This window comes from Lactobacillus sp. A27 (genome assembly GCF_016742815.1).
GTDB classification, from domain to species: domain Bacteria; phylum Bacillota; class Bacilli; order Lactobacillales; family Lactobacillaceae; genus Lactobacillus; species Lactobacillus gallinarum.
Genome location: NZ_JAEHNT010000003.1, coordinates 1 through 52,780, shown reverse-complemented (window position 1 = coordinate 52,780; position 52,780 = coordinate 1). Strand labels below are relative to the sequence as shown.

General features: G+C 36.7%; 45 protein-coding genes and 1 pseudogene. 4 read left to right on the top strand and 42 right to left on the bottom strand.

The window, feature by feature from the left end; all coding sequences use genetic code 11:
* From JEM49_RS00590 to JEM49_RS00520, 15 genes are all read right to left on the bottom strand, one after another.
* Nucleotides 1-308, bottom strand: a 308-nt coding sequence (locus JEM49_RS00590) for a translation initiation factor IF-2 N-terminal domain-containing protein (RefSeq protein ID WP_201873139.1), incomplete at its 3' end; no start/stop codon positions are given.
* A 4-nt stretch (nt 309-312) separates the two neighbouring features.
* On the bottom strand, nt 313-624 hold the full coding sequence (locus tag JEM49_RS00585) for a L7Ae/L30e/S12e/Gadd45 family ribosomal protein (protein WP_025005939.1): 312 nt from the start codon (nt 622-624) through the stop codon (nt 313-315).
* Nucleotides 625-626: 2 nt separating this feature from the next.
* Nucleotides 627-923 carry an RNase P modulator RnpM gene (rnpM, locus tag JEM49_RS00580; protein ID WP_025005938.1) on the bottom strand — a complete coding sequence of 99 codons (297 nt, stop codon included), beginning with the start codon at nt 921-923 and terminating at the stop codon, nt 627-629.
* A gap of 8 nt (nt 924-931) precedes the next feature.
* Entirely contained in the window at nt 932-2,101 is a 1,170-nt protein-coding gene (nusA, locus tag JEM49_RS00575; RefSeq protein ID WP_098036266.1) for a transcription termination factor NusA, read from the bottom strand.
* A gap of 19 nt (nt 2,102-2,120) precedes the next feature.
* A complete protein-coding gene (gene rimP / locus JEM49_RS00570; RefSeq protein WP_098036248.1) occupies nt 2,121-2,597 on the bottom strand; it encodes a ribosome maturation factor RimP in 477 nt (158 codons plus the stop codon).
* Nucleotides 2,598-2,706: 109 nt separating this feature from the next.
* Entirely contained in the window at nt 2,707-7,017 is a 4,311-nt protein-coding gene (locus tag JEM49_RS00565; protein ID WP_201873136.1) for a PolC-type DNA polymerase III, read from the bottom strand.
* A 5-nt stretch (nt 7,018-7,022) separates the two neighbouring features.
* Complete coding sequence (locus tag JEM49_RS00560; RefSeq protein WP_098043782.1) at nt 7,023-8,720, bottom strand: proline--tRNA ligase; 1,698 nt, start codon at nt 8,718-8,720, stop codon at nt 7,023-7,025.
* Nucleotides 8,721-8,760: 40 nt separating this feature from the next.
* Nucleotides 8,761-10,017, bottom strand: a complete 1,257-nt coding sequence (gene rseP / locus JEM49_RS00555; protein WP_201873134.1) for an RIP metalloprotease RseP — start codon at nt 10,015-10,017, stop codon at nt 8,761-8,763.
* 10 nt (nt 10,018-10,027) lie between these two features.
* Entirely contained in the window at nt 10,028-10,843 is an 816-nt protein-coding gene (locus JEM49_RS00550) for a phosphatidate cytidylyltransferase (protein ID WP_056945435.1), read from the bottom strand.
* Between the two features lie 2 nt (nt 10,844-10,845).
* Nucleotides 10,846-11,580 (bottom strand): isoprenyl transferase, encoded by a 735-nt coding sequence (locus JEM49_RS00545; protein WP_025005932.1) that lies wholly within the window; start codon nt 11,578-11,580, stop codon nt 10,846-10,848.
* 2 nt (nt 11,581-11,582) lie between these two features.
* On the bottom strand, nt 11,583-12,140 hold the full coding sequence (gene frr / locus JEM49_RS00540; protein ID WP_025005931.1) for a ribosome recycling factor: 558 nt from the start codon (nt 12,138-12,140) through the stop codon (nt 11,583-11,585).
* Entirely contained in the window at nt 12,140-12,865 is a 726-nt protein-coding gene (gene pyrH, locus JEM49_RS00535) for a UMP kinase (protein WP_025005930.1), read from the bottom strand. The genes frr and pyrH overlap by 1 nt, the downstream gene beginning before the upstream one ends.
* A gap of 139 nt (nt 12,866-13,004) precedes the next feature.
* On the bottom strand, nt 13,005-14,030 hold the full coding sequence (gene tsf / locus JEM49_RS00530) for a translation elongation factor Ts (protein WP_056945436.1): 1,026 nt from the start codon (nt 14,028-14,030) through the stop codon (nt 13,005-13,007).
* Nucleotides 14,031-14,063: 33 nt separating this feature from the next.
* Nucleotides 14,064-14,837: a 30S ribosomal protein S2 gene (gene rpsB / locus JEM49_RS00525; RefSeq protein WP_056945437.1), complete on the bottom strand. Its 774-nt coding sequence runs from the start codon at nt 14,835-14,837 to the stop codon at nt 14,064-14,066.
* 162 nt (nt 14,838-14,999) lie between these two features.
* Complete coding sequence (locus JEM49_RS00520; RefSeq protein WP_025005928.1) at nt 15,000-16,031, bottom strand: GIY-YIG nuclease family protein; 1,032 nt, start codon at nt 16,029-16,031, stop codon at nt 15,000-15,002.
* A gap of 64 nt (nt 16,032-16,095) precedes the next feature.
* Here JEM49_RS00520 and JEM49_RS00515 point away from each other — a divergent pair, with 64 nt between their 5' ends.
* On the top strand, nt 16,096-16,710 hold the full coding sequence (locus JEM49_RS00515) for a lysophospholipid acyltransferase family protein (RefSeq protein WP_201873131.1): 615 nt from the start codon (nt 16,096-16,098) through the stop codon (nt 16,708-16,710).
* 102 nt (nt 16,711-16,812) lie between these two features.
* Nucleotides 16,813-17,988, top strand: a complete 1,176-nt coding sequence (locus JEM49_RS00510) for an SAM-dependent methyltransferase (RefSeq protein ID WP_201873129.1) — start codon at nt 16,813-16,815, stop codon at nt 17,986-17,988.
* A gap of 132 nt (nt 17,989-18,120) precedes the next feature.
* Here the strand turns inward: JEM49_RS00510 and JEM49_RS00505 are convergent, their stop codons facing one another.
* The 6 genes from JEM49_RS00505 to JEM49_RS00480 all read right to left on the bottom strand — a co-directional run bounded on the left by JEM49_RS00505 (nt 18,121) and on the right by JEM49_RS00480 (nt 28,457).
* Nucleotides 18,121-21,846: a mucin-binding protein gene (locus JEM49_RS00505; RefSeq protein WP_201873127.1), complete on the bottom strand. Its 3,726-nt coding sequence runs from the start codon at nt 21,844-21,846 to the stop codon at nt 18,121-18,123.
* Between the two features lie 389 nt (nt 21,847-22,235).
* On the bottom strand, nt 22,236-24,179 hold the full coding sequence (locus tag JEM49_RS00500; RefSeq protein WP_201873125.1) for a M13 family metallopeptidase: 1,944 nt from the start codon (nt 24,177-24,179) through the stop codon (nt 22,236-22,238).
* 91 nt (nt 24,180-24,270) lie between these two features.
* Nucleotides 24,271-26,067, bottom strand: coding sequence for an ABC transporter ATP-binding protein (locus JEM49_RS00495; RefSeq protein ID WP_201873122.1), 1,797 nt, complete (start codon nt 26,065-26,067; stop codon nt 24,271-24,273).
* Nucleotides 26,060-27,826: an ABC transporter ATP-binding protein gene (locus JEM49_RS00490; RefSeq protein WP_201873120.1), complete on the bottom strand. Its 1,767-nt coding sequence runs from the start codon at nt 27,824-27,826 to the stop codon at nt 26,060-26,062. Before JEM49_RS00490 ends, JEM49_RS00495 begins: the two co-directional genes overlap by 8 nt.
* An 83-nt stretch (nt 27,827-27,909) precedes the next feature.
* Complete coding sequence (locus JEM49_RS00485; RefSeq protein WP_013438154.1) at nt 27,910-28,128, bottom strand: YneF family protein; 219 nt, start codon at nt 28,126-28,128, stop codon at nt 27,910-27,912.
* A gap of 65 nt (nt 28,129-28,193) precedes the next feature.
* On the bottom strand, nt 28,194-28,457 hold the full coding sequence (locus tag JEM49_RS00480) for a DUF896 domain-containing protein (RefSeq protein ID WP_201873111.1): 264 nt from the start codon (nt 28,455-28,457) through the stop codon (nt 28,194-28,196).
* Nucleotides 28,458-28,608: 151 nt separating this feature from the next.
* On the opposite strand from JEM49_RS00480, the gene lexA reads away from it, so the two are divergent.
* Nucleotides 28,609-29,235 carry a transcriptional repressor LexA gene (gene lexA / locus JEM49_RS00475; RefSeq protein ID WP_025006359.1) on the top strand — a complete coding sequence of 209 codons (627 nt, stop codon included), beginning with the start codon at nt 28,609-28,611 and terminating at the stop codon, nt 29,233-29,235.
* A gap of 28 nt (nt 29,236-29,263) precedes the next feature.
* On the opposite strand, the gene JEM49_RS00470 is transcribed toward lexA, so the two are convergent.
* From JEM49_RS00470 to ylxM, 8 genes are all read right to left on the bottom strand, one after another.
* Nucleotides 29,264-30,049, bottom strand: a complete 786-nt coding sequence (locus JEM49_RS00470; protein ID WP_201873107.1) for an SGNH/GDSL hydrolase family protein — start codon at nt 30,047-30,049, stop codon at nt 29,264-29,266.
* Complete coding sequence (locus JEM49_RS00465; RefSeq protein ID WP_098044411.1) at nt 30,042-30,701, bottom strand: uracil-DNA glycosylase; 660 nt, start codon at nt 30,699-30,701, stop codon at nt 30,042-30,044. The genes JEM49_RS00470 and JEM49_RS00465 overlap by 8 nt, the downstream gene beginning before the upstream one ends.
* A 401-nt stretch (nt 30,702-31,102) precedes the next feature.
* Nucleotides 31,103-31,450 carry a 50S ribosomal protein L19 gene (rplS, locus tag JEM49_RS00460; RefSeq protein ID WP_003629071.1) on the bottom strand — a complete coding sequence of 116 codons (348 nt, stop codon included), beginning with the start codon at nt 31,448-31,450 and terminating at the stop codon, nt 31,103-31,105.
* Between the two features lie 112 nt (nt 31,451-31,562).
* Nucleotides 31,563-32,282, bottom strand: a complete 720-nt coding sequence (gene trmD, locus JEM49_RS00455; RefSeq protein WP_201873105.1) for a tRNA (guanosine(37)-N1)-methyltransferase TrmD — start codon at nt 32,280-32,282, stop codon at nt 31,563-31,565.
* The gene (rimM, locus tag JEM49_RS00450) at nt 32,272-32,787 is read right to left on the bottom strand and encodes a ribosome maturation factor RimM (protein ID WP_201873103.1); all 516 of its coding nucleotides are present in this window, start codon (nt 32,785-32,787) and stop codon (nt 32,272-32,274) included. The genes trmD and rimM overlap by 11 nt, the downstream gene beginning before the upstream one ends.
* 69 nt (nt 32,788-32,856) lie before the next feature.
* On the bottom strand, nt 32,857-33,129 hold the full coding sequence (gene rpsP, locus JEM49_RS00445) for a 30S ribosomal protein S16 (RefSeq protein ID WP_025006364.1): 273 nt from the start codon (nt 33,127-33,129) through the stop codon (nt 32,857-32,859).
* 89 nt (nt 33,130-33,218) lie between these two features.
* Entirely contained in the window at nt 33,219-34,649 is a 1,431-nt protein-coding gene (ffh, locus tag JEM49_RS00440; protein ID WP_201873100.1) for a signal recognition particle protein, read from the bottom strand.
* A 4-nt stretch (nt 34,650-34,653) separates the two neighbouring features.
* Nucleotides 34,654-34,995: a YlxM family DNA-binding protein gene (gene ylxM / locus JEM49_RS00435; RefSeq protein WP_087176752.1), complete on the bottom strand. Its 342-nt coding sequence runs from the start codon at nt 34,993-34,995 to the stop codon at nt 34,654-34,656.
* 194 nt (nt 34,996-35,189) lie between these two features.
* On the opposite strand from ylxM, the gene JEM49_RS00430 reads away from it, so the two are divergent.
* Complete coding sequence (locus JEM49_RS00430; protein WP_025006367.1) at nt 35,190-36,617, top strand: APC family permease; 1,428 nt, start codon at nt 35,190-35,192, stop codon at nt 36,615-36,617.
* A gap of 54 nt (nt 36,618-36,671) precedes the next feature.
* On the opposite strand, the gene JEM49_RS00425 is transcribed toward JEM49_RS00430, so the two are convergent.
* The 13 genes and pseudogenes from JEM49_RS00425 to JEM49_RS00365 form a co-directional block, all read right to left on the bottom strand.
* Nucleotides 36,672-36,962 carry a MarR family transcriptional regulator gene (locus tag JEM49_RS00425; protein ID WP_207187890.1) on the bottom strand — a complete coding sequence of 97 codons (291 nt, stop codon included), beginning with the start codon at nt 36,960-36,962 and terminating at the stop codon, nt 36,672-36,674.
* Between the two features lie 193 nt (nt 36,963-37,155).
* Nucleotides 37,156-38,577: a C69 family dipeptidase gene (locus JEM49_RS00420; RefSeq protein ID WP_201873098.1), complete on the bottom strand. Its 1,422-nt coding sequence runs from the start codon at nt 38,575-38,577 to the stop codon at nt 37,156-37,158.
* Nucleotides 38,578-38,618: 41 nt separating this feature from the next.
* Nucleotides 38,619-39,929: a signal recognition particle-docking protein FtsY gene (gene ftsY, locus JEM49_RS00415; RefSeq protein WP_025005828.1), complete on the bottom strand. Its 1,311-nt coding sequence runs from the start codon at nt 39,927-39,929 to the stop codon at nt 38,619-38,621.
* Nucleotides 39,930-43,499, bottom strand: a complete 3,570-nt coding sequence (gene smc, locus JEM49_RS00410) for a chromosome segregation protein SMC (RefSeq protein WP_201873089.1) — start codon at nt 43,497-43,499, stop codon at nt 39,930-39,932.
* Between the two features lie 14 nt (nt 43,500-43,513).
* The gene (gene rnc / locus JEM49_RS00405; protein WP_025005830.1) at nt 43,514-44,200 is read right to left on the bottom strand and encodes a ribonuclease III; all 687 of its coding nucleotides are present in this window, start codon (nt 44,198-44,200) and stop codon (nt 43,514-43,516) included.
* Nucleotides 44,201-44,309: 109 nt separating this feature from the next.
* Nucleotides 44,310-46,079, bottom strand: coding sequence for an oligopeptide ABC transporter substrate-binding protein (locus JEM49_RS00400; RefSeq protein WP_201873079.1), 1,770 nt, complete (start codon nt 46,077-46,079; stop codon nt 44,310-44,312).
* Nucleotides 46,080-46,286: 207 nt separating this feature from the next.
* Nucleotides 46,287-48,056, bottom strand: a complete 1,770-nt coding sequence (locus JEM49_RS00395; protein ID WP_201873077.1) for an oligopeptide ABC transporter substrate-binding protein — start codon at nt 48,054-48,056, stop codon at nt 46,287-46,289.
* Between the two features lie 218 nt (nt 48,057-48,274).
* Complete coding sequence (locus JEM49_RS00390; RefSeq protein ID WP_201873075.1) at nt 48,275-49,207, bottom strand: ABC transporter permease; 933 nt, start codon at nt 49,205-49,207, stop codon at nt 48,275-48,277.
* Nucleotides 49,208-49,221: 14 nt separating this feature from the next.
* Nucleotides 49,222-50,181, bottom strand: coding sequence for an oligopeptide ABC transporter permease (opp4B, locus tag JEM49_RS00385; RefSeq protein ID WP_201873072.1), 960 nt, complete (start codon nt 50,179-50,181; stop codon nt 49,222-49,224).
* A gap of 2 nt (nt 50,182-50,183) precedes the next feature.
* On the bottom strand, nt 50,184-51,170 hold the full coding sequence (locus tag JEM49_RS00380; protein WP_201873069.1) for an ATP-binding cassette domain-containing protein: 987 nt from the start codon (nt 51,168-51,170) through the stop codon (nt 50,184-50,186).
* A gap of 3 nt (nt 51,171-51,173) precedes the next feature.
* A complete protein-coding gene (locus JEM49_RS00375) occupies nt 51,174-52,208 on the bottom strand; it encodes an ABC transporter ATP-binding protein (protein WP_087235454.1) in 1,035 nt (344 codons plus the stop codon).
* Between the two features lie 121 nt (nt 52,209-52,329).
* Nucleotides 52,330-52,572, bottom strand: coding sequence for an acyl carrier protein (gene acpP / locus JEM49_RS00370; protein WP_025005836.1), 243 nt, complete (start codon nt 52,570-52,572; stop codon nt 52,330-52,332).
* A 30-nt stretch (nt 52,573-52,602) separates the two neighbouring features.
* Nucleotides 52,603-52,780, bottom strand: a pseudogene (locus JEM49_RS00365) (phosphate acyltransferase PlsX); the annotation flags it as partial.

Below are 52,780 nucleotides of genomic sequence, written 5' to 3'. Positions count from 1 at the left end.
TTTTTGCGATTGCGATCATTATTATTTTGACGACGCTTATTGTTACGTCTTCTAGGCTTCTTTGAACCTGCATTATCTTCTTGTTTCTTTTCGTTCTTACGAATAGAAGAAACAGAGATCTTTATTTTATTGTTTTTCTCAGCGGGAGCGGAGTTTTGGAAACTACCTTTTAATTTTGCAACTTGTGCATCATCTATTGATGACATATGGTTCTTTATATCGAAGCCCAATTCCTTTGCTTTTTGGACTACAACTTTATTATCGACGCCCACTTCTTTTGCGACTTCATAAATTCTTTTCTTTGCCATCCAATCACACTCCTTCATTTATTTTTTTAATCAATGCCTTGGTAAAACCGACATCGGTTAATCCTAAAACTTTACGTTTTTTGCTGATAGCTTTGGAAATCTCATCAGCTGAAAATAAGTTTATTATAGGAACATTAACTTTTCTGGCAGCACGATCAACTTTTTCAGCGGTGTTGTCTTGAACGTCACACGCCATGATGACCGCGGTAATTTTTCCTTTGTTAAGCTTGGCAATCACAGTTTCTGTCCCAGTAATTAATTTACCAGCTCGCTGTGCTAAACCTAACAAATTAATCGCTTTTTGTCTATTTTGCAAACTTATTTATCACCAAACAATTCTTTTCTTGCTTTTTGATGATCAACATATGAATAAAGCTCGTCATAAAAACTATCTGGAACCTTAGCCCCTAAGCTACGATCTAAAATATGCTTTTCTTTAGCGGCTTTAATCTTGGTTGGATCAAGTGAAACATATGCGCCGCGTCCTGCTTTTTTGCCAGTAGGATCAACAGCAATATTCTTTTCTTTATCGATTACGACACGTACCAACTCTTTTTTAGGTTGCATAGTGTCGGTTAATAAATCCTTCCGCATTGGGATTTTTCTTTTTTTCAAAAAATCACCTATTCTTCAGTATTATCTTCGCTTGAACTTTCTTCTACCTGTGTAGCTGCTTTATCTGTATCAACTGAACTATCCTCATCAGATTCAGTATCAGCAGATTTGGCTGCAGTGTCTGACTCTTCATCAACAAATTCTACTTCAGATTCTGGACGAATATCAATCTTATAGCCTGTTAAGCGAGCAGCAAGACGTACATTTTGTCCCTTCTTACCAATAGCAAGTGACAATTGGTAATCTGGAACAATTACTAATGCACTCTTTTCTTCTTCATTATCACCAAATTGAACAGCAATTACTTCTGCTGGATTCAATGCATTAGCAATAAAGTCAGAAGGATCTTCTTCGTACTTAACGACATCAATATTTTCGCCACCAAGTTCATTAACAACATTTTGAACACGGGCACCCTTTTGACCTACACAAGTACCAACTGGATCAATGTTAGGGTCATTTGACTTAACAGCCATCTTAGTACGGTCGCCAGCTTCACGGGCAATTGATACAATTTCAACAGTTCCATCATAAATTTCAGGAACTTCTTGTTCAAATAATCGCTTGACAACATCAGGTGCAGTTCTTGAAACAACGATTTGTGCACCCTTAGAATCTGAGCCAACATGAGTTACAAGTACACGAATTTGATCTTGTGGGTTGTAAACTTCATTTGGCATTTGGTCACGTTGAGGCATCACAGCTTCAACATTGCCAATATTAACATATACAAAACGATTATCACGTCGTTCAACAGTACCTGTAACTAATTCATCTTCATATTGAGAATATTCGTCAATAATATGACTTCTTTCTGCTTCACGAAGACGTTGCATAATAACTTGCTTAGCAGTTTGAGCAGCAATTCGACCAAAGTTCTTTGGTGTAACTTCAAATCGAATTTCATCCCCAACTTCATAAGCACGATTAATTGCCAAGGCGTCTTTCAAACTAACTTCAAGACGGTCATCTTGTACTTCATCAACGACTGTCTTAACAGCCATTACCTTGAAGTTACCTCTTCTTTCATCGAAGTCAACTTCAACGTTTTGTGCTTGATTATAATTTTTCTTGTATGCAGCTACCAAAGCGGCCTTGATTGCATCAACAATAACATCTTGTTTAATGCCCTTGGTCTTTTCCAAGGTAGCAAACGCTTCTAGCATTTCTTTAGACATAAGTTTTTGATCAACCTTTCTAAAATTCAATTGCAAAACGAATCTTTGCAATTAACTTACGAGGGATAGTTAATTTCTTTCGTCTTGTTTTATCTTTTACTTCTAATACAATCTCATCATTATTATAGGATTTAAGCGTACCTTCATACACTTTTTTGTCCTCAATTTTTTGATAAAGACCAATATGAACATAATCATTCAGTGCTCTCTCCCAATCAGCTTCAGTCTTAATAGGGCGTTCAGCACCTGGAGATGATAACTCTAAAACATATGGATCAGGAAGCGGATCAGGATCAATTGTATCAAGTTTTTCAGAAACCAATTCACTTAAAGCCGCAATTTCATCGATATCGATACCATTGGGCTGACGATCAACATAGATTCGTAAATAGTTTTGACCTTTTTCCTTAACGTATTCCATATCAACTAACATGTCGCCATGCTCGTCAATAATTGTTTCGACAACTGGACGAACAAGATCTATAACTTTAGACAAAAAATTTCCTCCGTAATAAAAAGAGTGAGCATTACTGCTCACTCGAATTTACCTATTCGAACTTCTCTATTAGTATACCATGTTTTACATAACAATGTAATAATAACTCCTAGAAAAGTGATAATTGATTTTCATCGGGCATACCTTCCAGTACGCCATTGTCTTCGAAATAATTCATGATTGTTTGTGAAACTTTGCCGCGTTTTGCTAAATCTTCTTTAGATAAGAATTTCTTTTCAGCACGCGCAGCGACAATTTGCTTAGCCGCATTGTCACCTAAACCAGGAACCGCATTAAATGGTGCCAAAATAGTATGCTTATCTAAAATCTTGAAATCCGTAGCTTCTGATTGATCAATATCAACCATTTTAATTTTAATGCCGCGTTCAAGACATTCGTTAGCAATTTCCAAAACTGTCAATAAACTTTTATCTTTGGCTGAAGCATCGTTTCCTTTATCTTGAATTTCTTTCATTGCAGCTTTAACAGTGTTTTTACCATGACTCATTGCAACTAAATCAAATAAATCAGCACGCACTGAGAAATAAGCAGTGTAATAAATTTCTGGATAATATACTTTAAACCAGGCGATACGTAAAGCCATTAAAATATAAGCAGTGGCGTGAGCTTTAGGGAACATGTACTTAATCTTTAAACAAGAAGGAATATACCAATCAGGAATATTTTTATTCTTCTTCAAAATTGCCATATTTTCATCACTAATACCACGTCCGTGACGAACAGACTCCATAGTTGAAAAGGCAACTTCTGGTTTAACTCCCCAGTGAATCAAGTCCATCATAATGTTATCACGACAACCAATAACATCCTTTAATTTGCAAGTACCGTTATTGACTAAATCTTCTGCATTTCCTAACCATACATCGGTACCATGTGACAAACCAGAAATCTGCAATAATTCCGCAAAAGTTGTTGGTTTAGTTTCTTCAAGCATCCCTCTAACAAAACGTGTACCAAATTCTGGAACACCTAAAGTACCTGTTTCTGATTGGATTTGTTCTGGTGTTACTCCTAGAATTTTAGGACTTGAGAAAAGAGACATAACACCAGGATCATCCGGTGGAATAGTCAATGGATCAATTCCTGAAAGATCCTGCAAGTGACGAATCATGGTTGGATCATCGTGACCCAGAATATCAAACTTCAAAATATTATCGTGAATTGAGTGGAAGTCGTAGTGTGTAATTAACCATGCTGCATTAACATCATCAGCTGGATAAGATACAGGAGTAAAATCATAAATATCCATGTCATCAGGAACTACAACAATACCAGCAGGGTGCTGACCTGTAGTTCTTTTTACTCCACGAATACCACTAGCCAGGCGATCCAATTCCGCATTTCTAGCTTTCAAATCACGCTCTTCATCAAAGTGTTTTGCATAACCATATGCAGTCTTATCTGCAACCGTCGCAATAGTTCCGGCACGATAAGAATTATCTGGACCGAACATTACTCGAATAAAGTTATGCGCAACTGGTTGATAGTCTCCTGAGAAGTTCAAATCGATATCAGGAACTTTATCCCCATGGAAGCCTAGGAAAGTCGCAAACGGAATATCCTGTCCATCTTTAACTAAAGGCGTTCCACATTTTGGACAATCCTTATCAGGTAAGTCAAATCCAGAACCATATTCACCATTTTCAAAGAATTGCGAATATTTACACTTAGGACAACGATAATGTGGTGCAAGTGGATTAACTTCCGTAATTCCTGACATAGTAGCTACCAGACTGGAACCTACAGAACCACGAGAACCTACCAAGTAACCATCTTTATTTGACTTGGCCACCAGACGTTGAGAAATCAAGTAAATAACCGCATATCCATTAGAAATAATAGAATTTAATTCTAGATCAATTCTGTCTTTTACGATTTTAGGCAACGGCTTGCCATAAAGTTCATACGCCTTATCATAAGTTAACTTTTTCATTTCTTCATCAGCGTGTTCAATATGAGGTGGATATAATCCATCCTTAATTGGCTGAATCTCAGAAATTTCATCAGCAATCTTATTTGTATTATCAATAACGATTTCTTTGGCTACATCTTCACCTAAGAAACTAAATGCATCAAGCATTTCCTGAGTTGAATAAAAATGCAAATCAGGCTGCGGTTTATTTCTATTTGGATTAGATCGTTGCGCTGAAATTAAAATAGTTCGGTAAATAGCATCATGTGGTTCAACATAGTGTGCATCTCCTGTTGCAACAACAGGCTTATTCAATTCTTTACCTAACTTATAAATATTCCCAATAATTTCTTCAAGTTGTGCTTCATCTTTAATTAATCCATCCTCGATTAATTGAGAATAATTTGCAGGAGGTTGTACTTCCAAAAAGTCATAAAACTTAGCTTTTTCTCTAGCCTCGTCATAACCTTTCTGCATCATTGCTACAAAGACATCACCTTGCCAACAACCTGAGCCATAAAACAGACCTTCATGCAAACGAGCTAAATCTGATTTAGGAGTACGCGGAATTCGATAAAAGTCTTTCGTACTTGCTATTGAAACTAGTTTGTATAAATTCTTTAATCCCTTTTGATCTTTAGCCAAAATCGTCATGTGAGATGGTCGAGCTCGCTTATAAACCTCACCATGTGCAGCATAACCATTTAAGTTATTCAAATTATCTTCATTATATTTTTTCTTAAATGCATCTAGCAGCTTATACATTAAGTAACCAGTTGCTTCCGCATCTTGATTAGCTCTATGGTGATGTTCCAAGGAAACATTATATTTTTTGGCTAATGAATCCAAAGTATGACGGTTCTGTTCAGGGTGAAGCAAACGAGAAACTTCTAGCGTATCGACAACTGGTTGTGTGATTTCACTAAGACCAGATCTTCTTAAAGCGGCATTAACAAAGCCGACATCAAATTGAACATTGTGTCCACATAAAGGACGATCACCATAAAAGTCTTGGAATTGCTTAATAACTACATCTTCATCATCAGCAGCACTAACCATCTCATCCGTAATTGAAGTTAAATTAATGGTTTGTTCACTCAAAGGATGGTGTGGGTTAATGAATTTATCAAAACGTTCAATAACTTCGCCGTTTTTCATCTTAACAGCACCAATTTCAATAATAGTGTCATAAACAGATGAAAGACCAGTAGTTTCAACGTCGAAAATAACAAATTCACGATCTTCATAAGTCATTGGAGCTGGATTGATAACCAATAATGCATGGTCATCTATCATATTCGCTTCAACACCATATAAGATTTTTGTGCCTGTAGCTTTACCTGTACTATAAGCTTCTGGGAAGGACTGAACATCACCATGATCTGTAATAGCGATAGCCTTCTGACCAAATTTTTTAGCAGTTTTAATAAAATCACTTGGTGCATTAGTTGCATCTAATTGACTCATATTAGTGTGCAAATGAAGTTCTACTCTCTTTTGCTCACCCTCATATTTTTCCGTTCGTCCGATATGTTCAACTGTTTCAAAGCTGCTAATGTTGAATACTACATCATGTACCCATTGATCATCGATTGCTGAACCTTGCATTTTAGCCCAAGTACCAGGCTTAATTGCAGCCATTTGCTCAATTTGTTCCTTATTTGAAGCAAATTTCTTAAACGCAATTGAATCACTATAGTCAGTAATTTCACCTGTAAAAATTACTGAACCGTTTTTCAATTCTCTACTTTCAATATTGAAAATATTACCTTCAATTACAACATTTCGAGTACCATCTTCAACATCTTGAATTTGCGTAATCGGAGCATTTTCATCTAGTTTTCGATTGCCATAACTAGTACGCTTGGTTTGGTACTGCTGCTTTGGTTTAGGCTTCGGCTTTTCCGGAGTATTGTTAAAAGCCTCCTGCATACTTTTTTCATGTTCATGCTGAAGCTCTTGCAAACTTTCTAAACTGTTTTGTAAATTAGTTTGATCGACTTCGGTTATAAATTTTAAATTAAAGAAACCAAAGTCACGCATCTCTTCAGCCAAATCATCTAAAGCCTTTTGTTCGATTAATCCATCAATTACATTGTTATCTACTGGAATAACCCAACGACCATTTTCTTTTTTAGGTTTTTGTCCAGCTAAAAATTCTCTAGCGACGGGAGATAAAGTATTTGAATTCTGTACCGCATAATGCCAGTAATCTGGCAAGTATTGATCAGAACCATCACCTGTACCAACAAAAAATCTTACATTTACAAATGCTGAAAAAGTTTCTTCTATTGCTTTTCTTAATGCTACATAAGTGTCATATTTCAAAGGAGTATCAAAAAAAACATGGATATCCCACCTATGTTCTTTAGCGTAAACATCCACGTTTTCAACCTTTCCCTTTTGAAGAAGATCATTATCTTCAAAACTATCAGGGAAATGAACTTGTTTGAGCAATTTTAAGAAAAGATCATTTTTATTTGCCACAAAAATTATCCTAACTCTTGATTTACAAACTTATCTAATTCATCAATTGACATTTCGGTTGCCTTATCATCAGTAGGTCTCTTAACCTCAACGATACCATCAGCAGCCTTCTTACCAACCGTAATTCTAATAGGTGCACCGACTAAATCTGCATCTGCGAACTTAACACCAGCACGTTCCTTACGGTCATCGTATAAAACATCATACTTTTCACTGAACCTCTTTTCAAGTTTTTCAGCTAATTCGGTTTGATCTTCTTTATTCATTTTCATTTGAACAATGTGAATTGCAAATGGTGCAATTTCTTTTGGCCAAGCAACACCGTGTTCAGTCAAGTGTTGTTCTACAGCTGCTGAAAGCATTCTGGTAACACCAATACCATATGAACCCATGATAACAGGCTTAGCCTTACCATTTTGATCCAAGAAATCAGCACCCATAGTCTTAGTGTAATAAGTTCCAAGCTTGAAAATATGACCAACTTCGATTGATGTTGTGAACTTAAGTGGCAAATGATCAACAGGATCTGGTTCGCCTTCGTTTGCTGTTCTAATGTCAGCAAATTCATCAACCTTAAAATCACGACCCAAGTTAGCATTTTCAAATTGGTAATCAGTTTCACCAGCGCCAACGACTACGTTGTAAAGATTCTTAACAGTTTCGTCTGCAATAATCTTGTCAGCCCAATCAGCATTAACAGGACCAACGCCGCCCTTTTCACTACCAGTAATTTCTTTCAAATCAGCAGTGTCTGCTTCATGAACTTCATCAGCGTCAAGAACATGTCCAAGTTTTACTTCATTGATTTGCTTATCGCCACGAATTAAAACCAAAACTTTTTGATCATCCGCAATATAAAGAATACTCTTAACAATTCTAGTTGCTGGAACATTCAAGAACTTAGCTAATTTTTCGATTGTATCACAATCTGGAGTTGCTACTTTAGTAAGTTCCTTGGCATCTTCTGGTTCTTGTTTAAAGGTATCAATACTCTTAGCCATTTCAAGGTTAGCAGCATATGTTCCCTTTTCATTAGTAGCAATAGTATCTTCACCAATAGCAGCTGGTGCTTGGAATTCAGTTGAGTTTTTACCACCCATTGTACCTGAGTCAGCAATTACTGGGTGTACAGTAACACCGGCACGCTTAAAGATTCGCTTATATGCACTCTTTTGATCATCAAATTGCTCATCTAATTGATCACGAGTTGCGGCAAAACTATAACCATCAAGCATGACAAATTCACGACCACGGAGTAAACCGAAACGAGGACGATTTTCATCACGGAATTTAGTTTGAATTTGGTACAAAGCTAATGGCATTTGCTTATAACTCTTAAGGTTCTTAGCAATAATTTCAGTAAAAGTCTCTTCATGGGTAGGTCCAAGCAAACTTTCACGGCCATGGCGATCCTTCAATTTGAACATTTCAGCGCCGTACTTCTTGTAACGACCTGATTCTTGCCATAAAGTAGCTGGTAATAAATGAGGCATGATCATTTCAGGAACATTGATTTTTTCCATTTCATCTTCAATAATTCCTTCAGCCTTACGTAATACACGATAACCTAATGGAAGATAAGCATAAACACCAGCAGTAACCTGACGAATATATCCCCCTCTAATCATCAACTTGTGGCTTTCTGCCACAGCATCTGATGGAGCTTCCTTTAAAGTTGGCATAAAAAATTTTGATTGACGCATTACTTTCTCCTAAAGTAAAAACAAAACTAACTATTATTAATTATTTTATAAAATAGCGATAAATGTCATTGCCTGTAACTGCAATAATTAATACTAATAATAAACCAAAGCCAATTAATTCAACAATTGCCTCATGTTCTTCTGAAATTGGTTTACCACGAACTAATTCAATTAAGTTCAATAAAAGTTTACCACCATCTAAACCTGGAATTGGAATTAAATTAACAATTCCCAAATTAATTGAGATCATTGCTAAAAAGGCTAATACATATGTAAAGCCCATTTGTGAAACTTGCGAAGTTTGAGAGTAAATTCCTACAGGACCAGATAATTTATTAAGACTAAAATGTCTAAATAAGTTACCTACTGCATTAAAAATCAAACCGGTTGTAGAAACAGCTGTATCCCAACCTCTTTTTAATTTTACGCCAGCATTTTCATTACTTTTAGCAACAATACCTATTTGATAAATTTTTTGCTTCTGAATTCGATGAGCCTTTGGTTTAACTATTACAGTTTTAGTAGAGCCATCTTTACTTAATTCAAATTTAAGACTCTTACCTTTGCTTTGATTAACTTTTTCAGTTACCTGTTCAAAGCTATTAATCTTTTGACCATTAACCGCTACAATTCGATCACCTGGTTCAATTTTAGCAATCTGAGCAGGTGAACCATTCGTAGTAGATTGAATAGTAGTTGTGGCTGGACCTGGCACCGTAAATGTCCAGATTAAGAACACAACAAAACCTAATAAAATATTCATAAAAGGACCAGCAAAATTAGTTGCTAACTTTTGCCAGACCTTTGCTTCATTAAATTGAGTATCACGAGGTGCAATGATTAATTCGGTACCATTTTTTTCAATGATAGTTGCATCATGATTAACATGGTAAGTTACCGGTTTATTTTCATCGCCATTCTCATAGCCTTCAATTACTAAATTATCTACTAAATCTGCCTTAGTAACTTGAACGGGAATACCCTCTATTGGCATGTCAGATTCAGAAGCATCTATTCTAACCACTTCATCCTGATCATTTAACTGCAAAATTACAGTCATGCCCGGATCTAATTTGCTTTCATCATCAGATCCTGCTAATCGAACATAACCACCAAGTGGTAGCCACCTGATAGTATAAGTAGTAGGATTTCTTCTAATCTGAAATAACTTAGGTCCCATACCAATTGAGAATTCTCGCACAAGTATACCTGATTTTTTGGCTACAATAAAATGTCCAAATTCATGGACAAAAACTAATAAGCCAAAAACGATTAAAAAGATTAGTATACCTTTCAATAAAATTCTCCTAGTGAACAATACCTAAGATAGCAGCTACTACGGGTAAAACAAATAACATACTATCAAATCGGTCTAAAATACCACCATGTCCTGGTAAAATTTTACCAGAGTCTTTAACACCGTAGAAACGCTTATATGCTGACTCAACTAGGTCACCCATTTGACCTACGATTGAAAGGAAGAATGCCAAAATTACCATAGTTAATTCGGAAACTCCAAAAACAATGTTAAAGTGACTCAAAATTGCTAGGTAAATTGCACTACAAATCAATGCACAAATAACGGCACCAATTGATCCTTCCCAAGTTTTATTAGGGCTAATTACTGGCCATAACTTATGTTTTCCAATCTTACGACCGATCATGTAAGCACCAATATCAGTTGACCAAACAACTACAAACACGTAACCCAATAAAGCTAAACCATTTTGCGGGTAAGCTCTAATGGCTGCCATGTAGTGGAAGCCAATCCCTATATAAAGTGATGCCAAGATGTAAACACCAACATCATCGAAAGTAGTCTTATTTTTAGAAAGTACTGTCCAGGTTAAGAACAGCATAACAATTCCAAAGAATACTCCGAATTTGGTTATATTAGGTGGGAATGCCTTAAAAAATGCATCCGGCACTGTCCATGTCAAAGTTGCAAGCAATGCTAGCAAGAAATCAAATGAGACCAAAATCTGTTTTTTCATTAAAAAGATCTCACTAATGCCGACTGCAGCAAATAATACAGTCAACCAATCCATCCAAAGGCCACCTGCAAGCACAATTGGAATAAATAAAATCAAGGCAATAACTGCCGTAATTACACGTTGTTTCATATTTAACTATCCGATTCGTCTACCTTACCAAAGCGCCGATTACGGTGCTTAAAATCATTTACAAATTTTCTTAAATCATCTTCATCAAAATCTGGCCAATTTTTATCACTAAAAGCCAACTCTGAATAAGCTAATTGCCACAATAAGAAATTAGATATTCTTTGTTCTCCTGATGTCCTAATTAACAGGTCAGGATCTTGATACTTGCCAAAATTTTTGGTCATCAAGTGCTGGGAGATCATTTTCTCGGTAATGTCTTCACTTTTTAGTGCACCAGCTTCAATCATGCCACCTAATTCTTTCATTGCAGTCGTTATTTCTCTTCTAGAGCCATAATTAAAAGCGAAATTAAGAATTAAGCCAGTATTATGAGCAGTTTCTGACATTGCTCGTTGTACTATTTTATAAGTCTTTTCTGGCAATTCGTCTAAGTAACCCATAATGTTTACTTTAACGTTATTTTCCATCAAAGTCGGCATGTATTTGTCGAAAAAGCGCACGGGAAGATTCATTAAATAAGCTACTTCTTCTTTAGGTCTAGCCCAGTTTTCAGTAGAAAAAGCATATAAAGTTAGCACTTTAATTCCTAACTTATTAGCTGCTAGGGTAATTCGCTCAACATTATCCATGCCTTCACGATGTCCTACAAAACGAGGCTTGTGCCTTTTCTTAGCCCAGCGTCCATTACCATCCATGATAATGGCTAAATGATTTAATTCATTATCCGTCTTGCTCATGCTTAACCTTGAGTAATTTCCTTACGCTTTTCATCAGCAAGTTGATCGATCTTTTTAGTAGAATCATCAGTTACCTTTTGAACTTGCTTTTCTAAATTGCGTTGTTCATCTTCAGTAATATTACCGTCTTTTTGTTCTTTCTTCAAAGCGTCCATAGCTTCGCGACGAACATTTCTAACGGCGATTTTAGCATCCTCAGCGTATTTTCCAACTTCTTTGGCGATTTCTTCTCTTCTTTCACCAGTAAGTTGAGGAATAACTAATCTAATAACCTTACCATCATTGGCTGGAGTTAAGCCTAAATTAGAAGCTAAAAGAGCATGTTCAATATCATCCAAACTATTTTGATCATATGGAGTAATAAGCAAAACACGTGGTTCTGGAATAGTAATACTTGACATTTGAGTCAATGGAGTAGGTGCACCATAATATTCAACTTGAACATTGTCAAGAAGAGCAGCATTGGCTACACCGGCACGAATTGAAGCTAATCTCTTTTGATAAACCTTAATAGATTTATCCATGTTATCTTGTGCTTTTTTAATAGTTTCGTTATTCATTATTTGTCACCTCTAATAACAGTACCAATATTTTCACCCATAACAACCTTCTTAATGTTGCCTGGAGTATTAACGTTAAATACAATTAATGGAATTTCAGTATCCATTGAAAGTGAACTTGCAGTTCTATCCATAACCTTCAAGTCTTTTGAAATCAAATCAAGTTGAGTTAATTCAGTAAACTTAGTAGCTGTTGGATCAGTCTTAGGATCAGCTGAGTAAACACCATCTACACCATTCTTGGCCATCAAAATTACATCAGCGCCAATTTCAGCAGCACGAAGAGCAGCAGTAGTATCAGTTGAGAAGTATGGGTTGCCTGTACCACCACCAAAAATAACTACGCGCCCCTTTTCAAGATGACGGAGTGCTCTTCTTCTAATATAAGGTTCAGCAATTTGTCTCATTTCAATTGAAGTTTGCATTCTAGTAGGAACACCAACTTTTTCAAGACCATCTTGTAATGCTAATCCATTCATAATGGTAGCAAGCATACCCATGTAATCGGCTTGTGCACGTTCCATGCCTAACTTAGCACCGGTTTCACCGCGCCACATATTACCGCCACCACATACTATGCCGATTTCAACACCTAAATCATGAACAGATTTAATTTCTTTAGCTAAATGACCAATTACAGTTGGATTAATTCCATTTCCCTTATCACCTGCTAAAGCTTCACCTGATATTTTTAAAATGATACGTTTATATTTAACTTGACTCATAGTGACCTCCTCTAATAGCTTTAATTATTCTACCATATCTAACTCAACAATGTCTTGATAGTAAAAACAATCATAATAAAAAATAAAAAGGAGAAGCACTTAATGTACTCCTCCTTTCTATCATAATGTAATTTTTAAATTACTTCATTTGTTCGCGAACTTCAGCAGCAAAGTCTTCTTGCTTCTTTTCGATACCTTCACCAACTTCGAAACGTTGGAAAGCAACTAACTTAGCGCCTTTATCCTTCAAGAATTCGCCAACAGTCTTGCTATCATCCATGATGTAGTCTTGTGATAAGACTGCAAATTGCTTATCTACTTGAGTGTTATCATCGATAAAGCGTTGCATCTTACCAGGGATAATTCTGTCCCAGATCTTTTCTGGCTTGCCTTCTTCTTTAAGTTCAGCCTTAATGTCTTCCTTAGCCTTAGCTAAAACATCATCAGTTAATTGCTTTTCTGAACCATAAACAAGGTGTGGCAATGGCTTCTTGTGTACCAATGCACGACTTTCATTATCTTGATCAATCTTGTGGTTCATTACAGCTAATTGATCAGTAATAAATTGATCATCTAATTCGTCAGGTGAGATAACCTTTGGCTTCATAGCTGCAATGTGCATTGCCAAGTGCTTAGCAGTAGCTGCATCGGCACCTTCTAAAACGGTAATAACACCGATTTGGCCACCATTGTGTTGGTAAGCACCAAATTCTTGATCATCATTCTTCTTTTCCAAAGCGAAGCGACGTAAAACAATCTTTTCACCAATGGTAGCAGTTGCATTAACGAATGCTTGATCTAAAGTTGAACCATCGTCCATCTTTAATTCCTTAGCTGCTTCCATATCAGCAGGTTGACCTTCAGCAATGGTCTTAGTTGCGTCCTTTACTAAGTTAACAAACTTATCATTTGAAGAAACAAAGTCAGTTTCTGAGTTAACTTCGGTGATAGCTGCTACATTACCATTAACGTAAACACCAGTCAAGCCTTCAGCTGCAACACGGTCAGCCTTCTTAGCAGCCTTAGCCATACCCTTATCACGAAGATATTGGATAGCCTTGTCCATGTCACCTTCAACTTCTACCAATGCCTTCTTAGCGTCCATAACGCCAGCACCAGTACGTTCACGTAATTCTTTAACTAATTTTGCAGTAATTTGTGCCATTAATAGATCCTCCTACGGAACTAACAGTAAAAACTAGTCTTCTGGATTTTCTTCAGCGCTAACGATTTCTTCTGAACCATCAGCATTTTCCTTAAAGTCAACCTCAACAGATTCGTCATCTTGACCTTGCTTACCTTCAACGATAGCGTCAGCCATAGCACCAGCGATTAAGCGGATAGCACGAATAGCGTCATCGTTTGATGGGATAACTACGTCAATTGGATCTGGATCAGTGTTAGTGTCCACCATAGCTACAACTGGGATACCCAAAATGTTTGCTTCGTGAACAGCGATCTTTTCCTTCTTAGGGTCTACTACGAACAATACATCTGGGATTCTTGGCATATCTTCGATACCACCTAAGAATCTTTCAAGCTTGTCCATTTCCTTAGTTAAAAGTGCAACTTCTTTCTTTGGAAGAACATCAAAGGTACCGTCTTGTGACATTTCCTTTAATTGCTTTAATCTCTTAACACGGCTTTGGATAGTAGTCCAGTTAGTCAAAGTACCACCTAACCAACGTTGGTTTACGTAGTATTGACCTGCACGAGTTGCTTCTTCAGCAATTGAGTCTTGAGCTTGCTTCTTAGTACCTACAAATAAGAATACGCCACCGTCTTCGGCAACAGCCTTCATAAAGTTGTAAGCATCATCTAACATCTTGATAGTCTTTTGCAAGTCAATGATGTAGATACCATTTCTTTGAGTAAAAATGTAAGGAGCCATCTTTGGGTTCCATCTTCTAGTTTGGTGACCAAAGTGGACACCAGCTTCAAGCAATTGCTTCATTGTAACAACGTCTGCCATATTTATATTCCTCCTATGGTTTTATATCCTCTCAAGCGTTCATTTCATCATCAAACCACTACCTAGGGCACCACGATGATGATCGCTCTTGATGTGTTTTAAAAATTATATGCTAACACAGCATACTCGCCTATTTTACAAAAAATAATTTTATTTTTCAAGCTAAAAATTAATATTATGCTCTCTTAAAAATTTTTCTTTCCAAGCGCGTGAATGGTGCTTAAACCAATACTCTCTTTTTAAAGCTAATCTTTTATCGTCAAATTGCTCATGGTAAATCATACGAACTGGTCGCCTAGATTTGGTGTATTTAGCGCCTTTGCCAGAATTATGCATTTTCAGGCGATGATCTAAATCATTAGTAAAGCCACCATAGAAACTACCATCATTACAAAGCAAAACGTAAAAATAGTATTTACCTCGGGCGTCATGTTTAGCTTTATCTTCAGGGGTCTCTCGAACTATTCTTTGAATTAATGGCTTAAATTCATCATTTTTGTCATGAACTTCGATTGCATCCCTAAGTTCAGTTCCATCTGTCCCAGTGTGCTTTACGGCTTCAACGATAATTAAATTTGCATCATCTCCGCGGTGAGACACAAATGGTTGCACTAATTTTACACTCAAATCATGCTTCATGCAGTAGTAACAAATCTCGCCTAATCGCTCAGGTCGATGCACCATAAACATCTTCCCCTTCATTTTTAATAAGCCACTGGCAACTTCAATAATTTGCTCTAAATTAATTAACAATTCATGACGAGCAATTGCTTTTTTTCTATCTGGGTTTACCTCATGCCCTTCAGGGGCCTTAAAGTAAGGTGGGTTAACTGTTACTACATCGTAGCTATCCTTACGCAAAAATTTTGCAGCATTCAGTACATTATCCTTATACACTGCTATACGATTTTCCATTTGATTAAGTTCAATAGAACGCTTAGCTTGCGAATATATTTCGTCTTGAATCTCAATTGCATCATAGTGCGCACGATTGAAGTAAGCCATATAAATCGTTGCAGCACAATTTCCCGCACATAAATCTGCTACTTTATCGCGATCACGAATTTGATTCTTAGCCCAATAAGCCAAAAGCAATGTATCCATAGAAAAGCTAAAGGCAGTTTTATCTTGGATAATCCGCAAATCATCACTGTACATATAATCAATTCGTTCATTATCTTTAAGTTCTACCATAAAAATATTTGCCTTTCTTGTCTATCTATTTTTATAATATTACAACAATTGGAGGAACAAAAAGATGTTTTATAAAATAATTCGTCCGATTGCCCGCTTTATCGTATGGGTACTAAATGGACACTTACATATTCATCACAAGAATCGTTTACCTAAAGGTAACTATATCTTAGTTGCACCTCACCGTACCTGGTGGGAACCTATCTTGTTTGCCTTAGGTGCTAGTCCAATGGAATTTATGTTCATGGCTAAAATCGAACTATTCAAGAATCCGGTTTTACGTTTTATTTTAGATCATGCCCATGCCTTTCCTGTCGATCGAAAAAATCCAGGACCATCTGCATTAAAAATCCCAGTAAAAGGATTAAGAAAAGGGGAATTATCATTAATCATTTTTCCATCGGGCACAAGACACTCTGCTGAATTAAAAGGTGGTGCGCTTTTAATTTCTAAAATGTCGCAAAAGCCAATGGTTCCAGTAGTTTATCAAGGTCCATTAACTTTTAAAGGACTGCTTAAGCGCAACCCCCTAGAAGTTAACTTTGGTGATCCAATTACAATTGATCGTAAAACTAAATTAACTCATGAAAATGAAGCAATCATTTATCAACAATTAGAGGACGCTTGGAAAAAATTAGATGATGAACTTGATCCAAATTTCCATTATGTTGCCAAGTAAAAAATGCTTAACTCGTTTTTTGGGTTAAGTATTTTTTATTGCTTAAAATTTTTTAGTGTTAAAATAAGTAATTAGGTTTGATAATTAGTGGAGGAAATTACATTGTTAGAAAAAACATTTTATAAAATGATGCTCAGTAAATCCTTCCCTTTTCCCGTTAGAGTAACTTATTGGGATGGTAAAAGCGAAGTTTATGGTAACGGTACCCCAGAGATTGAAATTGTCTTTAACGAAAAAATCCCTATGGGCGACATTACTAGAAATGCTTCACTCGCACTTGGTGAAGGATACATGGATAAGAAAATTGAAATCCATGGGGATATTCAAAAATTAATTTTTGGTGCTTACGAAAGTGCCGACAGTTTCATGCGTTCCTCAAAGTTCCGCAAATTTTTACCAAAGCAAAAGCACACCGAAAAGCAAAGTGAAGAAGACGTACAAAGCCACTACGATATCGGTAACGACTTCTACAAGTTATGGCTTGATCCTACTATGACTTACTCTTGTGCTTACTTTGAAGATGGTAATGAAAATGATCTTGAACAAGCTCAAATTGCTAAAGTTCACCACATTTTAAACAAATTAAACCCACAAAAAGGCAAGACTTTACTCGACATCGGTTGTGGCTGGGGTACATTGATGCTCACTGCTGCTAAGGAATATGGTCTTAAGGTTACCGGTGTTACATTGAGTGAAGAACAATACAAATTAGTACAAAAGCGTATCTACGATGAAAACTTGCAAGATGTAGCTGAAGTTAGACTTGAAGACTACCGTGAACTTGGTGATCAAACCTGGGATTACGTAACTTCAGTTGGTATGTTTGAACACGTAGGTTCAGAGAACTTACCTAAATACTTCCAAGATGTTTACAAGTACTTAAACAAAGATGGTATTGCTTTGATCCACGGTATTACTCGTCAACAAGGCGGTGCTACTAACGCTTGGATCAACAAATACATCTTCCCAGGTGGTTACATTCCAGGTTTGCAAGAAATTGTCGGCGACATCGTTGACAGTGGCTTGCAAATCACTGATATGGAAGCTCTTCGTCGTCACTACCAAAGAACTCTTGAAATTTGGGACAAGAACTTCAACGCTGTTCGCGATCAAGTTGAAGATAAAATGGGGGAACGTTTCACTCGCATGTGGGACATGTACTTAAATGCTTGTGCTGCTTCATTTAAATCAGGCAATATCGATGTCATCCAATACTTGCTTACCAAGGGCCCTTCTGGTAAGAACTTGCCAATGACTAGAGATTACATGCTTAAGTAATTTAAAAATATTAACAGACCTGCATTAGATGCAGGCCTATTTTTTATTTAAAGTAAAAATTATTTTAATCTAAAGTTCAAAAAACAAGACTCCCTAAATAAAGGAAGTCTTGTTTTTGACTAGTATCGAGATTTAGTTTTTGTGTTTCTTATCATGACTATGAAGACTATCAAAACCAAACATTGCTGTAAAACTTGCTAATAACATTCCGAGTAAACCAATAATGCTATTATCGGCTTCACCAGTTTGTGGGAGTTTAGGCTCTGCAGCCTTATTTTCAACTGGATCTGAAACTACTTTAACATTATTTTCTCTTGTTACTTTGTCTTCAATAGGCTCTGCTATTTCAGTATGGCCTTGCTTTGCAATTTTAGTCTTAATAATCTTTCTTTCCTTCTTATACGCAGCCACCTTCTTTGGATTAGTTTTATCTAATTTATCCTTAGGTTTTACATTTTCAAAATGTTCATCAGACGATGTTTCAGAATCAGGTTGATCATCTGGGGTTGGATTTGGAGTTGGCTCTGGTTCTGGAGTAGGTTCAGGCGATGGAGTATCGCCATGATCACTAGGATTACCAGGGTTACCATCTGGTGCATAAGTTACAGTTATTACCCTGTTCAAATCATCTGGAGTTACTGTTGCACCACCTGCTACAACCTTATCAGCGTGATACCCAGGAATTACTGGAGTATCAACATTGCCAAAGGTATGGCTTTGCACATTCCATGGAGTTACGCTAATGATCTTCCCAGTTACATCGTCGAAGGTAATTTCACGAGTAAATATGAAGGTTTGCTTGTTATCAGCAGGCGTCTTATCACCAGCGCCAACGTAATGGATAGTTTGAGTACCCGTTCTCTTAACTTGATCCAATTCAGTGCCGTTTGGATACTTAGGACCTTCTGAATTCTTAGGATCTACCGGTTCACCTGGATGACCTGGATTATTTGATGTTACAGTTGTGGTGCCGTGCTTCAAGTTAATGATTACTTCTTGGGCGCTAGCTGTAAATTGACGTGGAATTTCTGGCACTTTTCCATCAAGTACATAGCCCTTTCCTGCAAGTTTTGCTAAATCGGTTGCTGGATCATACTTGAATGGATCATCTTCGTCACCACTGTCGTTTTTACCATACCCATCAATGTCTTTATCCTTGGTGTTGTCGTGGTATTTAACACTTATAGTACCTGATTTTACGTATTTAACCGTAATATCCTTACTTGGATCTTCTGAATCTGGATCTACCGGATCGCTTGGTTTTACGTTTTTGTCTAATGGATGATAGCCTTTATCTGAAAGATCTGGAATCTTACCAGAGTCTACCCTACTTGGATCCTTAGGATCAGTTGGAAATACCGGTTGATCTGCGCCTTTAATTTGCTTACCGTCTTTATCAACTGGGATAATCTTACCGTTCTTAGTATAAGTTACAGTAACTGTGATGCTGCCACTGTCCTGGGTCAACCCGGTAATTTCCTCTACATCGTTGCCTTTTCTGTGACTATCTATACCTGTTAAGTGGTAATCATTTTCTACCGGTGAAATTACTGCATCAAATGTATTCTTGCCATCGGCTTTCCAAATAACTTGTGGCTTGTCAGTCTTACTGTCATCGACTACCCATGTACCGTCTTGTTTTTTGGCATTTACTAATTTACCGGTTACCCTATCAACGTAAGCAGTACCAGTAAATGTTACTTGTTGCTGGTGGTTTGTAGGAACATCACCAGTAAATGTAGCACCATCACTATTTACATAGTTAACTGTTAAGTCAACTGTCTTAGTTAATTGATCAGGTTGCGCTTCTTTAACAGTGTTCGTTGGAATATCGGTAGGTGGTGTTTTGGGAGTGACAGGTACAACGCCGTCCTTAATATGATCATAAATAATAACTCGTTCATTCAAAGTTGAAACAACTTGTGTCCCCGCACATGCCCAGTGACTGCCCCACGCAGTATCATCAGCACCATAAGTTATGGTCATCCCTGGTTGATATTGAATTGCAACAGCACCCACAAAAGCATATCTGTTATCTTCAGATTTATTATCCCAGTCTGGATAATTATTTTGATCATGGCTGTTGCTTTCATCTGAATACCACCAACCATCATGGGTATCTGTAGCCTTGTCTTCATCTACGCCAACTTCAGTCTTATCTAGCGACGTTGGTGTATGAGGATTGTTGGCACTATAACTAACTCTGATTCTGACAGCTGTCTTGGTACCAACTCTAACTTCAGGAATTTCGATATCAGGATATTTTTCAGTCCCATTCTCACTTATAGAAGGTAATTTCAAGCCTTTAAAGAAGGCATTTTCATTATCATAAACATATCCGTCATTAGTTTTTTTAACATGTAATGTTACTGTTTGCGTAAGTTCAGAAGAATTTTCTTTCCGAATCCACCCCTTGTTCTTTAAATCATCTGCTTTATCACGTAAATAATTTCTTAAATAATCTCCACTGCTAGCTCCATCAAATAATTCAACGGTTCTAGTAAATTCCTTAGTAGTATTTTCATCAACCGGTCCAGTTACCGTAGACCCGGCAAGTTTTTCTATATCTGCTGAAGTGCCATCAGGATTTTCAGCTTTAACTTTTTCTAGATATTCTTTACCGTCTCCACGATGATTATTATTACCTACACCATCGGAATTTAAACTAGTAACAAAAATCCAAGCCTTATTTTTATCACCATCTTTAAAGGTAATTAGATTATTCTTGTCATCATAATAAATATCTTTAACAGAAACTTGTTTAATATTATTGTAGAAGAAGCCATCAGATGGATCCTTATAAATGATTAATTGTGGCCCATCACATTTATCATATATCCCATCTTTTTTATACGAATCAGAGCCATTAGGATTAAAAAGTTTAGGATCATCTGTTGCCTGAATACCTGAGAAAGTTCTCTCAATTCTCGAAATTTTAATTCGATCGGTTTCATCCCCCATATTCTCTAGATAATAAGAATTGTTCAAATTACTATAGGTGACTGTAATATCTTTATTTTGATACTTATCATTCAAATCAATAATGACTTTATTGTCACTTTTAATTTGCATTATATCTTTTTCTTTATCAGTCATCTTATCGGGACCAGCATGAGTAATAACAATAGCGTCTTTTTTACCATCAATCTCAATCTTTTGGGAAGGACCATCTATTACTGTAGTATTCACCTCTTTAGTTTTAGTCTTATCCTTAGTATCAGTGATAGTAACTTTATTAATCTTAGAATTTCTTTCATCATCAACACTCAAGCCTTGATTTTTAAAAGCTTCAGATTCTTCACCATTTAAAATTTGTTGATTTTGATGCTTATTCTTATAATCCTCGATAGCTGCTTTTTCATTATTAGCTGCAGCAATACCGCCATCAATGCTATGTTTAATGTCTTCTACTTGCTTACCACGTTCATCAGCAGTATCAGCCGTTTTTACAGGTTGCTTACCACGTTCATCAGCATTATCAGCAGCTTTTTCAGGTTGTTTACCACTAGGACGAATAACTACTTTATTACCAGCTTCATCTTGCTCTTTTTGTTTTTGATTGGCATAGTCATCAATAGCTTGGTTTACGTCTGTATCATCTTTAGTAGGGTCCTTAGCAACTTTTACTGGATCTTTTACTTCGGTTGATCCATTTTCTTCACCAGTTTGTCCCGACGCAGGTTCTTTGCTAGTTCCAGTTTGAGGAACATCCCCTGATACGTTAGTATCAGCGTGTACAATAGTGGCCGACCCACCCATAAAATACAAAGAGGTCCCCAATAATACACTTGCTGCACCTATACTCAGTTTACGGATACTAAATCTCTGCTTAACAGCAGTAACAATTCTTTTTCCCATTATTCTCTTTTTCTCTACTTCAAATCTAAATCATTTTATTCAAACAACATTTATTCCCTATAATTCGTTCAAAATGTAAATGTTATGTTTGAACAAACCAATTATGTTTTTTAACTACAATAAGTTATACATAATCGTCACATTAATGATATTTGCTATATATCGATAGTATAGATGTAAGCGCTTAAATTTACAATATGCAAAGTTTTTAATAACGCTATCTTATTTTATTCGTTATTTTTATAAATTCCCGCCATATAAATAAAATCAGTTTCTTAATGCCTGTTTCTAATGTAAATAAAATAATTTTACATACACAAAAAGCAAGACCTCTTTTACTAAGAAATCTTGCTCTTTGTTATATTAAATATATTTATTATGTTATGTTTTTACCAAATCACAATTCTATCTTCTGGATCAAGCCACATACCGTCATCCTTCTTAACGCCAAAAGCATCATAGAATTCATCTTGGCATTGGACCGGAATATTTACTCTAGTTGGTTGTGGTGCATGGACATCAGTTTGAACTTCAGTCTTAATTGCTTCAGGACGTTGCTTTTCCATCCAGCTTCTAGCATAGTTTTCAAACAAATCCTTCAAATTCGCACCATCAGATTTACCTGCTTGAACGGCACAAGCTAAACCGGCTAGGTCAGCGATGTTTTCAGAAACGACTTGCTTACCGTTAAGCTTAGCAGGACCATATTGCAAACCATTGAAAATATCGATCATTTGGCCGACACGCTTGTTGAATTCACCGAAGTCTTGCTTAGTCCACCAGTTGTTCATATTACCGTTCTCGTCAAACTTGGCACCATTATTGTCAAAGGCGTGAGAAACTTCGTGACCAATAGTAGCACCGATACCACCGTAGTTAGCACCTCTTGATTGGTTAATATCGTAGAATGGCTTTTGCAAAATACCAGCTGGGAAAGTTAAATCGTTTCTTTGTGGGTCGTAACAAGCGTTGTTCAAGTTACCTGGCATGAGCCATACTGAACGATCAACCGGCTTAGTTAATTTATCCAGTTCGTACTTGGTACGTACTTTATCCATAGCAGCTTCATTTTCATACAAGCTCTTTTCAGGATCTACTTGTAACAAATCAAAAATCTTTTCAATTTTTTCTGGATAACCAATCTTAAGAACCAAAGCATTTAACTTAACAATTGCCTTTTTCTTAGTTTCATCAGATAGCCAAGTATTATGGTTGATTCTTTCTTCATAAACCTTAAGCATGTTGTGAATCATATCTTCAACATCGCGCTTGGCTTTTTCACCAAAGTATTTCTTACCATAGAAAATACCAACCACTTCGTCAAAGGCACTGTTAGCAATACGGTAAGCCTGCTTAATTTGTGATGGCATTTCTGGTGCGCCAGTAATTGCTTGGTTAAATGGAAAGGCTGCTTCTCTAAACTTTTGTGACAAGTACTTAGCTACGCTATTAATGTATTTAACTAGCATCCAGCCTTTGATTTCGTCAAAGTTTTCAGCGTTGATTAATTCTTCTGCATGGTCAAGGAAACGTGGTTCCATCACAATTACACGTTTTTGTTTTTCAGGTAAAAGTTCATCTAAGAATTTTGCCATATCGAATGACTTAAACTTAGCAATAAATTCGTCATATGAAACTGGGTTATAAATAGCAGCATCGTCGGCCCACTCTTCAGTAGACTTAACCACCTTGGCAACTTTTGCATCAAAGGCCAGAGCATTATCAACGTATACTCTAGCTTCTGTTTTACCAATGCCAGCCATCATTAACAAATTAATGCTTTGATCTTGCAAAATGTCTAATAGCTTCTTAGCATCTTCTGTCTTATAAGTGGTTGTATCTGGCAAGAAGGTACTTGAACCACCGAAATATAAGACATTGACATCGGTATTCTTCATATCGGCATCGACGCCATAAACGAATGGTAAAATATATGGACCCATGTATAAATCATTTGCTTTTTTACCCAAGTCGGCAAAATCATTTAATGATAATAACTTTTGCAAGTCATTTTGAATAGGGTTTGCTTCTTCTGCATCCCTCTTCTCAAAATTCTTGGCAATCTTATACAAAGCAATTGCCTTGTCAAAGTCCTTGATCTCTGGCATCTTTTCTTTGCCCGCAGCAATATCGGCAAAATCCTTCATCATTCTATTTTCAATCTTAATGTCAAGTTCTGAGTTGACACCAGTTGAAGTACGGTCAGCAGGGATTTCAGCTTTAGAAAGCCAATTTGAATTAACAGCCAAATATAAATTATCTTGTGGCTTAGCATTAACATCTGGTTCTGCAACATCGCCCGCACCACCGCGAACAGCGTAAAATCTTCTCATTTTTCCTCCTATGAATATTAATAATTATTTCATTCTTTTTAATCATTATAACAAAAAGACGTTTGCAATTATGGAAAACGTCTTTTATTAACTATTCTTTATTTTCATTATTCTGCAGAGTATACAAATTGTAGTAGTAACCCTTCTTAGCAAGAAGCTGTTCATGGTTACCACGTTCAATGATTCTCCCCTTGTCTAACACGATAATTTGATCCGCATCGGCAATTGTAGACAAACGGTGAGCAATCGCTAAAGTTGTTCTACCTTTACGTAAACGTTTAAGTCCCTGTTGGATCATAGTTTCAGTTTCGGTATCAACGTTAGCTGTGGCTTCGTCCAATACCAAAACTTTAGGGTCTGTAACCAATGTTCTAGCAAAAGAAATTAATTGACGCTGACCTTGACTTAATTCTTCGCCGCCTTCAATTACCTTTGCGTGATATTTACCTGGCATCTTTTCAATAAATTGATCTGCTTGAACTGCCTTAGCTGCGTCTTTAATTTGTTCATCGGTAATATTCTTATTATATAAACGAATATTAGAAGAAATATCACCATAAAACATGAATGGTTCCTGCAAAACAAGCCCCAGCTTTTTACGCAGTTCTTCTTTAGGGTATTTTCTGATATCTATATCATCAATTAAGATCTCGCCCTTACCAAATTCATAAAAGCGCATCATTACATTGATAATCGAGCTTTTACCAGAGCCAGTATGACCCACAATACCTAAAGTTTCACCTGAATTTACTACGAATGAAATATCATGCAAGATTTCATTTTTACCATCATATGAGAAACTAACGTGCTTGAATTCAATCTTGCCGCGACTGATAGTCAATCCTTCTTGAACATTTTGCTTTGGCTCATATTGTTCATCATCTAAAATCGCAAAGATTCTCTTACCGGCTACGATACCATCTTGGAAGAATGTCATCTGGTCCATCATAGTTGAAATTGGATTAAACAATTGTGATAAGTATTGTGAGAAAGCATATACCACACCAGCTGGCACAAATGTTGCCTGCAATGGAAAACCGAAATACATCAACGTTACGGCTAAAGCCAATGAATAAAGCAAACTAGTCAAAGGTGAAAGCAGCAATGAGTTAATACGGATCATGTTGAAACGCGTATTCATCAACCCACCATTTTCACCCTCAAATTGGTGGGTCATTCTCTTTTCTTGGTTAAACTGCTGAATAATCGAGACGCCCTCAATTGACTCATTCAAGTTAGCGTTAATTCTACTCAACCGTTCACGATAGTTACGATAAAGACGTGAACTCTTTTGTGAGTAGAGCCAAATAACAAAGAGCAAAATTGGCACAAACGCTAAAACAATCCAGCCCGCAATCACGTTCGTAGTAAACATTGCGACCAATGCTGTAACCACAGAAAAGGCACCAATTACTACAGTTGAAAGCACAGTCAAGAAGTTGCTAAGAGTCATCGTATCGTTAGTAACTCTTGACACAATTGAGCCGGCAGGTGTTTGGTCAAAATAACGCATCCCTAACTCATGCAATTTTCGATAAAGCGCTCTTCTAATGCTTTCCAAGGTCTTTTCAGAACCCAAAGCAAAGAAATATTGGTAAGTAAACTGAATGACCGCTTTTAAAATGGAACCTACTGCATAAAGCAAACCCGCAAACAGAATAATTTGGACAGTTGCACTTTGTTTAAGCAAAAAGTTGTCTAAGAAATATTGCAATCCACGCGGAAGCAAAATATTGATAATGCTGACTAAGAAGGCACCAATCAAGGCAATGGTCATTTCAAACTTGAAGTGTTTAACAAAGCCCATCAAACGTTTAAAAATCGCTACCTGCTCTTTAAATGGGATTGCCTTAGACCACACTGATTCTTGCTTTTCTTCATTATTCATCTACATCTTCACCCACCTTTGCTTGCAATTCTTGTCTACGCCACATTTCCGCATACCAGCCATTTTCTTTGAGCAGATCTTGGTGATTGCCTCGTTCAATAATTTGACCGTCTTTTAAGACTAAAATCAAATCGGCATCCATGACCGATGTCAATCTATGTGCCGCAATCATCGTGGTCTTATCTTTTCTTTCATTTCTCAAAGAAGTTAGAATTTCGGTTTCAGTCTTTGCATCAACCGCTGATAAAGCATCATCCAAAATCAAAATTTGGCTATCTTTAAGCAAAGCACGGGCAATGGACATTCTTTGACGTTGACCACCAGAAAGTGAAATTCCATTTTCACCGACTAAAGTCTCATAGCCCTGTGGCATTTGTAAAACATCATCGTGCAAATCACTCTTCTTAGCAGCTACCGCAATCTCATTTTTGCCTGCATCTGCCTCTGAGAAAGCAATATTTCTACCAATACTCGTTGAAAAGAGAAAGTTGTTCTGGGGAACATAAGATATTTGGCTAAGTAAAACTTTAAGCGGAATTTTCTTGATATTGATGCCATTTAAGGTGATTTCACCGTCATATTGGTCGAATTCTCTCAATAGCAGCTGAATGATTGTCGTTTTACCAGCACCTACACGACCTACTAAACCTAAAGTTTGACCAGGTTTTAAGGTGAAATCGATGTTCTTTAACACTAGAATATCCTTTTCATCAGGATAAGCAAACGATTTAATATCAAAATGCAAATCACCTTGTAAGTCTTGAGCCTTAATACTTTGATCAGCGTGGGCATCAGTAATTAACGGTTTTTCATAAAGTAGCTTTTCTACACGGTCATAGCTTGCACTACCTCTTTCCAAAATATTGAACAAATAACCAATCGCAAACATCGGCCAAACCATGTTAGCAATATAGGCAATGAAGGAAACGAGCTGACCAATCGATAGCACTTTATTTGTAACTAAAAGTCCACCATAAATAATGGTAATTACATAGGTTGCACCGATAATTGCCGTACCCAATGGATCAAATAAGGAGTCCCATACAAACACTTTTTTATTGATATTAATTGTGTCATCGACCATTTTGTCAAAGGCCTGAGTATCTTCTTTTCCTTGACCAAAGGTCTTCAGCACCTTGATGCCTGAAACGGATTCTTGGGTCTTATTATTCAAACGTGAAAAAGCAGCCTGTGATTTATCAAAAGCATCATGCAAACGACCCCCAAGCTTCCAAGCACCTAGTGCCAAAAATGGCAGTGGCAATAAAGCAACGATAGTCAGTCTCCAATCAACGAAAATGATCATGGCAATCATAGTTGATAATCCCATGACAAGAGAGTCAACTAAAGTTAAAACGCCATCACCGGCTACGTTTTGAATAGAAGTCACATCGTTAGTTGCATGGGCCATCAAGTCACCGGTTCGGTGGCGCTGATAAAATGTTCTGTCCATGATCATAAAGTGGTCGAACAGTTTAGAACGCATTTGTCGTTCTAGTTCTGCGGCCCCGCCCCAAATTTGCTTACGCCAAAAGTAGCGCAAAATATATAAAACGAAGGCGGCAGCTAACACAGCTAGAATCAACATCCCATATTGCCCCCATGAGATGTGACCTTGATCCAGCTGATCTGCCATCAGTCCTAATACTCTTGGCGGAATTAAGTTGGCTAAAGAGGTTAAAGCAAGAAAAGTAATTCCGATAATATAACGTTTCCTTTCTTGTTTAAAAAACCAACCCAATTTTTTAAATATGTTCATTTACTCACTCCATTCTTTAAAAAGAACACCAAAAAAGACGAAGGAATAATCCTTCGCCTTAACACCACAAAATAATCTAATAATTACTTTTGTTGATGCTTCATCATGTTCATTACTTGATGAACCTTCTTGTTAGAAGGCTTTTGTCCCATTTGAGACATCATAGCAACGATCATATCTTCACTAATAGGAGGATTTTCCTTAAAATACTTCTTCATGTATGCTCTTGCACCATAGAAACCTGCTGTTGCACCAACTAAAAGTGCAATAATAATCAAAAATATTGCTAAACCTAAATTCATATTATATCCTCCATCTAACTAACAATAATATCTTACATAATTTTTCACTTTTTTAAAAGGCTTAATTAATCTTTTCTAAGACCTTTTCTTCTTTGAGCACGTTTTGCTCTTTCTGAGGTTACTTCTTTACCATTTTTATCGATAATTACCATATTTTCAACGTCTTGCTTAAATGCAGCTCTGAAGTTGGCAAGGAATTTTTTGTGAAGTTCTTTACGTTCTTGTTCCTCTTCGGGAGTTAAGCCTTCCTTTTCTTTCTTATGGTAAAGTTCATTAATTCGATTAGTTACCTTTTTTTCTTCTTCTTTACTCATTGCATCTTTATTCATTTTATATTCACCTCACATTAACAATCTTTAGTCTACCGTATTTTATACAATAAAAAAAGATGCTTTTTATAGAACATTTGTTTGAGATTATGCTATTTATTTGTTAAAATAATCATAAATATTATCTTTTTTACAATAACGGAGAAAAATTATGTCTAAGAAAAACAACGATACTAAACAACTAGAAATTTTACGTTATATTTATGATACTGTAGAACGCCGTGGTTTTCCACCAACAGTGCGAGAGATTTGTGCTGCGGTCAAACTTTCTTCTACATCTACTGTTCACGGTCATCTAGCCCGCTTAGAACGCAAAGGTCTTTTAATCAAGGATGCAACTAAGCCTCGTGCACTTGAAATTACCGATGAAGGTAAAAAGGAATTGGGCATTAAGCCAAAGAAAATCCCAGTTGTTGGTGTGGTCACTGCTGGTCAACCTATCTTAGCAGTTCAAGACATAGATGAATATTTTCCACTTCCACCTGATCTTGAAAACGATGCTGGTGAACTCTTCATGTTAAAAGTTCACGGTGAGAGTATGATTAATGCGGGAATTTTAAACGGTGACAGCGTCATTGTCAGAAAGCAAAATACCGCTAATAACGGCGAAATTGTCGTAGCCATGACTGATGAAAATGAAGCTACAGTTAAACGCTTTTATAAAGAGAACGATCACTACCGTTTACAACCAGAAAACGATACAATGGCACCAATTATCTTATCCAAAGTAAGTATTTTAGGTAAAGTAGTTGGCCTTTACAGAAATAATATCGATTAATATTTAAACCTAAGCAAAAAGCTTAGGTTTATTTTTTCGTCAAAATTTCAGTTAATTTATTTTCAAAAACTGGCAGCCATTTTTCTAAATAACCTGCACGGGTCGGATGAATTTCGTCTGCCATATAAAGAGCAGGTTGGTCTTTAAAATTCGGATCATTATATAAATCCAGAACTTTAATATTCCATTTTTTAGCTAATTGATGTGTTGCTTTTACCATCTGATTATACAAATCACTTTCAAAATAAGGATTTGTATAGATCAAAATTGGACAATGCCATGTAGTCAGAGCTTGACTAATAATATATTCCATCGCACCGATAATTGTTTTTACATCAAAATGGTCATTTTGACTAATTTCTCCCAGCTTCTGGTTTGTACGCGCATCATTAGTAGAAAGTTGCAAAACCAACATATCAATTGGTGTTTTAAGATTTTCCTTAAAACGAGCAACATAAGAATCACCATGATAACTGGCATCTTGATCTACCAAAGTAGTGCCATTTTCTGCATCTTTAATAGCAGCAATGCCATCTTTTTTCCATAAGTAGTCTACAAAAGATTCCCCTAATGCACCAAAACCAAATGTGACAGAAGAACCTAAAAATAAGATCTTTTTATTTCTTAATGGGCTATCAATTGTTTTCACACTGTTAAGACTATATTTACGGCTGTTACCCGGTAAATAGGCTAGCTCTGCATAAGCTCTTTGGTGCAAGGGATGCTCATCCAAATCCATTCGCAACTCATTAAGAGCAATATCGGATAAATCATTATTTTGTCTAATAGGGATTAAAAAAGTTTCGTTACTCATTATTTTCTCTTTCTTTATCGATGTAAGGTTTTATCGCTTCCCAATCTTTTACAATATCATCACTTAATTTACGATTATAAAATACAGCCGCAGGATGATATTCTGGAATAACCGTATATTTCTTTTTCGACCAAACATATCCATCTTTAGCTTCATTAAGTTCAAGAATTGGTGTATTCTCAATAACCTTACCATGTTCAGCAGAAATCTTATGACCTGGGCCAAGCAGTCGCTCTAATCCGGTGTTACCTAAAGCAACAATGACTTGTGGATCTGCGTAATGCATTTCATAGTCTAAAAAAGGAGCATGTGCTAACACTTCTTTCTTAGTAGGTTTACGATTTGGTCTTTTAATTACTTCTTTATTTTCTCGTTTACTAAAAACTTTTTTCACACTAAAAGGGCGGCTACGAACAGCACTAGTAATATAAACTTGATCTCGTGATAAACCAATTTGCTTTAGTGATTTATCCAGTTCCTTTCCGGCGTCACCACTAAATGGAATATTATTAACGATTTCATTGCGTCCTGGCGCTTCGCCTACGATCATTAGCAAGGGATGTATTGGGCCACTTCCTGAATTAATTCCTTCTAAACGCATGCCCTTTGATCTCTCTTTTACTTCTGCCAGTAATTCTTTAGGATAATTCAATCATCTCACCTGTTTCTATTTCTGATATATTAATTATAATATTAGTCAAAATTATTTTACATCTAAATTAAATATAGTATAATGTAATCAATTTAATATCAATTAAAAGCCGCCATTGTGGATAAATGGCGGCTTTCGCTTTAATTCCACACTCAATATCTCTGCTTGTGAAATTTACTTCACAATTCAGATTTAGTATATTATCAATGTTATTACTGTATATTAGAGTGACTTTGTGATTTTACTTTGCGGTTTCACATGAGTTCCACGATATTATTATTCACAAACTATTAATATATTATTAAATAATTATCGATTATATATGAATTATTTTAAAAATATTTATCAAAACAAAAAAGCTAGTTCCGTTTGGAACTAGCTTTTCTATATCGACGTTATGATTAACGACGTGCTTCAGCAATTCTTGCTGACTTACCGTGACGTTCACGTAAGTAGTAAAGCTTAGCACGACGCACACGACCATGACGCTTAACTTCAACCTTAGCAACACGTGGGTCGTTAACTGGGAAGGTTCTTTCAACACCAACACCTGAAGCAATCTTACGAACAGTGTAAGTAGCACCGATGCCAGTACCCTTCTTCTTAATTACAACACCTTCGAACAACTGAATACGTTCGTGAGTACCTTCAACAACACGTACGTGAACAGTAACAGTATCACCTGCACGGAAAGCAGGAATATCGTCACGAATTTGTTCTTTAGTCAATTCTTGAATTAATGGATCCATAATATATTTTTCTCCTTCTTCGGCATTCATCCACGCACCAGCGTCAGCGGAACACCCATAACTTTAATTAGTGACATTTGCCACGATGAATAGTTTAACAAATCAAGCCAGCTTAATCAAGCTCTGACTTGATTTCTTCTAGCATTTTCTTTTCTTCAATAGTCAACTGACGATCTTTTAACATATCAGGACGATGAAGATAAGTTGCTTTAAGCGCTTCTTTGTGTCGCCACTCAGCTATTTTTTGGTGATTGCCACTAGTTAATACTTCAGGCACTTTTTGACCTTCAAAATCAGCTGGGCGAGTATATTGCGGATATTCTAATAAGCCATGTGAAAAGCTTTCTTCTACTGGACTAGCAGCGTTACCTAAAATACCAGGCAAAAGTCGAACAGTAGCATCAATCATACTCATAGTTGGTAATTCCCCACCAGTTAGCACATAATCTCCAATTGAAACAGTTTCATCGGCTAAGTCATAGACTCTTTGATCAAAGCCTTCATAGTGACCACAAATAAAAGTTAATTCATCTTCTTTTGCCCAGTCTTGTGCCATTTGTTCATTAAAAGTTTTTCCTTGTGGAGCGGTAATAATAACTTTACCACTAGAAGATAAAGAATTAAGTGCTTTTTTAATTGGCATGATTTGGAGTACCATACCAGCGCCGCCGCCATAAGGAGTATCATCTACGTGGTGATGTACATCTGTTGTGAAATCACGGAAATTAACTAAATTGAGATCCCACTTACCATCTTCTAAACCACGTCCTAACATCGATACTTTCAAAGGTGTAAACATGTCGGGAAAAAGCGTCAATACATTAATCTTCATCTCGTAACCCCTCCATTAATTCTACATAAACTTTTTTGGCAGCTACATCAACTTTTTTAACAACATCGGCAATGTTTGGAATCCAATATTCCTTGCCACTATCTTCACGTACAAGCCAAATATCATTTGCACCTGGAGATTGGATATCAACGATTTTACCGATATTTTTACCAGTTTCTTCATCAATCACATCGCAATCAAAGATGTCTTTATAATAATAAACACCGGCAGGTAATTCGCCACGATCTTCTTCGCTTACTACCAGGATTTGGCCTCGTAATTTTTCTGCTTGATCAATATCTGTAATTTCTTTAAATTGAATTAACCAAAATTGTTTAAATGGACGGCTTTTTTCAATAGTCAATACACGTTTAGTATCGCTTCTAAGTGATAAATGCATCCCTTCAGCAAAACGCTCTTCTGGGAAGTCCGTAATCACGTTAACTTTGACTTCACCATTCAATCCATGAGTTGTTAAAATTCGTGCAACGTCAAAATATTCCATGCATGCTCCTTTTTAAGTAATAAAAAAAGCTTGAAGCACTTGGCATCAAGCTTTTAAATAATCGCAAAATTACTTGTTGTATTTTGCATCGTGCAACTTAGCCATCAAGCCAGCACCTGAAAGAAGTGATCTAACAGTGTCTGAAGGTTGTGCACCCTTTTGTAACCAATCAAAGATCTTGTCTTCATCAAGCTTCAATTCCTTTGGTTGTGAAACTGGGTTGTAGTAACCAACTTGTTCGATGAAACGACCATCACGTGGCATACGTGAGTCTGCAACAACGATTCTGTAGAATGGCTTTCTCTTGGCACCAGCACGGTGCATACGAATTTTAACTGACATAAATTAATTTCCTCCTAAAACTTAACGATTAATAATATACCACCAAAACAAATGGGTGTAAAGTGTTTTTCCTTAACACCTTTATTTTTTTAAGAATGGAATCTCTTAATCTTACGCATACGCTTCTTTTTGTTCTTCTTAAAGTTCTTATTTAAACGACGCATAGCCATCTTGGCCATTGGTGAATCCATCCCTGGCAAGTTGCTTAATCCCTTCATATTGCCCCTAGTCATCTTGCTCATCATTTCCCGCATTTGTTTAAATTGTTTAATCATACGGTTAACTTCGACAACGGGGCGACCAGAACCGGCAGCAATTCTTCTTCTGCGACTTGGATTCAACAAATCTGGATCCTCACGTTCTGCTTCAGTCATTGAATAAACAATGGCAATTGTATGATCAATTTGCTTTTGATCAACATTTAAGTTCTTCAACTGTGGATTATTTGCCATCCCAGGAATCATCTTCATAATTTGATCAAGCGGGCCCATTTTTTGCACTTGCTTCATTTGATCAACAAAGTCATTGAAGTCAAAAGTGTTTTCTCGCATCTTTTCAGCGACTTTTTCAGCTTCCTTGGCATCGTAATCTTGTTGTGCCTTCTCAATTAAGGAAAGCATATCACCCATCCCAAGAATTCTGGAAGCCATTCGATCTGGGTGGAAGACATCCAAATCACTTAGTTTTTCACCTTGACCAGTAAATAGAATTGGCTTACCAGTAACTGCACGAATTGAAAGTGCAGCACCACCACGAGTATCACCGTCTAACTTAGTTAAAATTACTCCGGTAACATCAAGTCGCTCATCAAAGCCTTTAGCAACGTCTGTAGCTGCTTGACCAGTCATGGCATCAACTACTAAAAGGATGTTATCTGGCTGTGCAACTTTCTTAACACGTTCCAATTCTTCCATTAATGGTTCGTCTATTTCTAAACGACCGGCAGTATCGATTAAAACATAATCATTCTTGTTTTTATCAGCTTCAGCTAAACCATCCTGTACAATCTTAGCAACATCTTTTTCACCATCTTCGCTAAAGACAGGCACCTTTAATTGTTCACCAATTTGCTTTAATTGGTCAACAGCGGCAGGACGATAAATATCTCCAGCAATCAAAAGTGGACGAGCCTTTTGCGTCTTTTGTAAATGATATGCTAATTTACCAACAGTGGTAGTCTTACCAGTACCTTGCAAACCAACCATCATAATAATAGTTGGAATATGCTTAGACTTGTTTAAAGGAACTGCTTCTTCACCCATCATCTTCGTTAATTGTTCATTAACGATTTTAATTACTTGTTGGCCTGGGTTTAAACTTTCTTGAACTTCTTTGCCAAGGGCCTCTTTTTTAATAGTCTTGATAAAGTCCTTAACAACCTTGAAGTTAACATCGGCTTCTAACAATGCAAGTCGAATTTCACGACTAGCCTTATTAATATCCTCTTCTGAAACTTTACCTTTACCAGTTAAATTTTTTAATGCTTTTTGAATTCTTTCACTTAAATTTTCAAAAGCCATGGGTTTACTCTCCCCTCAATTGATTTAATAAATTGGTTATTTCTTTTTTAGCAGTTTGACTATCATTATTATCTATCGACAAAAGTGCATCTGCTAGCACATCTTCAATATGATTATTATCACGCCGCATATGTAATTTGGCTTCATAATTTTTCAAAATTTTAGTGGAGCGTTTTAAATTATCATAAATAGCTTGCCGAGATACATTATGATTAACCGCAATCTCTCCTAATGATAGATCATTATAATAATAATCTTCAAAATAAGATTGCTGTCCTTTAGTTAATAAAGAACCATAATAGGCATATAGGTCGCCTAATTCTTCATTTTTAGTTAATTCATCCATTAATTTTCACCAGTCTTTAGTATATCAAAAAAATGATACTACCAAAAATGTTAATTATCATTTAAATCATGAAGACAAAATCTATCTTTTTTCTCATTAAAAATACGAAATTTGAACTACTTACGGTTGATTTTTTAACGTATTTTTAATTATAATTAAGTAATCTTATTTTTAACACAAAGGGGAATTGTATTGTGAATCTTTGGCAACGAATGAACAAAAAAGAAGATCCACGTGTTTATGAAAATAAAGATGGACACCTGGTTCGATCACTAAAGGTTAAAGATTTCTTAGCCTTAGGGGTTGGGACGATCGTCTCAGCTTCAATCTTTACCTTGCCCGGTGAAGTTGCTGCATTACATACTGGACCAGCGGTTGCAATTTCATTTATTTTAGCTGCAATTGCTGCCGGTTTAGTAGCATTTGCTTATGCCGAAATGGCCGCTGCCATGCCATTTGCAGGATCCGCTTATTCATGGATCAATGTGGTATTCGGCGAATTTTGGGGATGGGTAGCCGGATGGGCTCTTTTAGCTGAATACTTTATTGCTTTAGCATTCGTAGGATCTGGACTTTCTGCTAACTTCAGGGCATTAATTGCACCTATAGGATTAAAATTACCTGCTTCTTTGTCCAACGCTTTTGGTACTAATGGTGGAGTTATTGATGCAATTTCACTTGTTTCTATTTTATTAGTTGCTCTTTTAATTGGGCATGGGGTCTCAAGAGCCGCTCGAGTAGAAAATGGATTAGTTTTACTTAAAGTTTTAGCCATCTTGATCTTTATCGTAGTTGGATTAACAGCCATTAAAAGCGCTAACTTTACACCATTTATTCCTAAATATCGTCCTACTGCTCACGGACCATTTGGTGGCTGGCAAGGAATTTATGCTGGTGTATCAATGATTTTCTTATCCTACATCGGTTTTGATTCAATTGCTGCTAATTCGGCAGAAGCTATTAATCCGCAAAAGACAATGCCTCGTGGAATTTTAGGCTCATTAGCAATTGCCGTTACACTTTTTGTAGGTGTTAGTTTGGTATTGATCGGTATGATGCCTTACAAGATGTATGCTAACTCTGCAGAACCTGTTGGTTTGGCTTTACGTTATGCTGGGCACCCAATAGTTGCTGTCGTCGTTCAAACTATTGCTGTTTTAGGTATGTTTACCGCCTTGATCGGTATGGGAATGGCTGGATCTAGATTAATTTACTCATTTGGTCGTGATGGTATGTTACCTAAATGGTTGGGCAAATTAAATTCTGACCGTCGTCCTAACAATGCACTTTGGACTTTGACTATCGGTAGTATTTTGCTTGGTGCTTTCTTCCCATTCTCTATGCTGTCTCAATTAGTTTCAGCTGGTACTTTAATCGCATTCATGTTTGTATCACTTGGTATCTATAAATTACGTCCACGTGAAGGTAAAGATATTGATGATCCATCATTCAAGATGCCATTTTATCCAGTATTGCCTGCTCTAGGCTTCTTAGCTGCATTAATCGTTTTCTTAGGTTTAGATTATCAAGCTAAGCTCTACGCTGGTATTTGGTTTATCTTCGGTTTAATTATTTATTTCTGCTATGGTATTCACCATTCAGTCCTAGATAAGAAAAAATAATTTTTAATAAAAAAGATCAACTGTTGTAAATTGCAGCAGATGATCTTTTTTTGCCTAATTTTCTTCTTTTTCCAGCATTTTCTTTAAAACATTAACTAAACCTATAGTCTCATCTTTGCTAAGCATCTGAGTAATGGTTTGATCAGTTTCTCTGCGGTGCTTCTCTACTTTCTTGCAAACTTCCTTACCATCTTCAGTAGAAATCACGGTGCCATTATCATCAGTAACTAAATCTTTAGCAACTAAACTTTTTACTAATTCTTCAACTTTATCCTTAGTTACATGAAGCTCCTTGGTTAATTTGTCATATGTCTTGCCATGCTTATGGTGTTCCAATTCAATCAAAATTTCTAATTCATTTGCACTGATATCTTTAAATCAGCATCCATTTGCTTTTCTACTTCATTGCTAATTCTAGTAAAAAATGATCCAATAGTACTTTCTGTCATCATTTCAGATTCTTTCAATTCATTAACTCAATTATACTAGCCGAAGAAAAAACAGCTCAACAATGTTGAACTGTTTTTTGAATTTTAAATTAAAGGTTCTCATCCATGTTGAAGGTTAACTTAGACATGTTAATTGAATCAATCATCATTTGGCCCCAAAGCTTTTCAGTTTCTTCACGAGTATGAGCAACTGTCTTTTGGTTTTCCTTAGTCAAGTAATCAGTTAATTCTTCACCTGATTTGCCATCAGCACCCTTAATAATTTCTTCAACACGATCTCTAAAGTAACGGTTAAGTTCAGTTAAGTATGTAGTGTCAAGTTGAACAAATTGTGGATAATGACTTTCAACAAGTGCAGCAAATGACTTGTAGTACCACCATGCATCATTCATGTTGTAATCCATTGAAGTATTGTTATATGAAGGATCAGTATCATTCATATTAGCAAAGAATGGAACAAATGGAGTAAAGGTTGGACCACCAATACATAGCCACATAATAGCTGCACGATCTTCTGGCACATCACTTCTAATTTGCAAAATGTGGGCATTTTGAGTACGGTTCAAACCAATTGGACGATAGCGGTGCTTTTCTTCTTCAGTACCTTTGCCAAATGGATCATATGGAGTGTCTTGGTAGTGTGAACCCAAAGCAAATTGAATATCTTCTTTAGTGATCTTTTTAGCAGCCTTACGAATGAATGGAATATCACCATCTTGTGGATCTTGTTCAATCTCTGGGTTAAACAACTTTTGAATGTACCATTGACGATTAGTGTTGTAGTGACGGTCTTGTTCAGTGTAAGTACCAAAAATGTGGCGGAAGTTCCAGCCCTCATGATCAGGATTCAAATGATGTTCTTCAACAAATTCTTGAATTCCTTCACTCCACATGAAGTAATCAGAATTATCAAAATCAACTTGTTCAATTGCCACACGGTTACCAGTAGCTGCATAACAATCATCTGGGATACGTTCTGCAACCCAATGGTGACCAGTAACAATTTCCATGTACCAAATTTCGTCTTTATCACTGAAAAGAACTGAATTACCAGCTGGTGAACCATACTTAGCAATCAACTTACCTAAGTATCTAACACCGTCTCTAGCGGAATGAATATATGGCAAAACTGAAGTTTGCATACAGTCTTCATCCAAACCATCTTTAACAAGTGGATCAAATGCTAAAGTACGTTCATTACCATATGTTGATTCAGTACATGACATAGCAACGTTTTCTTCGTTAATACCACTTTCGTCGTAATAACCGCGATGCTTGTAATCAACGTTTGGAACAGCTGGAACACGTTGAGCGTCTTCTGGTAAATCCATTTCAAACTTGTTAAGCCATGACTTAATGTGTTTCTTTTCACCATGACGAGCTGGTTCGATAATAAACTTTTGTGGGGTGATTGGACGGAATGTATCATCATTACGAGCAATCATAGTAGTACCATCGATTGAGGCTTTTTTACCTACCAAGATAGTAGTACATGCACTATATTCTTTCATAAAATTCTCCTTATAAAACTATATACACTTAAACTTTATCACTAGACTAAGCCATGGAAAAGACCAATTGCATAATTTGCGGCATCAAAATCAGCCAAATCTTCAGCTTTTTCACCAAGTCCAACCAATTTAACCGGTAAGTTCATCTCATTACGGATAGCCAAGACTACCCCACCTTTAGATGAACCATCAAGCTTAGTTAAAACCAGACCCGTTAATTTGGTTGTCTTATCAAAATCTTTAGCTTGGAGCAAGGCATTTTGTCCGGTTGAACCGTCAAGAACCAATAATGTTTCAGTTGGTTGGTCAGGCAGAAGCTTTTTAATAGTTCTTTGAATCTTTTCTAGCTCAGCCATGAGGTTCTTTTTGTTTTGCAAACGGCCAGCAGTATCAACTAACAAGTAATCAGCTTTTTCATTAATTGCACGTTCAGTTGCATCATAAACAACAGAAGCAGGATCAGCTTTTTCTTTTCCAGTTACTACAGGAACATCAACGCGTTTGCCCCACTCAACTAATTGTTCTACGGCACCGGCTCTGAAGGTATCAGCCGCAGCCATGATAACTGACTTACCTTCATCTTTAAAGCGTTTTGCAAGCTTACCAATAGTAGTAGTTTTACCTGCACCATTGACGCCGACAAAGAGATAAACATTAGGCTTATCTTCGGGGTGATAAATTAACTTTTCATCTTCACTGTTGCCACCCTTGTCATACAAGTCAACCAATTTTTCAACAATAACCTTTTTCAGATCATCACGAGATTTGGCATTTTGCAATTTGGCTTCTTCACGAAGTTCATCGGTTAATTGTTCTGCTGTCTCATAACCTACATCAGATTCAATCAATAAATCTTCCAAATCATCAAAGAAGTCCTCATCAACAGTTCTAAATTTAGCAAAGAATGCATTAAGTCGAGCGCCAAAACCTTTATTGGTTTTTTCCAAACCTTTTTCATAAAGTTCTTCTTGTGAGGAATCTTCATCTTCTTCTAGTTCTTCAGTTTCAGGTTCTTCCTCGTCTGTTTCGGTTTCCGCCTCTTCAGTAGTTTCAGATTCTTGAGGTTCTGTTTCCTGTTCCTCTTCAATTTCAGCGGTTTCTTCAGATTCAGGCTCTTCTTCATCCTCTGCTACTTCTTCTGAAGCTTCAGACTCGTTATCCTCTTCAATGGGTTCTGTTTCTTCTTGCTTGTCAGATTCAGCAGATTCTTCAGATTGTTCCTCTTGAGCAACTGCTTCACTATCGTCCTGTTTTTGCTCTACTTCTTCTTGTTTTTCCTGCTCTTCTTTTTTCTCTTCTTCGTCATCTTTTTTACCAAAGAGAGACTTTTTAATTCGATCAAATAATCCCAATTATTTCACCCCGTTTTTCTTTTTCATTTCTTTTAATGATACTGACAATACTTGAGATATACCAGATTCTTGCATTACCACACCATACAATTGATCAGCTTGCTTCATTGTTCCTCGTCTATGAGTAATCACAATAAACTGTGTCTTTAAATTATATTTAAGTAAAAATTGAGCAAAACGTGTGACATTTGCATCATCAAGCGCTGCTTCAACCTCATCAAGTAAACAAAATGGTACTGGATTTACCTGCAACATTGCAAATAATAATGTTATCGCAGTTAATGCCCGTTCACCACCAGAGAGCAAACTTAAACGCTGTAACTTCTTGCCAGGTGGCTGAGCGATAATCTCAATTCCTGTTTCTAATAAATTATTTGGTTCAGTTAATTCAAGCTTAGCCTTTCCACCGCCAAAGACAAGTGGGAAAATCCGCTTAAAGCTTTCAGCCACTGCCTCAAATGTTGCTTTAAATCGACTCTTAACCTCTTCATCTAATTCATTCATTGATTTTTCAAGGTCATCACGAGCTTTAAGCAAGTCATTTTGTTGACCATTCAAGAAGTCATAACGCTTTTTAACATCTTCATATTCTTGAATAGAATCCAAATTAACTGGACCAATGTCTTCAAGTGACATTCGATGCAGTTTAACACTTTTAGCTAATTTTTCTCGAGTTTCTTGATCATTTTGACCTTCAGCTTGAGCAATAGCGGCTTCAAATGTTAATGCATAATCATCACACAAAGTTTCTAAGCGTTGATCAATCAAACTATTAAACTTTGCAATTTTAACAGAATAATCTTCCTGTTCGATTGCCGCATCCTTACGCAAATCATAATTTCGGCTAGCAACTTGATCTAACTGATTAATTTGCGCATCAAATTGTCCGAGTTGTGAACTAAGCTCATTTAATTTATTTTGCAGTTGTTCGTTCTTTTGTTTAATTTTTTCCTTCTGCTTCTTTAAATCGGTGTTCTTCTTAACAGAAAGTTCTCCATTTTGATTAAGATCTGTTAATTTCTCCTTTAAATCAGCAGCCTGCTTTTTATTATTATCAATTTGATTGCGTTTATCTTTTTCTTGAACAGCTAGATTTTCTAATTTATTTGCGAAAACTGCAATTTGTGGATCAAGCTTGGATAATTCACTTTGCACACGTTGACTTAAATTATTAAAGTTCTTAATACGTAATTGCAATTCATTCATTTGGCTCTTTTTCTCTTCACCTTGTTTAGATAAAAGAGCCTGCTTATCATTTGCTTCTGCAATCTGCTTTTGCAATTCAACTATATGATCATTCCGCTGCTTCACACGTGATTCATATAAAGTATTAGCATCTTGAAGTCGCTTAACCTCTTTTTCTTGATTTTGGAAAGAAATAGCTGCTTCATTAATCGTTTGATTAATTTCTTGCAAAGAATCATGCAATTTTTGCAACTTATTTTCTACTTTAACGCTTTGATCAACCAAATCTTTTAATTGTGCTTGGTCTTCCTTAAATGATCTAGTTAAACTACTGATTTGCTTTTCTAACTGATTAATTTCAGTTGCCGTCTGCAATGGTGAATTATTGCGCAGGTTCTTTTGTCCACCGGTCATAGAACCACCCGGTGAAACAACATCCCCATCTAAAGTAACTATTCGATAACGACCAATTCGTTGAGAAATTGCCATTGCGTTTTCGATTGTATCGACAATCAAAGCACTGCCTAACAAGTAATTAATTGCGGCAGTAATATTATGATCCGTTTTGCTTTCTACTAGCTCACTGGCAATTCCCTTGAATCCATTAAAGGACTTCAAGGTAGTTACTGTAGATTGTGGAATGGTATATTGGCGTAACCCATCTAATGGCAAAAATGTGGCACGACCAGCTCTACTGCGTTTTAACTGATTAATTGCATTTTTAGCACTATTACGGCTATCTGTAATCAAATCTTGAACGCCGCCACCAAGAGCTGTAGTCATCGCTGCTTCAAGTTCAGCTGGGAAAGTAAGCAACTCACCTACGGCACCAATTACGCCAGGAAAATCATTTAAATGATTCAAGACGTTACGGACACCGTAGTAATAACCTTCATGACGTTTTTGAATATTAATTAAAGCTTCATGACGGGCTTCGATCTTTTCCAGTTTATTCCGCTCATCATTAACTGTTTGCTGCAGACGCCTAATTTGATCATTCAAGTCATTACTTTGATCACTGGCTTCAGCAAAAGCCGCATTTTTGTCTTTACGTTTAGCAGTTAGATCTTTACCTTCGGCTCGTAATTTTTCCAGTTCTGCTTTAGCTTCAGATAGTTGTTTACCCACATCATTGCTTTGATAAGTGGTGTCAGCCTTACTACGTTTTAGCTCAGTATTCAAGTTAATTACTTGATTGTTAACCGCAGCTTGATCTTGCAATAATTGAATGTAGTCGTTACGACAATCCTCCAGTTTCTTATTGAGTTCTTCTGGATTTTCACTCAATTCACCTGTAAGCTTATCCCGCTTTTCTTGTAAAACCGATTGTTGCTTCTTAAGGCTAGCTTGATCTTTTTGTAAACTTTCCAAATGAGCGTTCAGTTGTACCAGGCTCTTCTTCAGCGTTTCAACTTGATTTTGATATTCGATCTTAGTAGCATCATCAAATTGACGTGATTGTTCAGCCATTTGCAAGTTAGCATTCAAATCTGATAATTGCTGACTTAATTTTAATAATTCATTTTGAACTTTTTCTCGTTCATCCCGAATTTTTTGGTACTCTGCTCTTTTTTCTGAGACCGCATTTTGAGATTCTTTAACTTCAGCATCTAATTTTGATAATAAAATCTTATTCTTATCAGCTGATTTTTGAATAGTTTCTTTTTGCTTATTAATATCTTCGATTTCAAATGCTAATAAACTCTTTAGTTCTTTATCTAAACCAGCCTTTTGAAACTTATATTCTTTGGCTAGCGAACTTTGTTCATGCAGCGGCTCTAAGCGGCCCTCAAGTTCTTTTACTAAATCATTAATTCGAATCAAATTATCTTGAGTCTTCTTAAGTTGCCCTTGAGCTGCTTCTTTTTGCTGTTTAAAGTGAAGCACACCCGCAGCTTCTTCAAAAATTACGCGGCGCTGTTCCGGACGTGAATTTAAGATTTGATCAACTCGTCCCTGAGAAATAATGGCTAAGCTATTTTGCGATATACCAGAATCAAGAAAAAGCGTCCGTACATCACGCATGCGGACTTGCTGTCCATTAATCAAAAACTCACTATCGCCAGAACGTAAAATATTTCTAGTAATTGAAACTTCGTCCGTATCAAATGCTAATTCACGTTTGCGATTATCAAAAATTAAGGTAACTTCAGCTTTATTTAATGGCTTACGATATTGACTACCAGCAAAAATGACGTCCTTCATGTTTGTTCCACGAAGAGACTTAGCGCTGGATTCACCCATTACCCAACGAATAGCTTCTGTAATATTACTTTTACCACTACCATTAGGACCAACAATACCAGTTATTCCATCATTAAAATGAATAGTTGTTCTGTCAGCAAATGATTTAAAACCATCGAGCACTAATTCTGTTAATGGCACCTTTTTAAATCCCCTTACTCTAATTTTTGTAAAGCTGCTTTAGCGGCTTGTTGTTCTGCAGCTTTCTTGTTATGACCTTCACCTTGTGCTTGAACTTGATCATTAATCTTTAATTCAACTACAAAATGTGATGGCAATTGTGATTCACTAAGTACCGAATATTCAATATTTACTGGACCATTTTGTTGTAATAACTCCTGCAAATCGGTCTTATAATCACGTGAATCATCAAATTCGCCTTTATCAATCAATGGATAAACAGTTAAATGCAAAAAATGTTCAACTGCTGGCATCCCTTGGTCAAGGAATAAAGCGCCATTGAATGCTTCAAAAACGTCTTCCAACAATGTTTTACGATTACGAGCACCAGCTTTTTCCTCACCATTACCTAAATGAATTTCATTTTGAAAACCACATTCAATCGCAAATTCAGAGAATCCTTCAGTTCTAACAATATTAGATCTTAACCGTGTTAATTCTCCTTCATTTAATTTAGGATAATGACGGTATAAATAATCAGAAACAGCCAATTCAAGAACGGCATCACCTAAAAATTCCAACTTTTCATAATCACGAATTCCATCGTTAGGATGCTCATTTGAATATGAAGAATGCGTAAATGCTTCTTCTAATAGCTTTTCATTATTAAATTCAATATTATATTCATCTTTTAATTTTTTTAGAAATTTTGTACTTACCATAAAATTGCCCCTTTTATACCTTTAAATTATACCAGTTTTAGTGCTATATTTTGAATGCAAAAAAGTCACTTCTAGAATTAGAAGTGACTTTTCGTTTTTAAGCTTAATTTTACTTAGTATAAGCAACATTGTACCAGTTAGGGAAACCATTACCCATTGAGTCAGATGGCTTAAGTGAGTAGCCAGTAAGTTTCTTGTTAACTGCAGTAATAGTGTAACTGTTTGATACAGGAAGAACGTAAGCTTCGTCATCCATGTACTTTTGCCATTCGTGGAACTTATCTACACGGTACTTGTGATTAAATGCCTTTTGTGAGTCCATTTCATCAAGAAGTTGAGTATTCTTCTTAGTTACGAAACGAGAATAGTTCATTGGTGACTTTTCACCGTAAAGGTCGTTTGGTGATGGTTCACTTGAAAGTGACCAGGCACCGATAAACATATCTACTGATGGATCATCATGTTGAACCTTATCGTAGAATGAGTTGAATTCAATTAAACGACCACCGGTCAACTTAACATTCAAGCCCATCTTCTTCCATTGTTGAATGTAATTTTGAACGATTGGTTCTTGGTTTGAAGTACCAGTCATAGCTGCAAGACGGATAGTTAAAGGCTTACCATTTGGTTGTACACGATACTTGCCCTTCTTCTTAAAGCCTGCCTTGTCCAAAATTTCGTTACCCTTCTTAAGGTTGTAAGTGTAGCCCTTTACATCCTTATCGAAGTAATCACCGAATTGCTTAGGAATCAAAGTAGGAATTCTAAAGCTTAAGCCGTATGAGTAACGCTTAGCAACTTGGTTAACGTTCATACCGTAACCAATGGCTTGACGAAGAGCCTTGTTGTTCATCTTGGACTTAGGGTTCATTACGTTTTCGCCCTTCTTAGCGTCCCACTTACCTACCTTAAAGCCAAGGTATGAGTATGAAAGTGGAACAGTAGCAATGAAGTTAACGCCCTTAGTATTCTTAACGTTTGGCCATTGTGAGTTGATAACTTGGATAACGTCAAACTTGTTTGACTTAATACTTTGAGCAACTGAGTTAGGGTTGATTACAGTAGCGGTAATCTTAGTAATCTTTGGCTTGCCCTTGTAGTAATATTCGTTAGGAACCCAAGTGGTTGATTGACCACGAACAAGTTTTTGTAACTTGTATGGACCAAAGAACAACGGTCTCTTACGAATCTTATCACTAGACATTAAGTCTTTGAATTTAACATCTTTTAAGTAGTGGTATGGTGCAGCTGCTTCCCAAATATAGCCGTTACCACTAGTGTTCATGCCTGGCTTCATATTCTTAAAGTGAAGAACAACCTTACGACCATTTTCACCATCTGGCATTTCAAGACCAGAAATAGTGCTTGCCTTGCCTTCGTGGTATTCTTTCAAACCTACCAAGTCAGCTAAACTTGCAGTGTAACGTTGTGACTTAGAATCCTTGTTAGCAATGATTTCGTAAGCATATTCATAGTCTTTAGCGGTTACTTGCTTACCATCTGACCACTTAACACCCTTCTTAATGTTAATAGTTGCAGTCTTAGCCTTTTGATCAATCTTAATAGTAGCTGCACCCTTATTGTTGAACACATAGTGATCATCGGTACCAAAAAGACTCTCAGCACCATATTGCATAACTTCACTATCAGTATTAGAAGTTGAAAGTTCATCATTAAAAATTCCAGTAAATGGTGTATCAGTTTCAACCGCAACCTTTACTGTACCACCATTTTTAGTGGCTTTAGTTGGAACAGCTTGGCTAAATTTAGCGGCGTTAGAAGCTTCATTGGCATTAGAGCCAGATTTACCACAAGCTGCTAGTGTAAGGGCAACACCTGATAAAAGTGTAATGCCAGCAAAAACTTTTGCCTTTTTCATTAGTAAAAATCCTCCATAACTTGGAACAAGTTGACTTATCCATAATATCACTATTACAAAAAAGTTACAACAGCATGAAAACGGCAGGTATCTTTTTTAAGATATCTGTCGCTTTTTTATGTTAGTTATTAGATTTTATAATATGAAAGTTTATGTAAAGGATTATTTATTGTTTAGAATTTTGGAGATTTTTACTAGTGTGCCTAATTACTTAGCGTAACCTACTTGGTACCATAATTGGTGCCCGTTGTTGTTTTGTGATGGCTTAGTTGAGTAACCGGTGATCTTGTTGTTTACAGCATTGATACTGTATGAGTTGCTGGTTGGGATTACAAAGGCTTCATCGTACATGTACTTTTGCCATTGGTGGAAGACCTTTACGCGGTACTTAGTGTCAAATGACTTCTCTGAGTCCATTTCAGCAAGCAACTTGTTGTTTTCTGGAGTTACGAAACGTTCGTAGTTCATTGGTGAAGTTTCACCGTACATGCTTCCTTGTGATGGTTCAGAAGCTAAGCTCCAACCTGCTTGGAAGAAGTCGATATCCTTAGAATCGTGTTGAACCTTGTCGTAGAATGAGTTGAATTCCATCAAACGACCACCAGTAAGCTTAACGTTCAAACCGATCTTGTGCCATTGTTGTAAGTAGTTTTGAGCAATAGCTTCAGCGTTTGGTGAACCTGACATAGTAGCAAAGTGAAGTACTAATGGCTTACCGTTAGGTTGTACACGCCACTTACCCTTCTTCTTGTAGCCAGCCTTGTCCAATAATTGGTTAGCCTTCTTCAAGTTGTAGTTGTAGCCCTTGATGCTGCTGTCGTGGTATGCACCGAAGCCTGAAGGAATTAAAGTATTAACTCTGAAGCTCAAGCCTTGGGTGTAACGCTTGTTAACGGCATCAATGTTCATTGCGTAACCAATAGCTTGACGCAATGACTTGTTGGCAACCTTGGAGTTCTTATCCATGACATTCTTGCCAGTCTTAGCGTCCCATTTACCCATCTTAAAACCAACGTAGCTGTATGCCAATGGAACTTGAGCAACCCAGTTAACACCCTTGGTGTTCTTAACTTGATCCCATTGTGAGTTAATTACGCCAGTGATATCGAACTTGTGACTCTTAATAGCTTGTGAAGCTGAGTTAGGGTTAACTACTTGGATTACAACCTTGTTTAACTTTGGTTTACCTCTCCAGTAGTACTTGTTTGGTACCCAAGTTACTGATTGACCACGAACAAGCTTATCAAGCTTAAATGGACCAAAGTATAATGGCTTCTTTCTGATTTGGTCACATGATTGAAGCTTGTTAAATGGAATATTCTTTAAGTAGTGGTATGGTGCAGCTGATTCCCAGAAGTAGCCGTTACCTGAGAAGTACATACCTGGTCTCATTTGTTTGTAGTGAATTACAATTGTACGGCCATTTTCACCATCTGGCATTTCAATACCGGAAATAGTCTTAGCCTTGCCTTCGTGGTATTCTTTCATACCTTGAATTGATTCAAGAGTTGAATCGTAACGTTGTGCTTGAGTCTTCTTGTTTGCCAAGATTTCGTATGGATATTCAAGGTCTTTAGCATTTACTTGCTTACCGTCTGACCACTTAACACCCTTCTTAACAGTGATGGTTACTGTCTTGGCCTTACGGTCAAGTTTCATAGTTGCGGCACCTTTATTGTTAATTCTGTAATAATCATCAGTATCGAATAATGATTCTTCACCAGGTGCAGCTGCACTTGAGTCAATTGCGGAGGTTGATAATTCATCTGAAAAGATTCCAGTAAATGGAGTATCAGTTTCCAATGCTACAGAAACGGTACCACCTTGCTTGGTAGCTTTCTTAGGAGTTGAATCTGGAAACTTCTTAGCATCCTTTGCTCCTTGGTTATTACTGCTACCGCTTTGACCACAAGCAGCCAATGCTAATGCGGCTGCGGAAACTACTCCTACAGAACCTAAAATCTTTGCTAATTTCATATAATTATTCCTCCATCTAGGACATCTTTTATGTTTTTTATTAATAATCTTTGAATCAAGTTGATGATTAAATAATACCACGATATATTAGTTTTTCAATAGTTTTATGAAATTAATTTTAATTTTTATTTTATTAGAATTGCATAACTTTATTATTATGCAGACACAAAAACAGCTCTATCAAGCGATAGAGCTGTTTTAATATATTTATTAGATTATTAATTTTCACGTTGTCTTGCGTCACCTGCACGTTGTAAGGCACGACCAACATAGTTAATACTTAAGGAAATAACCAAAAGCAAGATAGTAGCTGGGAGCCATAACCATGGACGGTTAATAACGTTAACTGGGTCATCCGCGAATCCAATCAAAGTACCAAGTGATGGAGTTGTAGTTGGCAAACCATAACCCAAGTAGGACAAACTAGTTTCAATACCAATGTTACCAGCAATAGTCAAAACAACGTCAATGATAATCATTGAAGTGATGTTAGGTAAAACTTCACGGAACATAATTTGGAAGTTAGATGAACCTGAAGTCTTTGATGCCAAAACGTAGTCACGGTCACGCTGCGACAGAATGAATGAACGGTAATAACGTGCCGTCGTCGTCCATCCGAACATCGCGATCAAGAATACCAAAGTTACAGCGTTGTAGTTAGGAATAACTGTAGTCAAAACAATGATAATTGGCATTTGTGGCAAAATTTGGATGAAGTCAACTATTCTCATGATGATGACATCAACAACACCACCGTAGTAACCAGAAACTAATCCGACTACCAAACCAACAATTTCAATAATTACAGTAACTGAGATACCGATCATGATTGAGTTACGTCCACCCATGATGAGCAGTTTCAAAATATCACGACCACCATCGTCAGTACCTAGAAGGTGACCCCCTTGGCCCCAACCGTAGTATGCGTCAACGATGTTCATTTCAGTAATTTGTGCTCTGTTCAAAAACAATGAACCACCGAAAGTAAACAATAAAATTAAAATAATGATAATTAAAGCTGTAAGTGCAGACTTAGAACGTAAAATTTCACGTACAGCCACCCTGAATCCAGAAGGTGGGAGAGTAGCCTTTGGTGTAGCGTCTTTTTTACTTGCTTTCTTTGTAGCAGTATCTTTCTTTTTATCAGCCATTTCTTCTCTCCTCCCTATTGAATTCTAATACGTGGGTCAATAATACTCATGATGATATCTGACAACAAGTTACCAATTAGAGTCAAGATACCAAAGATAAGAATCAAAGCAGTTAAAGTGGTGTAGTCACGTTGACTGATTGAGTCAAGGAACAACTTACCCATACCAGGATAACTGAAGACACTTTCAATAATCATTGAACCACTAAGAAGACCAGTAATAGTGTTACCAAGGAAGGCAGCAATTGGCAATAATGAATTTCTCAAAATGTGCTTATGGAAAACTACATTTTCAGGAACACCCTTACTGCGGGCAGTTCTAACGTAGTCTTCAACCTTGTTATCAACAATACCTGTTCTCAAGTACTGTACAGTACCAGTAGTAGCAATCAAGGCATACAAGATAGCTGGAAAAATCATGTGGTAAAGTCTACTGCCAAGTACACCCCAGAATCCTGAGGCGTTGGCTGAAACTGAACCTGAAATTGGGAACCAACCCAAGGTAAAGCCGAAGAGCCATAATCCTAAGATATAGAATACGAAACCCGGTGTAGCTAAAGTAATGTAGTTAAAGATTTGTACACCAGTATCTTGCCATTGGTCTTGGTGACGACCAGCAGTAATACCAAGAGGAATCGCAATACTATAAGTTAAGATAGTTGTCAAAAGTGATAACCAGAAAGTATTCTTTGCACGGTCTGCAATTAATGATGTTACAGGTACGTGTTGAATATAACTTGTACCAAGATCACCATGGAATAAGTTGCCTACCCATCTAAAGTATTGAACATACCATGGATCATAAAGACCAGCAGCTCTTCTTAAAGCTTCGATTTGTTTAGGGTCGGTGTTAGGGTTAATTGATCCACTGAATGGGTCACCTGGCATCATCTTAGCAAGCAAGAAGACCAACAGACTCAAGATAATCAATTGTGGGATCATGATTAACAAACGCCGTAAGATTGTTTTCCACATGCTTAATCACTCTCCTTTTCTTCTCGTTCTTTGAGTTCAGCTTCTTGAGCCATATCTTCAGGCAATGCTACCCAGTGCTTAGGTGCAACCTGTTGCAATGGATATACACGTCCGTCCTTGTCATACCATTTGCTTTGGTTTTCCTCGAATTCTTTTTCTACTTGTTCACGGTGTTTCTTATGTTCTTCACGATGTTCAACGTCAACTTGAGGAATAGCAGAAAGAAGTCGCTTAGTATAAATGTGAATTGGATGCTTGTAAATTTCTTCACGACTACCTAATTCAACCAAACGACCACGGTGCATAATAGCTAAGTTTTCTGACATGTGCTTAACAACACCTAAGTCGTGAGAAATGAAGAGATATGCAATGTTGTATTGTTGTTGAATATGCTTCATGAAGTTCAAAACCTGAGCTTGAACTGATAAGTCCAAAGCAGAAGTTGGTTCGTCGGCAACAATTAATTTAGGGTTAGTAGCAACGGCACGAGCGACACCAATTCTTTGACGTTGACCACCAGAGAATTCATGTGGGTACTTGTAAATTGCATCACTAGGCATCCCTACGATGTCAAGCAAGTCCTGTACACGATCACGTTCTTGATCGGTAGTCAAATTTTCAAAGTTTCTAATCGGTTCAGCAATGATGTCTTCAATTCTCTTACGAGGGTTCAAACTTGACATTGAATCCTGGAAAATCATTTGAACATCTTTGTTATAATCAAGCTTCTTACGATTGCTTGCCTTAGTGACGTCCAAACCCTTATACATGATTTGTCCGCCAGTAACTTTTTCAACCCCAACGATTGCTTTACCGGTAGTTGATTTACCAGAACCAGATTCACCAATCAAACCGTAGGTTTCACCTTCGTTAATTGAGAAGTTTACACCATCAACGGCACGAACATAATCTGTAATTCTGTTCCAAAAGCCGGAGCGAATTGGGTAATAGACTTTTAAATCTTTTATTTGGATAATTTCTTTTGCCATAAATTACTCCCCGCTTGCTGCTGTTGCTTTTTGCGTACTGTCTTCATCCTCAAAGTGGAATGTCTTCCAGCAGGTACATCTTACCCAGTGACCAGGTGCTACCTCATGAACACGTGGCTCCTCCTCATGGGCACTTGCAGGAATCCAAGGAATTCTTGCAGCAAATCGATCACCACTACGTGGCATATTCTTAAGAGATGGTACAGTACCCTTGATAACATGAAGGTCTTCATCAGTATCATCAGATTGAGGCATTGAATTAAGAAGTGATCTTGTATATGGATGAAGTGGATTTTCAAAAATTGTCTTAACATCTGATTTTTCAACAATTTGTCCAGCATACATAACCGCAACTTCATCAGCAGTCTCAGCCACAACGCCCAAGTCGTGGGTAATCAAGATAATACCTGAATGTGACTGTCTTTGAATATCTTCTAGCAAGTCCAAAATTTGAGCTTGAATAGTTACATCCAAAGCAGTAGTTGGTTCATCAGCAATAATTACTTCTGGCTTACATGCAATAGCCATCGCAATAACTACACGCTGACGCAAACCACCTGAAAGTTCATGTGGGTACATCTCGTACATTTCTTCAGGTCTAGGCATTCCTACTTGATTAAATAATTCAATAACTCGTGCGTGACGTGCTTTTTCATCCATATCAGTATGGTAATAAAGAGTCTCGGCAACTTGGTCACCAACACGCATTAATGGATTTAAACTAGCAAGTGGATCCTGAAAGATCATCCCGATCTTATCTCCACGAATCTTGTTGAACAATGATTCATTCAAACCAACAAGGTTCAATTCATTATAAAGAATGTCCCCTGTAACTTTAGTATTTTTATGGTCGTACAATCCAATAATACTTGAAGCGATAGTACTTTTACCACAACCAGATTCACCAACAATGGCTAAAATCTCGTCGCGCTTTAAAGTTAAATTAATATCGTCCGCAGCATCATAGAACTTCCCTTGCAAACGGTACGCCGTATGCAGGTGCTGTATATCTAGTAATAGATCACTCTGCTTTTCCAAAGGTCATTCCTCCATTTATAGCTTCTTTTATTAAAAGCTGTTTAATCTTTTCTATTTATTTTCTAATTATAAACACAAAGCCGGTCGTATGCAAATAACGACAGGGCTTTTTTTTAGGAAATTAACCTTGATGTGACTTAATATATAATACAGCGTCACCAACGGTCTTAATTTTCTCAGCTTCGTCATCAGGAATTTCTGAACCAAATTCATCTTCAAGTTGCAAAATAAATTCAACTAAGTCGATAGAATCAGCGTCTAGATCATTTGTAAAATTAGTATTTTCAGTAATTTTATCTTGATCAACATTAAAATTATCGGCAATTAAGGTTTTAATTTTATTAAAAATTTCTTCTTCTGTCATACAAATTCTCCTTTTTAATAAACTATTGTACTATTTTGTAGCGAATTCGTCTTTAAAATCTTGCACCAAATTTTCTTTAATCATTTTATCAACTTGTTTTAAAGTGAAATAAATTGGACGTTCATTAGAGCGGCCATGAGTTTTAACCACTGGTGCATTAACTCCAAGCAAAACTGCACCGCCATACTTAGCTGTATCAAACTTTGAT

Coding starts and splice junctions, on each gene's coding strand:
- nusA (WP_098036266.1), bottom strand. CDS start 2,101: ATGTCTAAAGAAATGCTAGAAGCGTTTGCTACCTTGGAAAAGACCAAG.
- JEM49_RS00560 (WP_098043782.1), bottom strand. CDS start 8,720: ATGCGTCAATCAAAATTTTTTATGCCAACTTTAAAGGAAGCTCCATCA.
- JEM49_RS00550 (WP_056945435.1), bottom strand. CDS start 10,843: ATGAAACAACGTGTAATTACGGCAGTTATTGCCTTGATTTTATTTATT.
- JEM49_RS00545 (WP_025005932.1), bottom strand. CDS start 11,580: ATGAGCAAGACGGATAATGAATTAAATCATTTAGCCATTATCATGGAT.
- frr (WP_025005931.1), bottom strand. CDS start 12,140: ATGAATAACGAAACTATTAAAAAAGCACAAGATAACATGGATAAATCT.
- pyrH (WP_025005930.1), bottom strand. CDS start 12,865: ATGAGTCAAGTTAAATATAAACGTATCATTTTAAAAATATCAGGTGAA.
- tsf (WP_056945436.1), bottom strand. CDS start 14,030: ATGGCACAAATTACTGCAAAATTAGTTAAAGAATTACGTGAACGTACT.
- rpsB (WP_056945437.1), bottom strand. CDS start 14,837: ATGGCAGACGTTGTTACAATGAAGCAATTGCTTGAAGCTGGTGTCCAC.
- JEM49_RS00520 (WP_025005928.1), bottom strand. CDS start 16,031: ATGGTAGAACTTAAAGATAATGAACGAATTGATTATATGTACAGTGAT.
- JEM49_RS00515 (WP_201873131.1), top strand. CDS start 16,096: ATGTTTTATAAAATAATTCGTCCGATTGCCCGCTTTATCGTATGGGTA.
- JEM49_RS00505 (WP_201873127.1), bottom strand. CDS start 21,846: ATGGGAAAAAGAATTGTTACTGCTGTTAAGCAGAGATTTAGTATCCGT.
- JEM49_RS00500 (WP_201873125.1), bottom strand. CDS start 24,179: ATGAGAAGATTTTACGCTGTTCGCGGTGGTGCGGGCGATGTTGCAGAA.
- JEM49_RS00495 (WP_201873122.1), bottom strand. CDS start 26,067: ATGAATAATGAAGAAAAGCAAGAATCAGTGTGGTCTAAGGCAATCCCA.
- JEM49_RS00490 (WP_201873120.1), bottom strand. CDS start 27,826: ATGAACATATTTAAAAAATTGGGTTGGTTTTTTAAACAAGAAAGGAAA.
- JEM49_RS00485 (WP_013438154.1), bottom strand. CDS start 28,128: ATGAATTTAGGTTTAGCAATATTTTTGATTATTATTGCACTTTTAGTT.
- JEM49_RS00480 (WP_201873111.1), bottom strand. CDS start 28,457: ATGAATAAAGATGCAATGAGTAAAGAAGAAGAAAAAAAGGTAACTAAT.
- lexA (WP_025006359.1), top strand. CDS start 28,609: ATGTCTAAGAAAAACAACGATACTAAACAACTAGAAATTTTACGTTAT.
- JEM49_RS00470 (WP_201873107.1), bottom strand. CDS start 30,049: ATGAGTAACGAAACTTTTTTAATCCCTATTAGACAAAATAATGATTTA.
- rplS (WP_003629071.1), bottom strand. CDS start 31,450: ATGGATCCATTAATTCAAGAATTGACTAAAGAACAAATTCGTGACGAT.
- trmD (WP_201873105.1), bottom strand. CDS start 32,282: ATGAAGATTAATGTATTGACGCTTTTTCCCGACATGTTTACACCTTTG.
- rimM (WP_201873103.1), bottom strand. CDS start 32,787: ATGGAATATTTTGACGTTGCACGAATTTTAACAACTCATGGATTGAAT.
- rpsP (WP_025006364.1), bottom strand. CDS start 33,129: ATGTCAGTTAAAATTCGTATGCACCGTGCTGGTGCCAAGAGAAAGCCA.
- ffh (WP_201873100.1), bottom strand. CDS start 34,649: ATGGCTTTTGAAAATTTAAGTGAAAGAATTCAAAAAGCATTAAAAAAT.
- ylxM (WP_087176752.1), bottom strand. CDS start 34,995: ATGGATGAATTAACTAAAAATGAAGAATTAGGCGACCTATATGCCTAT.
- JEM49_RS00420 (WP_201873098.1), bottom strand. CDS start 38,577: ATGAAAGAATATAGTGCATGTACTACTATCTTGGTAGGTAAAAAAGCC.
- rnc (WP_025005830.1), bottom strand. CDS start 44,200: ATGGTAAGTACAAAATTTCTAAAAAAATTAAAAGATGAATATAATATT.
- JEM49_RS00400 (WP_201873079.1), bottom strand. CDS start 46,079: ATGAAAAAGGCAAAAGTTTTTGCTGGCATTACACTTTTATCAGGTGTT.
- JEM49_RS00395 (WP_201873077.1), bottom strand. CDS start 48,056: ATGAAATTAGCAAAGATTTTAGGTTCTGTAGGAGTAGTTTCCGCAGCC.
- JEM49_RS00390 (WP_201873075.1), bottom strand. CDS start 49,207: ATGGCTGATAAAAAGAAAGATACTGCTACAAAGAAAGCAAGTAAAAAA.
- opp4B (WP_201873072.1), bottom strand. CDS start 50,181: ATGTGGAAAACAATCTTACGGCGTTTGTTAATCATGATCCCACAATTG.
- JEM49_RS00380 (WP_201873069.1), bottom strand. CDS start 51,170: ATGGCAAAAGAAATTATCCAAATAAAAGATTTAAAAGTCTATTACCCA.
- acpP (WP_025005836.1), bottom strand. CDS start 52,572: ATGACAGAAGAAGAAATTTTTAATAAAATTAAAACCTTAATTGCCGAT.